This is a genomic window from Amycolatopsis sp. NPDC059021 (assembly GCF_042739895.1).
Classification (GTDB): domain Bacteria; phylum Actinomycetota; class Actinomycetes; order Mycobacteriales; family Pseudonocardiaceae; genus Amycolatopsis.
In genome coordinates this window covers 1-57,671 of the sequence record NZ_JBHYIQ010000035.1, presented here as the reverse complement: position 1 = coordinate 57,671, position 57,671 = coordinate 1, and the positions used below count along the sequence as shown (strand labels likewise).

Genomic DNA, 57,671 nt, shown 5'->3' with positions numbered 1-57,671 from the left:
TCACCGGATCGCCGTGGAACTGCCAGCACACCATCTGCGGGTTCAACAGATCGGTGTCGGGCAGCAGCACCGCACGAAACGCCGAGGCCGCGGTGGCATCCCGGACGATGACGACGTCGGCGAAGGAGTCCCAGCACCACGACGCGGCCAGCCCGCGCGGCTGCGAGTCCGCGACGCCGAAGAAGTACAACGTCCACCGGCGTGCGCGAAGCCGCTCGAAGTGCCTGCCCAACGCGTCCACGACTATCCCACCACCAGACACGCACGAACCGGGAACACTGAGCGGACACGGTTCGCCCGTCGGACACAGTTGAGCCGGAACGCCGACCGCAGCGGGCGCTGGTCGTGGGCGGACCGGGATGAGCCGGAGACGGCACCACTGCGGATGGATGCCGCGCTCGAACTTGAGCTGGTCGAACGAGGAGCCTGATGAGTGCAGGTCCGGGCACAAATCGTCCTCGCCGCAACGAGGAAAGTGACAATCTCGGTTGCTGCCTCGTATCCGGGATCGAGCGCAAGAGTTGCGACCGGGAAGCTGTGCTCTGACAGCTTCTCGTGCAAGTCGCCGAGCAGCGCCGCAACTCGGCCATGGTCGATAACCCCGGGAGCGATGATCGCGACAGGTCCAACAAAATTGATCCAGGTGCGCAGACCATCCAGCGCCGCGGGGGCGTAGACGTCCGCGTCCCGTGACGCGACCCAGTTGTCGTCGACGAGATCGCAATGACCTCGCGCTGCGAAGACAGAATCGGGCTCGACGTAGACGACCGCTTGGAGATCAACTTCGAGGGCGTTGTTCCTGCCGTGGAGAATGTTCCGCATCCTGACCCAGACGGGTCGATCCAGGGAGTCGTAGGGGCTCATGTCCAGTCCTCGGGGATCTTCTCGGTCAGCACGGCCCGCGCGTGCGATATCAGTTCGGCCATCGACTGACGGCGGAGCACGACCGGGTCGGCGTCGTGGCCGATGACCAGGGCGCGTTTTGGGCCTTTGTCAGTGTCGAGCACGCCGATGATGACGCGGCTCGTTGCGCCATCGAGGCTCTTCGCAGGGACGACCAGACGTGTGATCCAGTTGAGTCCCGGCTGATCCCGCTGATCCGGCACGATCGCTCCCCGTTACGCTCTTTGTGCTCGTCGCCACACGATGACAGGCGATGACTGGTGTTGCGCATCAGTGTCATCGCGCAGATGTGGCTGGCGCAATGACCTGATCGGGTGACATGTGTCCGTCGGCGTCCCAGCAGCTAATGCGCTTGGGGGCTGCCGTAGCATGTGATGCATGGCTGACATCACCCCGAAGCGACCGGCGCCACCGGTCGGCGAAGCGCTCCGCCGCGCGCGGGAGAGTCGTGGCATTTCGCAGCGGAAGCTTGGCGTGCTCGTCGGCCATACCAGCCCCGGGCTTGTTTCACGCTGGGAAAGCGGGGATCGGGACCTGTCGCCCGAAGATGCCCAGGGCGTGATCGACGCTCTGGGGCTCAACGAAGAAGAGGCTGAGGAACTGCTGGCGCTCGCCAGAGGCGCCGGCCAGACACGACGGTTTGCAGTCACGCTGCCGGAACGGCGCGCGGAGCTGGCCGAACTGCTCGCCGCCGAGCGCACCGCGACCAACGTTATTCAGGTTGCACCGTTGCAGATCCCGGGAATTCTGCAGACTGCGGATGTCATCCGTAGTCAGATGCGCGCCGCGGCGGTTCCGGAACAGGAGATTGACGAACGCACGTTCACGCGCATCGGTCGTCGAGATCTGATCACGCGTCGGAAACCGGCGCACCTCGAAGTGCTTCTCGGCGAAGCGGCTCTCCTGCATCGCATTGCGGACAAGGACACTTGGGCCGATCAACTGCGCTACCTCAACGATATGGGCGAGCTGCCGAATGTCGATATCCGGATCGTCGGATTCGACTCGGGCTGGTCACCGCTGCTCGTCGGTGCATACATGCTCATCGAATCCGACCAGGCAGCGCCGATCGTGAGTTTGGACCTGCACGGATCCGGTCTGACGCTCCGATCTGCCGGAGACATCGCCCGCCACCGGCAGGACGCCGACGCGGTGCGAGAGAAGGCGATGAGCCCCGCTGCCACCGCGGAGCTCATCGCGAAGGTTCTGCATGAACTGGAGCAAGGATGATACAGCGAGGCACGTGGTTCAAGTCGAGCTACAGCCCGGACAAGGCGGACTGCGTCGAAGTCCGGCTCAGTGAAAAGGTCGGCATCCGAGACAGCAAGGCGCCGGAGGCCGGTCAATTGGCCGTCCCCGGGGAGACATGGAAGGCGCTTCTCCGGGTTGTCGCCGAGCGCTAACGGCAACCGCGGAACGCTCCGTGCGCCTTCGGGTGGGCGGGGCGTTCCGCTGTCCCCGGCGCCGGGCCGGTTGGCGTGAAGTCTTGCCAGAAACGGCGTGCCATGAGGTGCGCTGAGGTGACATCGGTACCAGAAGGCGCGGTCGCGCCGCTGCTTATTCCGGGCATCTTGCAGACCACGGATGTCATCCGGGCGATCATGGTTGCCGCTGAGGTGCCCGCGAGTGAGATCGGTGAGCGCGTGACCGTGCGCGTCGGCCGCCGGAACATGATCACTCGCAAGGATCCGGCGCATCTCGAAGTCCTGCTCGGCGAGGTCGCACTACGCAAAAACACTGGTGGACGGCAGGTCTGGGCCGACCAGCTGCGCTATCTGTTGGAGCTCAGCGAACTTCCCAACATCGACATCCGCGTGATTCCGACCGAGTCGGGATGGACACCCGCCGATACCGGCGCCTTCATCGTCCTCGATTCGGGCGGTGTCGAACCAACGATCGTGAACGTCGAGCTGCAGGGTGCTGGACTCATCCTGCACGACGAAGCTGATGTCGAGACGCATCGCAAGGCTGCGGCGTCGGTACGCAAGAGGGCGATGAGCGCGGCCGATACGCAGAAACGCATCACCGAGGTGCTCAAGGAATGGGAGTCGTACGATGACGTTACCGCCTAAGACTGACCGATGGATCAAGTCCAGTTGGAGCGCCGACAATGCTGACTGCGTCGAGGTCGCGCTGAAGGCGACGCATGATGTCGGCGTCCGCGACTCAAAGGATCCGCGCGGCGGGCAGCTGACGGTGCCAGGCGAGGCGTGGAATGCCTTCCTCGGCGGAATCCGCAGCTGATGCGGTGCGATGGCTGGTTCAAGTCGAGTCGGAGCAAGGCGACTGCCGACTGCGTTGAAGTGAAGCACGGCTCAGCGGTCGGTGTTCGCGACTCGAAAGATCCGCGCGGCGGGCAGCTCGCTGTGAAGAGCAAGGCGTGGCGCGCGTTCCTTGGCAGAATTCGGGACTGACGTCTACAGACCATGCCGCGCGCGGATCCGGCGGGCCGGACCAACCCCGCTCGCGCGGGGACGACGGGAAGGTCATGTACTGGGACTACCAGGGCAGGGGACCAACCCCGCTCGCGCGGGGACGACGCGCGCGGCGGCTCGTCGTTCCAGCGCTCGTTGGGACCAACCCCGCTCGCGCGGGGACGACGTCGTCATCAGCGACCTGACGAACACCGACATGGGACCAACCCCGCTCGCGCGGGGACGACACTTGTTGACCTGGAGGTTTAGAAGCCGTAACGGCGTTTTTCATTCACTTTCATCGGTCCTGCTGGCGGTGGGTGTTGATCTATCCGCGGTGCTGTGGACTGCACTTGTACCCGCTGGGAGGCCAGGCACGCCACCGGCCGGGTGTTGTCGCTGCGCATGTTCGCAGTCTCGAACTCGCCTTGACGGCTGTCAGTGGGCGAGTCGGGGCGTCAGGCTGTGGTGGGGGCTGGGTCGTATCCGTGTTGCAGGTCGGGTGTTCGGCCGGTTTGTAGTGCGGGGAGGCAGGCGTCGACGCGGCGGGCCATGTGCGGTTCGAGGTGGGCGTGGTAGGTGTCGCGGTCGCAGAATTCGAAGTAGGCGATTTCGGTGGGGTCGCACCGGAGGGCGGCGATGTCGGTGTCGGTGAGGATGCCGCCGTCGTAGAGGTGGTTGGCCAGGTGGGTCGGCGCGGCGCCGGGAATCGGTGGGGTGTAGGGAACCCAGTCGATGGCGAGGAGGCGGCCGAGTGCGCGGGTGATGCCGAGTTCCTCCTGCACTTCGCGTTGCGCGGTGGTGCGGGGGAATTCGCCGTGCTCGAGCCCGCCGCCGGGGATTTCCCATTTCTGTGCGCCGTAGGTGGTTTTGACGAGCAGGACGTGGCCTGCGTGGTTGCGGTAGATCACGCCGGCGCCCGCGGTCTGTTTCGGGCGCGACCGGTAGTACTCCTCGGGCGTGAGCTCCTGAACCTGGGTCATGCCGCGCGAGGCTACCCACAGTCCGATCAGCGGCCGTCACCGGAGGTGACTTAGACAGCGGGAGCCTGTTCGCGCAGTCGGTCGGTGGCCAGCTCGAACGTGCGCCGACAGCGCGGGCAGGCAAGCTGGCTGGTGAGGCGGTGTCCGCAATGGCAGACCCAGCCGCATTGGCGTGCCGGGTTGCCGAGGACGAGGGCGTGCGCGGGGACGTCGCGCAGCACGACGGCTCCGATCCCGACCAGCGCGTGGGGGCCGATATCGACGCCAGGGGCGACGCGGGCGCCGGCGCTGAGAGTGGCGCCACGGCGAACGGTCACGGGCCGCGCGGTCCAGTCGCCGGGGCGTTGAGGCTGACCGTCGGGTCGGGTGGCTCGAGGCTTGGGGTCTTCGGTGAGCACGACGTGCGGGCTGAGCATTGCTTCGGATTCGATGATCGCGCCGAAGACATCGCAGTGATTGCCGATTTTCACCCGGTCGCCGATGCGGCTGCGGGCGCCGATGTAGCAGCCGGTGCCGAGGATGCAGTCGTCGCCGATCGTGGCCTTGTCGGCGACTTGGACGTGGTGCCATATCCGGGTGCGCGAGCCGATGCGGGCGGTCGCGGCGACGATGGCGGTCGGCTGCACGATGGGGCCGTCGGTGGTGATCACGGTGTCGCCTTCTGGTTGGTCAGGGCGGTGATGAGGTCGCCGACGGTGGTGGCGCTAGCGAGCGCGAGGTCGGGGAGCGTCATGCCGGTGTCCTGTTCGATGGCGGTGGCGAGAGTGACGCGGTCGAGCGAGTCGTAGCCGAGAGCGTCGAGCCGATCGTCGAGTCGGATGGTGCCGCTGGTGCGGTGCCGGATGGTGGTCGCGGCGTGCAGGACCGTGGCCGCGGGATCGAGGGCGGGTTCCGATGTCGGCATGGGGACTCCAGACGTTCGACGAGGGGCAGTAGCGCGGGTACGGCTTCGAGGACCGGGGCCTGGGCGAACAGCCGGGCCAGCGTCTCGCCCACGGGGTCGCCGACGCGGGTGACGAGCGCGGGGAGGGCGTGGGCGAGCAAGGCGGTCAGCTGCCGGTGTGCTGCGGCATCGACCGGGATCGTGGGCCCTAGCAGGTGCTGGGCGAGCCCGCGAGCTGCCTCGGTGTCGACCAGTTCTGCTAAGGGCGGGACGGTGATGGGGCGGGTGGTCCGGTAGGGATGCAGGTCGAGTGCGGCGGGATCGTCGATGGCGTCGGCGATCAGGTCCGCCAGCAGCGGGGCGAGCAGGACGCCGCAGCGGTAGGTCGCGGTGGCCACGAGAAGGTTCGAGTCCCGTGCCGGGCCGACCAAAGGAAGGTGGTCGAGGGTGTAGGGCCGGTGGCCGACTTGGACGCGGTGCAGAGGCGCGGCACGCAGCCGTTGCTCCAGCCGACGTGTCCCGTCATCGATGAGCACGGCGATCTCGTCCAAGGTGGCCGCCGGGTTGTCGGCGGGGGCGATCGTGAGCCGGTTTGTCGCGCCGAGATACAGGTCCCCGTCGTGGCGGGGAACGAGGTGGGTGCCGCACGCGAAGGCGAGGTTGGGGGTGCGGACGGCGTGCGGCACCGCGACCGGGGCGCGCAGCAGCAGGCTCACTCCGCGCCCGGCCAGCACGGGCGGCACTCCGAGTTCGGCCGCGCGCGCACCGAGCAGGCTCGGGATGCCGGTGCCTGCGGCGAGCACCGTTCGGGCGCATTCCACGGTGCTTCCGTCGGTACAGCGAATCCGTGTCGGCGTCGTGCCGGTGGTGACCTCGACGGCGTCAACGGCGTGCCAGCGGACGCGGCGGTGACGGGCGACCGCGGTGCTCAGCGTGGTGATCAGGCGGGTGATATCCAGGCTGGGTTCGCCGGGAAGCCACAGCCCGATCGCCGGTGGGACCTCGGGGCGCAGACCGTCGATGTCGGTTCCTGCGGTGATTTCGGCGGTGTGGCCGGCATCGTGGGCGGCGCGGGTGATCGCCGCGACGCTGTCCCGTTCGGCCTCGGTGGCCACCACCCAGGTTCCCGCGGTCAGCGGCACGGGGATCCCAGTAGCGGTAGCGAGTTCCTCCAACCACGCCGGATATCGAGCGAGGGCGCGCAGCCGTTGCTCGACGTCCATCGCGACACGCGATTCGGGCTGAGCCGCGTCGACTTCCGAGAAAGGCGAGAGCATCGCCCCGGCGGCCGCGCTGGCCTGCCCGCGCGCACCCGCCCCGGGCCGCGGCCCGATGATCGTGACGGCATGACCACGGCGCAGGAGCTGGTGCGCCACGGCCAGCCCGACCACGCCAGTCCCCACGACCGCGACGTCGGCGGCCGGGTGCGCGTTCACGCCGCGCTCCCGCAGTGCGGCTGCATGCTCCGCCGCACCGGTGCGGCCGACTCGGCGCGCACCTTGGCCTGGCACAGCAAACGCCGTTGCTCCGGCGCGACGGTGCCCTGCGGGCCGAGCGCGTCCCGGCCGTGGGCGACGCGGCGCTGATCGACAATCAGCACCTCGCCATGGCGTAACCGCACTCGGGTCACGGTTTTCTCGAGTGCGGTAGCGAATCGTTGCAGGACAGGCAGATGCGGCCGGTTGCGTGGGTCGGTCAGCATCTTACCCGCCCGGCGGATCCACCCGGTTCCGCTGTCGTTGTCCAGAACGGGAAAGGGCAGCAGCGGCTCGCCCACGCCGCACAGCCCGTCGGCCCGTCCTTCGAAGAATTCCTTACGTCGCAACACTTCTCGCTCGGCGGCATCGGGCGTCGCCACCGCGTCGCGCAGGTTCCCGAGCACGGACGTGCCGCCACCGGCCGGGTCCGGGCGCAGCATGAGCAGGCTGGTGTAGTCCGGTGGCGCGGTCACGTTCGGCGCGTCGATGTGCAGGGACTGCGCGCCGAAGCCACCAAAACTCGCCGGATCCCGTTGCGGCTCCGACAATCCGTCCAACCACAGGCCTTGCCCACCGTCGATGGAGAAGAACGGGATCCCGAACCCGGCCAGCACACCGGCTGCCGCGCGCCGCAGCAGCGCGGCGGGAAAAGCCGATGGCAGCGCGGCGATGGCCCACCCACGTCGATTCATCAGCCGGGCCAGTGTCGCCACGACGGCGTCGCCGCCGATGCGCAGCGCCACGCGGGATGTTTCGATACGGTGGCGTGCCCAGGCACAGCCGTCCACGTCCAGGTCGGTCTCGGCCAGCGCGCTGGCAAGGCTCGCGGGAACGCGGGTGCGGTTGGCGGTCACGGCGATCTCCTTCGCGGCTAGGGACGATGCGGTCGCTCTAGCTTCACGCGCCGCGCGGTACGTTCACCAGCTCATCGGCTGTTCACCGCTGTGCACCGGCTGCGAATCCGTTGTGCACGCCGTCCGCCGAAATCGCAGGCAGCACGGCATCAGGCGGAGCACAGGACTCACCGGATTCGCATTCGGGTGACTACACTGTGGTGTCCGAGCAGGTGCCGATTCCGCGTGACCGCCACGGCGAGGGGGACACGGATGGCTGGACGGAAGCAGCGCCACCCGCACTTGACCACGAGCGCGATCTCGCCGCTACGGCAGGCGCGGCAAGCCATCCCCGCCACCCTGGAACAGGTCTGCCACGCCCTCGAGCGGCGCGGACATCCCGGTGTCAGCGCGGGCATGCTCTCGGCGTGGGAGACCGGCCGCCACGTCACCAGCCTCCGCTACCGCAAGGTGCTCTGCGAGTTCTACGGCCGCCCACCGACGCAGCTTTTCGCCCACCAGGACCGCAAGCTGACCGGGACGGCGGAGACGCCGCGGCTTCTGGTGGGGCACCACGATCTCAGCGACGCGATGATCGACGTGGTCCAGCGGGCGCAGAACTACTTGGTCGTGCTCGGCTCTCGTTCGCGTGACGAGGTCTACCTGCGCGCCATCGAGACTGTGCTCGCCGCCCGGGCCGAGCTGGTCCACTATCGGGTGTTGTTCGGGCCGCCCCGGCATCAGGTTCTCAAAGATCACCTGCTGCGGCTGCTGGAGCTGCGGGATCCGCACGACCGCAGCCGCGGTCTCAAGACGCTGCACATCGGGATGATCGATGACGACCCGGGCACACCGGAGAGGTTCCTCTGCGCCTCGGAATCGTGCGCTGTCGTGCCGGTCCCGTCGGTGACCTCCGCCGAGGCGTTCGACTCCGGCGTGCTGTTCGCGGCCGGCGTCGCCGAGCGCTACGTCGACCACGCCCGTCAGTGCTACGCCGCCGCCCGCAAGATCGAGACGGCCCACGCCGTGCGGGCGCTGCCCGCCGTGCGAAGCTGGACCGAGACCACCGCACCGATCCCGGCGGACAGGAGGTGACGTGCTTGAGCGCCCTCGACCGACCGCACCACCTGCCGGAAGTCCTGGCCGCGGCGAAACAGGACCAGGATTCGGTCCTGGCGTTGACCCGTGAGCTGGTCGCGATCCCCAGCCGGGGCGGCATCGACCCGTATGACGGGGTCCTGGACACGGTGCGGGCCTGGTTGTCCGATCATGGCCTCGACACCAAGACACTCACCGACGCGACCGGAGCGCCGGTGGGGCTCACCTGCGAGATCCGCGGCGCCCATCCCGGCCCCCGCTGGGTTCTGGACGCCTGCCTGGACACCGCGCCCTTCGGCGACGCGGACGCCTGGACCTATCCACCTACCTCGGCCACCGTGGCCGACGGGTGGCTGCACGGACGCGGCGCCGCCGATTCCAAGGTCGGCGCCGCCATCTTCTGCCATATCGCCGCCCGGCTCGCGCCCGTGGCGGCGCACCTGCACGGCACGCTGGTGCTGCTGTTCGACGTCGACGAGCACACCGGCGGGTTCGGCGGCGCGAAAGCCTACTTCGACGGGCCGCACGCGCCGGACGACGTCGCCGGAGTCATGATCGGCTACCCCGGGATGGCCAAGGTGGTCGTCGGCGGCCGCGGCGTCTACCGGACACGTCTGCACGTCCATGGCGTCTCCTCGCACTCCGGTGGCTCCAAGACAAGCCCGAGCGCGATCGAGAAGGCCGCCCACCTGGTCCGCACCTTGTCCACGGCCGACCTGCCGGACGGGGCCGGCCCGGCTTTTCCCTTGCCCGGCAAGCTCACCGTCACCGCCATGCGCGGTGGCGAAGGATTCTCCGTCACCCCGGACCTGTGCGTGCTCAACGTGGACATCCGCACCACACCCATCTTCGACGCCGCCGCGGCCGAGACGCTGCTGCGCGAGCGTGTCAGCCACGTCGACCATGACTGGCCGGACACCCCGCCGACCGACATCCGGCTCGACACCTGCTGGCCCGCCTACGCCCTCGACGACCAGTCCCCGCTACGCACCGCACTCCTGAGTGCCGCCCGCGCCGCCGGGGTCGAACCCACCGCGAAAATCGCCGGGCCCTCCAACATCGGCAATTACCTCGCCGGCCTCGGAATCCCCGCGACCGCGGGATTCGGCGTCACCTATACCGGGCTCCACGCCACCGACGAACGCCTCCAGATCGACACCATCCCCACCGTCCAAGCTGCCTACCACGCGGCGGTGTACGCACTGCTCACCACTGCCGCCGCCGACGGCCGACCGCCACGATGACCTACCGCGGACTCGGGTCCGTGTTTCGCGGGCGGGTTTCTCAAGCGTCGGACCGGTCCGGCCAGACTTGGAGCAGCCAGTCCTCACCGCGCAGCTCGTCGCCGTCCTCGGTGATGTCGCGGGTTCGCGTTCGCCGGGCACGGAGCACGTAGTGACCCGGGCCCAGGAGTTCGGCGTTCCTGTCGGACGCGGACGCGATGACCGCGCAGATCGTCACCGTCCCCGACGGGCTGAAAAACCGCTGATCGGGTGCTTGAGCTTCCGCTTCGGTCGGCATGTCGGCCGGCGGTTCGGAACGCCATAGCTCCAACGTCACGGATGCTTCCAGCGCCTTGTCCCAGGCGTGGAAGACAGCGCCACCGTAGCCCGCCGCGACGAGCCATTCGCTCTGTGCGGGACGGAGGTCGGTGAGAACGGCGTCACCGAGGTAGTCGAAGACGGCAAACTGGGAATGGTCGACGGGCACGGTCGCCTGGTAGGTGGCCGCAAGACCTTCGTCAGGCACGTGACCTCCGGGCGTGGGCGGCAGTTGTGTCGGTGACACTACGCGACGGGAAGGGCGCCGTAGGTCAGCTCGCCGTGCACTGCGCGGGACCCTCCGCCTGCGCGGGACGACTTCGGCCGGCTCGCGCGCAGCGCCACAACTACGGACCAACTCCGCCTGCGCGGGGGACGACGAGCTGTTGCTGCTGGAGGTCTCGCTGTCGTCGGGACCAATCCCGCTCGCGCGGGGACGACGCTCGAAACGCGACCCGGAGGACCCGCACCAGCGGACCAACCCCGCTCGCGCGGGGACGACGAGGCGATGTGGCCCGGGAACCGGCCGCAGACGGGACCAACCCCCGCTCGCGCGGGGACGACTCCCTCGTGGACCTCACCGGCGCCGTGAAGTACGGACCAACCCCGCTCGCGCGGGGACGACCGCGGCCATCGACCCTTGCAGGTAGTGCAGCCGGGACCAACCCCGCTCGCGCGGGGACGACGAACTCCAACAGCGAGTTCAGATGCTCGCGCTGGGACCAACCCCGCTCGCGCGGGGACGACCCTCCCGCCGACGATCTGGCGTGGCTGCTCCAAGGACCAACCCCGCTCGCGCGGGGACGACGGGTTGTGGATCAAGGTGGAGGGCGGCTACCAGGGACCAACCCCGCTCGCGCGGGGACGACATGCGGCGTCAGTGCGCACAGCCGGGCGAGTTCGGACCAACCCCGCTCGCGCGGGGACGACTGATGACGCGTGCCGCCGGGGCGACCGCCGCGGGGACCAACCCCGCTCGCGCGGGGACGACACCCTCGTGCCGCTCACGGCGCACGACTGCGTGGGACCAACCCCGCTCGCGCGGGGACGACACTTGTTGACCTGGAGGTTTAGGAGCCGTAACGGTGTTTTCCATTCACTTTTCATCGGTCCTGCTGGCGGTGGGTGTTGATCTATCCGCGGTGCTGTGGGCTGCAGATATCTGGATGAGGGTGTGCTGGCCTGGGAATCTACCTGGCAGCACTGCCGTACGGAGTCAGCGCGGAGTTGCGGATGCTCGAAGCAGGTGCGGTTCAGTTGCTGCCCGAGGTGGCTGCGTATGGATCTTCGTCGGGGGTGAGTCGCCCGTCGGCTCGCCATTTGCGGAGGACGCGGCGGCCGTAGTTGTGCGTTCCGGCGACGCGGTCGAGTTCGGCGCCGGTGGGTGTCCGGCCGTGGAGACGTTGGGCCTTGTAATGGGTCCACATGCGTTCTTCAGCGGTCAGCCCGGCAGCAGCTTCAGTTGTCTTGGCCGGGATGACGGTGAGACGGACGCCGTTGGGTGTTTCGAGTCCGGTCTCGTGGCAAAGGAGGACGGCATTGGGTGGCTTCGCGGTTCGGTGGCGTTTGAGGGCTCGGTTGAGGAGCTCGACCGCGAGGAGCAGGGCAAGGGGCGGGCAGGCGGCGACCGCGATAGAGAGCACGTTCAGGTTCGGTGCGGCGCCGATGTTGGCGCAGAGGGACAGGGAGATGCCGAAGAGGAAGGCGAGCCAGGCGGCCCATCGGCTGCCTCCGCCGTGGTGGGGCTTCCACAGTTCGACGGTGGCGGTGGTGAGCAGGCCGTAAACGATGAGGGGCTAGATCGCTGCGGTGTCTTTGTCGGCGCCGAAGTGGAGGGCGAATTCGCGGCCGTGGCGGTAGGAGGCGTAGGCGGCGCCGAGGGCGACGAGTGCGGTGCAAGCGCATTGCACCCAGAGGGCACGGTCGCGCCGGAATCGGCCGGTCGACGTACCGCTGTCCTGGTCGGGTGACTCCGGCGAAGTTGGGCTGGGTAGGTGAGCGACCGGTGTGTTCGAGAGTGGACTGCGGTGATCTGCCCCAGCGTTCGGGAACGGGTGTTCGTTGTGCTGGCTGCGGGCGGAGGTGGCGGTCGACTGCGCGTGGTTCATCGGGCTGCACCGCCTCGGCGGCGACGTCGGGCGACCTCCAACGTCGCGGAGATCCGCAGCTCACGGCGGGTTCGACTACGCGTAGATGCTGCGCGAATCCCATCGGGGGTACGAACCCACGCTGTTAGCCAAAAGGTGGCTGGCAGCTGTGAAGTTTGGCGATCGCATTTTTTGGAGCAGCGGGATGCCGTTGGCGACGATCGGCTTTGCGTCGCCGAGGTTCGGTGCCAAGCGGACGCAGGAGACCCGTCGGCGAGACTTGCTCCGAGACAGGGCGGGGCAAGTCTCGGAGTTCTCGATGGTGGTCTCGCTCTATGAGCAAGAATTTTCACCTCCCGAGGTGAATCAAACGAGGCAAGTGGTGTGCATGTCTTCGGGGTAGACCGTCGGGACGACCGAAATGCTGGCTGTGGCCTGGTCGATTGTCCACAAGCACAGATATCCGGGCGCACCAATAGTCCTGCGACCATCCACATCGGACACCGCCGACGTCGAGGCGGCTCGCGGGCTCGGGTGCGTGCAGGTTCTCGCCACCCATGTCGGCGGTGTTGTTGCACAGGAACATCCGTGTGTTCTTCGCGGGGCCGCCGGGGCGTCAGAACGCGCCGCGGACGGTGCCGCCGTCGACGCGGATCGTCGCGCCGCTGATGTACTCGGCGTGCGGGCCGCACAGGTAGGCGACCGCCCCGGCGATCTCCTCGGGCCTGCCGTAGCGGCTCCTGTCGTTGGGCACGATCTCGCGGACGGAGTTGTACTCGATCTCTTCCCAGGTCTGCCCCCAGCCGCGCTCCGGTGACAGCGCGGTCAGGAAGTCCTGGACCGCGGGAACGAGGATCGCGCCGGGCGCGACGATGTTGGAGGTCACGTGCGTACCGGCCAGGTCGCGGGCCAGGGATACCGCCAGATTGTGCCGGGCGGCCAGTGACGCGTTGTAGTGCGGATGGCTGTCGAACGGCTGCGTTCCCAGCCCACCTCCGATGGTGACGATCCGTCCGTAGTCGCGTTGGCGCATGGCGGGGACGAGCCGCTGGATCATCCGTACGCCGGAGACGACGTTGACGTTGTAGGTGTGCAGCCAAATATCAGAGGTGGTCTCGCCCCAGTTCAGGTGTTCGTAGGCGCCGGCGTTGTTGACCAGGATGTCGACGACGCCGCCGGCAAGCGCCTGCTCGGCGGTCCGGTCCGCCCCGGTGTCGGTGCCGAGATCGCCCACCGCGACGGCCGCCTTGCCGCCGTTTTCGATGATCGAGCCGGCGACCGCCTGCGCGCGTTGGGCGCTACGGCCGTGGATCACGACTTCGGCACCCTCGGCGGCGAGCAGCCGAGCGGTGGCTTCACCGAGCCCGGCCGTCGAACCGGTGATCAGGGCGCGACGACCCGTGAGTTGTAAGTCCATGGGAAACTCTCCGATCTGGGCGATGTCTACACTTGTATACTACTCACAGTTAAGTCGCCGCTTGTATACTTTTCGGTATGAGCCGCCCCACACCCCGCCCCCGCAACGCCGCCGCGACGCGACAGGCCATCCTCGACTCGGCCGTCACGGCGTTCACCCGCCACGGATACGACGGTGTCGGTCTCCGCGAGATCGCGGCCGCGGCCGGCGTGACGGCGATCCTGGTCAACCGTTACTTCGGCTCCAAAGAAGCCTTGTTCACCGAGGTCGTCGCAGTCTCCTTCGCCCAACCCACGATGATCCCGGGGGAACCGGGAGACACGACCGACCTGGCCGTCCAGATCGCCCGCGCTCTCGTCGCCCGCACCGCCGCGGACGCCGACCATCTGGGCCCGTTCGAGCTGATGCTCAAGTCGGCGGCCAACCCGAAAGCCGCGGAGATCATGCGCGCCGGCATCCGCGAAAACGTCGGCGCGCGGTTCACCGGCGCTCTGCACGGCGCTCATGCCGGGCAACGTGCCGAGCTGGGGCTGGCCTTGCTGGCGGGTACCTGGCTGATGCGCCGGATCATCGGCACCCCCGCACTGCGTGAAGCCGATCCCGAACAGCTGACGAATCAGATCGTCCGCGTCCTCGCCACGATCGTCGAGCCACACACCGACCCGGGAGCCGTGCCCGGCTGACCCAGCGTCGGCGCCACTGGTACCGCGCAAGCAGAGAGCAGCAGGTCGTCGCGCCGACGACGTCGATCGCGTGTATGCACCGTGGCGGCACGCTGGATTCATGTCCGACACCACTTCCGGGGAATCCCGGGCACTTGCCCTGCCGAACCTGCTGCGGAGCGCGATCGAGGCCGCGCGGGACGAAGCCGACAAGCTCGGCCGCCTGCCGGGTCACCTGGTCGCCGAACTGCGCGATGCGGGTGCCTTCAGCCTGTTCACCCCTGCCGAGTACGGCGGGCTGGAGGTTTCGCTCACCACCGCGCTGACCGTCTACGAGCGGTTCGGCCGGATCGACACCTCGGCCGCCTGGGTGGTGTGGAACGCCAACTTCGGCTTCACCGCGGCGATGCTCGGCGAGGCGGGCGCGGCGAAGGTCTGGGCCGGCAGCCCGGAGCCGGTGCTGGCGAACGCGGGCCAGCCGGGCGCCGCCGTTGCGGTGGACGGCGGGTACCGGCTCTCCGGGCATTGGCGCATCGTCAGCGGGATCGAAGCGGCCGAGTGGTTCGTCCCGCTCGGCGTCGTGATGGACGGCGAGCAGCCCGCGACGACCGAGGCGGGCGGACCGGACGTACGGCTGTTCCACGTTCGCCAGGACCAGCTGAAGATCGAGCACACCTGGAACGTCAGCGGCCTGCGCGCGACCGGCAGTCACGGGGTGGTGATCGAGGACGCGTTCGTCCCGGCCGAGCTGACCGCGAGGATCGACACCCCGCTGCGCCTGGACCGGCCCCCATACCGGCTCAACCCCATCCTCCTGGTCTTCGCCGGCTGCACCGCCGTCGCGCTGGGCACGGTCGAGCAGGCCATCGACGAACTGGTCGCGCTCGCGCCCGGCAAGACGACCCCGTTCGGTGGTCTGCTCGCCGAGCAGCCCCACGTCCAGGAATCATTGGCCCGCCAGGAAACCGCGGTACGGGCCGCGCGGCTGTTCCTGTTCGACGTGGCCCGGCGGATCGACGAGACCGCCGAGCGCGCCGAGCCGTCCACCCCCGCCCTCCATGCCGATCTGCACTCGGCCATGGCCCACGCGGCCGTCGTCGGCAGGGAGGCTCTGGTCGCGATGTACCAGCTGGGAAGTTCCACCTCGCTCTACCGGGGCAACGCTCTCGAGCGGCTGTACCGCGACGGGATGGTGGCACTGCAGCACGTCAACCAGGCCCCGGAATTCTTCGGCGGTTCGGGACGGGTGCGGCTCGGCCTGGAACCCGGTTTGCCGTTGTTCTGACGGCACCGCGCCGGGGCGTCCAGGGGGTGGTCGTCAGCGTGCTCGCCCGGGAACGGTGATGGTCTGGTACTCGGTGTAGGTGCCGAGCCCGACCGCGCCGTACTCCCGGCCGAGACCACTGGCCTTGAAACCGCCGAACGGGCCGTCGAACCCGATGGGGGCGCCGTTGATCGTGACGGTGCCTGTGCGTACGCGGCGCGCGATTTCCAGCGCGTGCGCGGGGTCGGCCGACCACACGCCGCCGGACAGGCCGTACTCGGAGTCGTTGGCGATGCGGACCGCGTCGTCTTCGTCGTCGTAGGCGATGACGACCAGGACCGGGCCGAAGATCTCCTCCTTGGCGATCCGCATCGAGTTGTCCACGTCGGCGAACAGCGTCGGCGTGACGTAGAAACCGCTTTCCAGTCCCGCCGGCACTTCCGGACCTCCGGTGACGAGCCGAGCGCCTTCGGAAACGCCGATCCGGATGTAGTCGAGTACGCGCTGCTGCTGATCGCGGCGGACCATCGGGCCGATGAAGGTCGACTCGCCGGCCGGGTCGCCGACGCCCAGGGACTCGACGAGTTCCTTGAGGCCGGCGACGATCTCGTCGTAGCGGCCGCGCGGTGCGAGGATGCGGGTCTGCGCGATGCACGATTCGGCGTTGTTGAGCAGGGAACCGAACTTGACGCCCTGGATCGCGGCGTCGATGTCGGCGTCGGGCAGGATGATCATGGCCGACTTGCCGCCCAGTTCCAGGCTGACCCGCTTGAGCTGCTCCCCGGCCAGCGACGCGATGCGGCGGCCGGCACGGGTCGAACCGGTGAAGGCGATCTTGTCCACGTCCGCGTGCTTGACCAGGTGCTCGCTGGTCTCGCGGTCGGCGGGCAGCACGCTGATCACGCCCTCGGGCAGACCGGCCTCCGCCAGCAGCCGGGCGAGCAGGTTCATGCTGAGCGTGTTCTCGGGCGAGACCTTGAGGACGACCGTGTTGCCGGTCAGCAGCGCGGGCAGGATCTTCGCCATGGCCGACGAGAACGGTGAGTTCCACGGGATGATCGCGGCCACGACGCCGACCGCCGCGCGGCGCACGATCGAGCGGAACGGCGCGCCCGGATCGGACGGCTGAAGAGTCTCCTCCCAGGCGAACTCCTCGGCCGCCTTCAGGTAGGCGTTCGCCTGACGGGTCAGGCCGGGCTGGCCCGCCTTGGTGAACCACAGGGCCGAACCGTTTTCGGCCGAGATGAGGGCCGCGATCTCCTCGGCGTGCTCCTCGCGGAGCTTGACGAGCCTGCGGATGACCGCGATCCGTTCCGCGGGCGAGGTACGAGGCCACGGCCCTTCGTCGAAGGCCTTTCGGGCGGCGGCGACGGCGCGGTCGACGTCGGCGGGCTGCGCCTGCGCGGCGCGGCCCAGCACCGACTGGTCGTGCGGGGACCGGATGTCCATCAGCTCCGCGCTGCTCGGCGTGGCCCACTCGCCGCCGATGAAGAGTTGCTCGTAGGTGATCACTGAGGCCTCCTTCAGGCTGTTCTGTCTCACAAATGTAGCAGTTTTAATGAGGTAGTGACACAGATGTGAGGCAGAAGACGGAGAGTGTGGCCGGACGGTCGTTCACCAGGGCAGGGGGCCCTCGTCGTTGTGGAAGCGGCCCGTCCCGTTGCCTTCGGTTGCCCAGTAGACGGACGCGCGGGCGCCTTCATCGACGGTGCGGACACCGGCGAAACCGTTGAGGTCCGTCGCGGTGTAGCCCGGTGTGACCGAGTTGACCTGAATATGAGCCAGCGCGGGATCGTCGAGGAAGGCGTTGGCGTACTTGACGGTGAGCATGTTCACCGCCGCCTTCGCCGCGGAGTACACAAAGGACTCGTGCGAGCGGGCGAACATCGAGCCGGGCTCCGTGGTTTTGCTGAACATCGCCGAATCGCTGGCGACGTTGACGACCCGGGCCGCGGGGGACTTCCGCAGCAGCGGGAGCATCGCGTGGGTCACGCGGATGAGGCCGAACACGTTGGTCTCGAACTCGGGGCGCGCGTCCTCGCCGGTGACGTCGGTGGCGGGCTTGCGGATCAGCATGCCGGCGTTGTTGACCAGGACGTCCAGGCGGCCGTACTCGCGGTCGATGTGCGCCGCCGCGGCCTGGACGGAGCTGTCATCGGTGACGTCCAGGCGTACCGGGTGGACGATGATCCCGGACCCGGCCAGTTTTCCGGCCGCCTGGGCGCCCTTTTCCGGGTCACGGCTGCCGAGGAGCACGGTGTGGCCCAGTTCCGCCAGCCGGCGTGCGGTGGCCAGTCCGAGGCCCTTGTTGGCGCCGGTGACCAGGGTGATCTTGGTGGGGGACATGTGCCTGCCTCGCAAAAGAAGAAGTGAAAGTACCCCTACACTTTAAGCGTAGGTAGACTACGGTTGTCAACCCGAGGAGGTGTCATGGAGGTTTCCCTGCCCACGCGCCGTCCGAAGCGGACGGACGCGCGACGCAACTTCGACGCGCTGGTGGCGGCGGCCCGGGAAGCGTTCGCGGACAACGGATCGCAGGTGTCCCTGGAGGACATCGCGCGGCGGTCCGGCGTGAGTATCGCCACGCTGTACCGCAATTTCCCGACGCGGGAGGACCTCGTCGAGGAGGTTCACCGGGAGGAGGTCGAAAAGCTCTGCCGGGCGGCGTCCGGGCTCGACGACCTCGACCCGTGGGACGCGTTGGTGACTTGGCTGCACCACTTCACCGACTACATCGGCACGAAGCTCGTCTTCGCCGACGCGCTCAACCGCACCACGGGCGGCTTCCAGGCCTGCCGCAAGGCGATGCGGGACGCGGGTCGCCCGCTGGTGGAACGAGCCCAGCGGGCGGGTGCCGCGAATCCGGACATGACGATCGACGATGTGCTGCGGCTGGTCGCGGGCATCAGCACCATCGAGTACGTCGACGATGTCCAGCGCGGGCGCGTCTTCGCCCTGGTGCTCGCGGGTATGCGCGCCCCGGGGCGCTAGCCCCGCCGAGCGCGCGGCGGGTCACCGCGGTGTCCACTGTGGATGGACGGTCGACGAGTGCCCCGGGGCGGGCGACGCCGCCGCGCGGATCAGACCAGGGAAGCGCGGGCCGCGCTGATCCGCGCGTGCATGCGCCGCAGGCCGGGGCCGGGCTCCAGCCCCAGGTCGTCGTCGAGCAACCGGGCGATCCGCCGATAGGCCGACAACGCGTCGTCTTGGCGGCCTTCACTGTCCAGTGCCCAGATCAGCAGCTCCCACAACCGCTCGCGGTAGGGCTCGCGTGCCGTGGCCAAGGTCAGTTCGGCGATCGTGTCCGCGCAGTGGCCCTGGCCGATGTCCAGTGCCCAGAGTTCCTCCATCGCCGACGCCCGCAGCTGCTCCAGCCAGGTGCGGCGGCCCTCGAAGAACGGGCCGCCCAGACCGCCGAGCGCGGGCCCTCGCCAGAGCGCGAGCGCCCCGCGCAGCAGCCGCGAGGCCTCGGTGTCCTGGCCGCGGGCGCGGGCCTCGCGCGCCTCGGCCGTGGCCTGGCGGAACATCGTCACGTCGACCGCGGCGGGATCGACGAGCAGCTGGTAGCCGCGGCCGGCGGACCGGATCTCCGCCTCCGTGCCCCGCCCGGCTGCGCCTGCTTCGGCCAGTAGCCGGCGCAGCCGCGAAATGTACGTGCGCGTGGTGACGATCGCGCTGCGCGGCGCCTCGGCGCCCCACAACCCGCCCACGATCTCGTCGAGCGTGAGCTGCCGCCCCTCGCTGAGCAGCAGGAGAGCGAGCACCCCGCGCTGCTGCGGGGATCCTGCGTCCAGCTCCTGACCGTCGTGCCAGATCCTGATGGGGCCCAGCACCCCGAAACTCACCCCGGCCATGATGGTTTCCCCGCCCTTTCGCGATGCGCGAGATTGTGAAGTCGAGCCGCGGCGACGCCGACCGGCCCTGTCACCACTGTGACAGAAGCACCGGGACGGCTTCGCGGGAACCCGCCGCATCGCGTTTCGTGGACAGGACGTCTACAGGTTGTCTACACCACTGCCCTAGGAATGGTGCGCTGACGGGAAAGTGTGACGGACGAGAGGTACGCGGTGGGCAAGGACGTCGTCACCGCAAGGGGTTGCGGGACACCGTCGGCCGTCCTGACGATGGGGCGACGTACAGGCACAGCGTCAGGTGACGCTCGCGAGGGCCGTTCCGGCAGGCCTACTTTCCGGGTATGCGGAGCCAGGCAGTCGTGATTGGACGGCAACACGCGGATTCGGCTCAGTGCCGGTTCACCATTCTCGGACCGCCCGGGCTCAGCCGCGGTGACGCGGAGCTGGATCTGGGCGCGCCGCAACAGCAGGCGGTGCTGATGCTGCTTCTCGTGCGCAGCGGGACTTTCGTCCGGATCGGCGAGCTCATCGACGGCCTGTGGGGCGATCGGGCCCCGGCGACCGGTGAGGCCGTCATCCGGACCTACATCTCGCGGATCCGCCGGGTGTTCTCCGAGCACGGCCTGGGTTCGGCGATCCGCTCGCAGTCCGGTGGCTACATGCTCGACCCGTCGTTGTTCGTGCTGGACGCGGCCGAGTTCACGCGGCTGGTCGAGACGGCGCGGCAGGAACGCGTGGGCGGTGCCGTGCCGGATGCGGCCGCGCACCTGCGCGAGGCGCTCGGCCTGTGGACGGGCACCGCGCTGGCCGGAGTGCCGGGCGAGGCGGCCGAGCGGGAACGCTCCCGCCTGGAGCGGCTGAAGCTGACCGCCGTGCAGGAACTGCTGCAGTTGCGTCTGGAGATGGGCGAGCACGCCGAGGTGGTGGCCGAGGTGCCGCTGCTCATCCAGCTGAACCGGCTGGAGGAGCCGCTGTACGAGATCTACCTGCTGGCGCTCTACCGCAGCGGCCGTCGCGCCGAGGCGCTGGAGGTCTACCGGATGGTCTACGACCTGTTCGGCAAGGAGCTGGGCGTCAGCCCTGGCCCGCAGCTGCGGGCCATTCACGAGAAGATTCTGCGGGCCGACACCGACGCCGAGGACGAGTTCGTGCCCGCCCCGCGCCCCCGGGTGACCACGCCGCCTGCCGGGGAGCCACCGGGCGAGCCGGCCGGCGCGGCACTGGACCGCAACGTCGGTTCCCGGTTCGTCGGGCGGGACGCCGAGCGCGCGGCGTTCGCCGCCATGCTCGAACGCGGTCGCGGCGAAGGCCTCGAGGTGTTCTTCGTGTGCGGTCACGCGGGCATCGGCAAGTCGACCCTGCTGCGCCGGTACAGCGACGACGCCGTGGCCGCGGGCCGAACGGTGTGGCATCTGCATGACCTCACGACCGCGGAGCTGCGGGAACGTCTCGAACAACTCGCCAAAGGACTCGCGGGGACCTCCGCCGGCCCGGTCGTCCTCGTCGACTCCTTCGAGCGGCACGTCGAACTCGAGCCGTGGTTGCGCGACACCTACCTCCGCACGCTTCCCGCCGATTCGATCGTCGTCGTGGCGGGCCGGGCCGGGCCCAGCGTCGCGTGGATCACCGACCCGGCGTGGTCCGGCGCGATCGTGGCGCGGCAGCTGGAAGCCCTCAGCGCGGCGGAGTCGGCGGCGCTGGTCGAGGCGCGTGGTGCCGACGCCGGGTTCGCTCCGTCCATTGTGGATTTCGCGGCGGGTAACCCGCTCGTGCTGTCGCTGGCCGCCGAGGTCGGCCGGAGCATGTCGCACACCGGGCAGCCGTCACGGCGCGAGGCCGTGCGGTTCGTGGTCGACGCCGTGCTGGACACTCTGCTCGACGACGTTCCGTCGCCGCGGCATCGGTGGGCACTGCACGTGTGCGCGCACGCCCGCTACACCACCGAAGACCTCCTGCGGGTGGCGGTGCCGGAGGGCGACGCCGCGGAATTGTTCGACTGGCTGCGGGTGCAGCCCTACGTCGAGACGCCGGGGCACGGACTGGACATCAACGGGGTGCTGCGGGAAGCGCTGGAGGCCCACCTGCGGTGGCGGGACCCGGTCGGCTACGAGCGGATGCACCGGCGGATCCGGCACTACGTGATGAACACGCTGCTGCGCGACGCGACCGAGCCGAGGGCCGGCGCGGCGGTCATGCGGACCATCAGCCATCTGCGGCGCCGGGGCGGGGTGACCGGCCGCTACGTGTCGGCCACCGGTGACCCGGACGTGCGGGCCGCCCGCGTCACCCCGGCGGACCACGACGAGCTCGTCGCACTGGCGCGCGAGACCTACGGCGAGTTCACCGCGTCGTCGGTCCGGTTCTGGCTGCACCGGCAGCCCGCCGCGTTCTACGTCCTGCGCTGCGCCGACAGCAACCGGTTGCGCGCCTTCATGAGCTGGCTGACCGTGCGCGAGCCCGCGCGGGAGGAGCTGGACGCCGATCCCGTCATCGCCGATATCTGGCACGACGTCGGACAGCGGGAACTGCCGCCCGGCACGCATTTCGCCGTCGCGCGGCACCTGATCTGCCCCGCCTTCGAGACCAAGCCGAACCCGATCACCGACGTCTTCCTGGCCCGGATGGTGCGAGGCTGGGTCCACGAGCCGGGCCTGGCGGCCTCCTACCTGGTGCTCGCGAACCGGCAGTTGTGGGCGCCGCTGATGGACTACCTGGATCACTACGAGCTGAGCTGCTCCGGGTCGACCTACCCGTACGCCATCTTCGGACACGACTGGATCTCCGAGCCGCCGTCGCGGTGGCAGGACCAGCACCTGGAGAACGAGTTGTGGGCGCCGCGGCGGCCGGACCTGTTCCTCCGCGAGGGCCGCTGAATCCGTTCGGGCAAGGAGGACGAACCAGGTGTCCTCAATGGACAGTTTACCTGTGTGTGGAAGGAAAAGAGGTGACCGATGCGATTCGGTGAACTGGAGGGGGACGTCGCGGGCGCCGGCGACGACTGTCCGCCCGTGGTCCTGCTGCACGGACTGACGTTCGACCGCGGCATGTGGGCACCGCTGCGGCGCGCGCTGCCCGGCCGCCGGGTGCTGACGCTCGACCTGCCCGGCCACGGCGCGTCGCCCCGGCGCGGTTCCTACGACATGTCCGAGGTGGCCGAAGCGGTGCACGGTGCGATCACCGCAGCCGGGGTGCGCGAGCCGGTGCTGGTGGGGCACTCGATCGGGGCCGTGGTGGCCACGGTGTACGCGGCGAACCACCCGGTGCGCGCGGTGCTGGACATCGACCAGCCACTGCTCGCGGGTCCCTTCGGCGAGTTGCTCCGCTCGGTCGAAACCGTGCTGCGAGGGCCGGATCACCCCAGCGTGTGGAACAAGCTCCTGGCCGGAATGGGCGTCGAAGAGCTCGCCCCGGAAGCGCGTGCGCTGCTGCGGTCGTCACCGCGTCAGGATCTTCTTCTCGGCTACTGGCGGGAAATCCTCGAAGTCCCCGCGGCGGAGCTGCGCGAAGCCCGGACCCGTCAGCTGGCCGCGCTGCATCGGGCCGGAAGCGCTTTCCATCACCTGAGCAGGATGCCGGTGAATCCCGCCTATGCCGGCTGGCTCACGTCGGTCCTGCCGGACGCCGGGTTCACGGTTCTGCCGGGCAGCGGGCATTTCCCGCACATCGGGCAGCCGGACGCGGTGGCGGGAATCGTGGTTGCACTGTCCGAAAAGGACGATGAGATTGTCTGAAAAGGACCTTTTTCGCCGGATGTCGACAACGTGCATACGTGGCCGCGTCCGGCCCGCGCGGACGGCGATGCTTCGTCTAGGTCCTGTCTGCGCCTGCTCTGGAAGAGTGAACTCGAACCAGAAGTCGCCCGCAGTACTTCGGAAGCGGCACGTCCCGGGAACTGGACCATGTTGACGCAGCACACCGGCGTTTCGCCGGAAACCAGCTCGAACCACGAGGTGCGGTCCGTCCCGATCGCGCCCGTCGACGAATGGGGACTCTTCGACCCCGGCATCGCCGAGGACGGCGGGGACCAACCACGACCAGAGGAGGTAGACGATGGCAGACGTTGATGCCGGGCAGATCCAGGCTTTCTGCGGCAGGGACATCGGCGCGGCCGAGAACACGATCAAGGCCGAGCTGACGCGGATCGAAGGCGCGCTGAACGACCTGGCGGCGAAGTGGGGCGGCGAGGCCGCGCACGCGTTCCGCGCCGCGATGGACGGTTTCTTCCAGGACACCAGGACGATCACCAACGCGCTCACCGAGCTGCAGGGCAAGCTCAGGGCCAGCGCGGCGAACTACACCAAATCCGAAAACGCGGCCCGCGAGGCCGCGGTGGCGCTGCCGGGCGGCGGCGGCCTGTCGGGTATCTGAGGAGAGTGAGGGAAGAACCATGCAGTACTCCTACGACCCGTCCGTCATGGCCGAGGTGACCAGCGCCTTCCAGACCGCGGCGAACAACATCAACTCCGGCCTGGAGACGCTGCGGGGTGCCGGCGACCGGCTGCTCAACGACTGGACCGAGAGCGCCGCCGACGCCTGGCACACCGCCCAGGCCAAATGGGGGCAGAGCGCCCAGGACATGCCCAAGCAGGCGAGTCACGCCGGCGTCACGCTCGAACACATCCGCGAAACCTACGTCCACGCGAACAACTACGCCCAGGGACAGTTCTGAGGCGGAGCGCTTCCGCGGGGCCGGGCGCCGTGTATCGCGCCGGCCGGCCCCGCGTCCCATCGAGTCCAGAAAGGACGGTGCGTCATGTCCTGGGGTCACGCTGACGGCGGGGACACCACCGGCGGGGACAAGTCCGCCACCGGCAAGCCGCCGGAGCGGCAGACCGAAAGCGACGTCAACAAGGAGTACCAGGACTGGGCGTCGCACAACACGACCATCCCGGACAAGAACTCCTTCGGCACGTTCACCCCCGGGCTGAACCCGGGTGATTCGGTCAAGGCGCCTCCGGTGCCGGGTGGCGGCGAAACCCCCGGCAAGGGGGTGACGACGGTGAACACCAAGGCGATGAAGAATCTGGCGCAGCATCTGGACGAACTGCTGCCGCCGTTGAAGTCCACTCAGGAGCGGATCGCGGGGGTCAAGCTGCGCCCCGGCGGGTTCCAGACCGCGGTGAACCTGTCCAAGAGCGTGGACAACATCAAGGACGCCACCGGCGCGACCCTGCGCAGTGTGGTGGAGGTCGTCGCGGAGACCTCCGACGCGCTCAAGCGGATCGCGCTCAAGTACGAATCCGCCGAAGAGGCCAACAAGATGACCGGCGACGACTTCGGCAAGTACTTCTCGCAGACGAGCGGCTGGGTCAACGCCATGGGCGGCGGCTCCGGGGCGAAGAGCTGACTTTTCACAGGTAACGGGGGAATGACGAGGCGATGGCCGACGATCCGGAGAACAGCAACGGGTTCACCAAGGACGGCACGGGTGTCTACGCGAAGCCGGACGCCCTGCCGTCCTCGGGCACGGATTTCCAGGGGTGGACCTGGAAACAGATCGAGGCGGCGATAGTCGGCGGCGCGGCGATCGCGCCCGGGTCCGACGGGATGAACCGGGCGAAGGAGATTTCCGACCCGCAGTCGCTGTACGACGCGTCCGTCGCGTTCTACGCCGCCCAGAAGAACCTGACGCAGATGGCGGACATCATCGACAAGCAGGCGGCGGCGCTGACCGGCGAGCACGGGTCGTGGAAGGGCCCGGCGGCCGAGCAGTTCGGCGTGATGATGAAGAAGTTCTCGGCGTTCATCTCCTCGCGTGCGAACCAGCTGTCCGGTGGCAAGGCCGGAACCGGCGTGGCACAGCAGCTCTACCAGAACAGCCTGTACCTGGAGTGGGCGCAGAACACGATCCGGCAGATCGACTCGTACTACGCGACGATGGTGCACACCCGCGACGGTGCCACCGGGCAGGCGCACATCGCGAACTACCCCGACCTGGTCACCAAGATGACCGAGGACATGGCGAAGGTCGGCAAGCAGCTCGCCGATGACTACCGCCTCACCGTCGACCAGGCAATCACGCCGGACACGTCGTCCTTCGACAAAAGCACCAAGGACGACTTCGACAAGTCCAAGATCCCCCCGCCGGACACCGGTGGTCTCGACAACCCGCCGGACCTGTCCGGTGGTGGCCCGGACATGAAGGACTTCTCGGCCACTCCGCCGCCGGGCGGCGGGGACGTGCCGTCCTTCGGCGGCACGAACGCTCCCGGTGACCTGGGTGGGGATGTGCCGTCGTTCGGGGGCACGAACGCGCCGGGCGGTCTCGGCGGGGACGTGCCCTCCTTCGGGGGGACCAACGCGCCGGGCGGCCTGGGCGGGGATGTGCCGTCCTTCGGGGGGACCAACGCGCCGGGCGGTCTCGGCGGGGATGTGCCGTCGTTCGGGGGCGCGAACGCGCCCGGCGGCCTGGGTGGGGATGTGCCGTCGTTCGGCAACACGGCCGCGAACATTCCGCCGATCTCGCCGTTCCCCGGCAGCCTCACCGGTCCCGGCTCGGGCAGCGGCTCGCGCCGGTCCGCGGGCGGCCCCGGCGGCTTCGGTGTCGGCGACGGGCCCGAGGTGGGTGCCGCCAACGGTCTCGGCGATCCCACCAAGGCCTCGTTCCCGGGTGACCTGTCGGCCCCGGCGCCCGGTACGAACTTCGCGGCCGGGAAGCCGGAGAAGCTCGGTGGTCTCAACGGCCTCCCGCTCGGCGGGGGTACCGGAGCCGGTGGCGCGCCCCAGCCGGGTTCGCCGTTCGGCCGTTCGGACGCCGCGGGCCTGATCGAGGACGAGTCCGAGCCCTGGACAGGTGTCGGCGCGCCGGAGGGTCTCGGCGAGCCGACGGTGGGCGACACGCCCGCCACCGCTCCGGCCGAGTGGTCGTCGGCGGGAGGAACGCCGGGGTTCCCCGGGAGTGGGATGCCGATGGGCGGTGGTGGCGCGGGCACTCCGCCGGGCGAGCGTCCTGGCCGTTCGGACGCGGCGGGCCTGATCGAGGACGAGTCCGAGCCCTGGGCGGGTGTCGACGTGCCGGCGGATCTGGGTGAACCCGTCGCCGGTGAGACTCCCGCGACGACTCCGGCCGAGTGGTCTTCGGCCGGGGGAGTGCCGGCGTTCCCCGGTGGAATGCCGGTGGGTGGCGCGGCCGCTTCGCCGGATGAGCGTCCTGGCCGTTCGGACGCGGCGGGCCTGATCGAGGACGAGTCCGAGCCTTGGACGGGTGCCGCCCTGCCGGCGGACGGCGGTACGCCGACGGTGCTGTCCGAGACGGCGCCGGTCGAGCCCGCCTCGTGGGCCGAGGTCCCCGGCGGTGTACCGCCGGGCGGCGTGACTCCGCCCGGCGAGCGCGCCACGGCTCGCTCCGGTGCGGCCGGTCCCGTCGACGGCGAGTTCTGGACGGATACCGGGGCCGCGCACGACGGCCCGGCCGAGCCTGGCACCCCGTCGGTGGCGCCCCGGCACTGGGCGCCGGAGGATTTCCCCGCGGTTTCGGCGGTTTCGGCCATGACGCCCTTCGGCCGGATGATCGACGGGACGGATCCGCCGGGATCCTTCGCCGCGGCCACGGAACAGCCGGACCTCACCGGTGCCACGGCCGCCGGCTTCGCTGTCGCGGCGGCCGGGTTCGCCGCGAACGTGCCCCGGGATCCGGGCCGCCCCGGACCGTCCGTCCCCGCCGCACCGGAAGCACGCCGCGACGGCGACCGGGTTCCCGTGGTCGATCCGCCGTCGGACACGGAGGACAGCTCGTCCTGGGACATCGGCGTCGCGGCGCTGCTCCCGCTCGCCGGAGGCACCGGCCGTTCCGCGAAGCGCGAGGCGTCCGGGGAAGAACCGGCGCCGGTGGCCTATCAGCGCCGCACCGACCTGCCACCGGTCGGGGACGACCGCTTCGGCCCGATGTGTTCGGGTGCCGACCCGGATCCGGTTCCGGAGGAGGACGACGCCGACGACGAGGACCAGGAGGAGCGGTCCATGGCCGACCTGCTCAGCCAGGACGACAGCGCGTGGGGCCGCGGCGGCCCCCGGTCGTCCGGGGTCCTGGAGTAACGAGGAGCGCAGTGAGCACCTACATCGTCAAACGCGGCCCCCGCGCGCAGGGCCCGGAGATGCCCGAAGGCGAGGTGGAACTGCAGGAACCGCCCGTGCTGGAGGAACAGGCACCGGGGGACCTGCACTCCATGCTCACCGTGCTGCCGATGGGACTCGGCGCGATGGTCATGATCCTGACCTTCGCCGGTGTCGGCGGCGGTTCGCCGGTGATCTACCTCCTCGGCGGCGGCATGGGCATCTCGATGCTCCTGATGAGCCTGGGCCAGGTCGGCAGGCAGGCGAGCGAGCGCAGGCGCAAGATGCGCGCCGAACGCCGCGACTACCTGCGCTACATCGCCCAGCTGCGCCGTCGCGCACGGTCCACAGCGGACGATCAGCGTCGCGCGGTGCTGTGGAACAACCCGGCGCCGGGCTCGCTGTGGTCGCTCGTGCTCGGCCCGCGTGTGTGGGAGCGCCGCGCCGGGCACGACGACTTCGCGCGCGTCCGTATCGGGCTGGGCAGCCAGCCGGCGGCACTGGAACTGGTGCCGCCGTCGACCAAACCGGTCGAGGACCTGGAGCCGCTGTCGGCGATTTCGTTGCGCCGCTTCGGCAACGCCTACCAGTCGGTGTCCGGTATCCCGACCGCGGTGGGGCTGCGCAGCTTCACCAGCGTCGAGTTCGCCGGGGCGGCCGAGCCCGCGGTGGGCCTGGTCCGGGCGATGCTCGCGCAGCTGGTCGCGTTCCACTCGCCGGACGAGCTGCGCGTCGCGGTGCTCACCACCGAGGAGTATGTGTCCACATGGGACTGGGTGAAGTGGTTGCCGCACAACCAGCACCCGACCGCACGGGGCGGCGCCGGGCCGACCCCGATGCTGGCGTGCGACCACGGTGAGCTGTTCGACCTGCTCGGCCCGGACGTCGACGACCGCCCCGACCACGACAAGTCGGCGGCGCCGAGCGCGAGCGAACCGTTCCTGGTGATCGTGGCGCACCTCGCCCCGATCCCGGAGTCCTCGCGGCTGCTGGGGGCCGGCCTGCGCAACGTCGTGCTGCTCGACGTCACCGGCCTGCTCCCCGGCGGGCCGAAGGTCCTGCGGCTCACCTGCGCCGAGGACCGGGTGGAGTTCCCGTCGGGTGAGGGCACCGGTTCCGCGCTGCGTGACGACCTGGGGATCGCCGAAAGCGAAGCACTGGCCCGGCGGCTGGCGCCGCAACGCACCAGCGGCACCGTGGAGATCTCCGACCGCCCACTCGAGAGCGACTTCGGCCTCACCGCGTTGCTGGGCATCCGCGACGCGCACACCTTCGACGTCGACGGCCAGTGGCGGCCCCGCTCCGCACAGCGCGCCCGGCTGTCCGTGCCCATCGGGGTCACCGAGGACGGCGAGGTCGTCGAGCTCGACCTCAAGGAGTCGGCACAGGGCGGCATGGGCCCGCACGGCCTGCTCATCGGCGCCACCGGTTCCGGCAAGAGCGAGCTGCTGCGCACCCTCGTGCTCGGCCTGGCCGCGACCCACTCCTCGGAGATCCTGAACCTCGTCCTCGTCGACTTCAAGGGCGGCGCCACGTTCCTCGGCATGGACCGGCTGCCGCACACCTCCGCGGTGATCACCAACCTTGCCGACGAACTGCCGCTGGTCGACCGGATGCAGGACTCGCTCACCGGCGAGATGACCCGGCGGCAGGAACTGCTGCGCGAAAGCGGCCATCCGTCGCTGTTCGAGTACGAGAAGGCCCGCCTGGCGGGTGAGCAGCTGGCGCCGCTGCCGTCGCTGCTGCTCGTGGTCGACGAGTTCAGCGAACTGCTCGCGAGCAAGCCCGAGTTCATGGACCTGTTCGTCTCCGTCGGGCGCCTTGGCCGCAGTCTCGGCGTGCACCTGCTGCTCGCGTCGCAGCGTCTGGACGAGGGCCGCATCCACCGCGTGGAAGGCCACCTGTCCTACCGGATCGCGTTGCGCACGTTTTCCTCCATGGAGTCCCGCAGTGTCATCGGCGTCGGCAGCGCTTACGAACTGCCGTCCGAACCCGGCAACGGGTTCCTCAAGATCGACACCACGAACCTGGTGCGGTTCAAGGCCGCCTACGTCTCCGGCGCGGTGCCTGCCCCGGCGCAGGAACCGGGCAGCGTGGCCGAGCGGGTCCGCGTCAGCCGTGAGGTCGTGCCGTTCTACACCCAGCCGCACCCGCGCGCCGAGTACCTGCTCGACCGTCCCGAGGCGGTGCCGGCGGAGCCTGCCGAACCGGAGCCCGCGCAGCAGAACGGCCCGAGCCTGGCGGACGTGTTCGTCGAGCGCCTCGCCGGCGCCGGCCCGGCGGCCCGGCAGGTGTGGCTCCCGCCGCTGGCCGAGCCGCCCAGCCTGGATTCGCTGCTGCCCAGTGTGCTGCCCGATCCGGCGCGCGGCATGAGCGTGCAGGACCCGGCCGCGCGGAGCCGTCTGCGGGTGCCGCTGGGCTTCGTCGACCGGCCGGTCGAGCAGGCCCGCGAACTGCTCGTCGCCGACCTCTCCGGCGCGGACGGGCACGTCGCGGTGGTCGGCGGGCCACAGACCGGCAAGTCGACCATGCTGCGCACCCTCGTCCTCGCGCTCGCGCTCACGCACACCCCGGACGAGGTCCAGTTCTACGGTCTCGACTTCGGCGGCGGCGGGATCATGGCGATCGCGGGCCTGCCGCACGTCGGCTCGGTCGCCACCCGCCTCGACCACGACCGCGTGGTGCGCACGGTCGCCGAACTGCTGCAGATCATGGAACACCGGGAGACCGTGTTCGCCGAGCGGGGCGTCGAGTCGATCGCCGCCTACCGCGCGCTGCGTCGCGCCGGGCAGGTGACGGATCCGCACGGCGACGTCTTCCTGGTGATCGACGGGTGGTTCAGCCTCAAGAACGACTACGGCGACCTGGAGGACAAGATCCTCGAACTGGCCTCGCGCGGGCTCACGTTCGGGGTGCACGTCGTGGTCGCCTCGACGCGCTGGTCGGAGATCCGGCCCCGGCTGCGCGATCTGCTGGGCACCCGCTTCGAACTGCACCTCGGCGACGCGATGGAGTCCGAGATCGGCTCCCGCAAGGCCGCGAAGGTGCCGAACATCCCCGGTCGCGGCCTCACCCCGGAGGGCCTGCACTTCCAGACCGGGCTGCCGCGCATGGACGGCAGTTCGGCCACCGGCGACCTCGCCGACGCGACGCGCGCGGTCGCGGAGGAGGCCCGCACGTTCTGGCGGGGCAAGCCCGCCCCGCCGGTCCGGCTGCTGCCCGCCCACCTGCCCTCGACCGCGCTGCCGCCGCCCGACGGCGACGTGCGCGTCCCGCTGGGCCTGGACGAACAGCGGCTCATGCCGGTGTGGCACGACTTCGGCGTCACCCCGCACCTGCTGGTGTTCGGGGACAACGAGACCGGCAAGACGAACCTGCTGCGGCTGGCCGTCCGGTCGGTGCTGGGCCACTACGGGCCGGACGGCGCCAAATTCGTCATCGGCGACCCCACGCGTGGCCTCGACGAGGTGGTGCCGGAGGCCTGCCGGGTCGGCTACGCGATCACCACGGAATCGCTGCAGGAGCTGGCCGAGCAGACCGCGATCTCGATGGGACGGCGGGTGCCGGACCAGAGCATCACCGCCGACCGGCTCCCGAAGCGGGACTGGTGGCAGGGCCCGCAGCTGTTCTTCGTCGTCGACGACGCCCAGCTGCTGACCGGCGGTTACGGCGGCTCGCCGCTGGATCCGGTGCTGCCGTTCGTCGCCCAGGGTGTCCACATCGGATTCCACCTGATCATCGCGCGCAGCACCTCCGGGGCGATGCGGGCGATGTCGGACTCGGTGATCCGGCGGGTGTGGGAGATGGGCAACCCGGGCGTGGTGTTCTCCTACCCCAAGGACGAGGGCAAGTTCCTCGGCGAGGCGGTGCCGCGCAAGCTGCCCACCGGCCGCGCCCAGCTCGTCACCCGCCGCGGTGTGCGGCTGATCCAGACCGCCGCCGTCGACAGCGCACTGGTCGGCGGACGGCGATGACCCCGCGATTCCGGAAAGGACAGTCATGAGCAGCGTGCGGGAGGCCGAGCTCTGCCGCGTCAGCGTGTTCGGCCCCAAGGGGCGGGCGGATCTCGCCGTACCGCTCGGGACGACGGTGGCCAGCCTGCTGCCGGTGTTGCTGGCGCGTGCCGGGGATGCCGCGTCCGGCGAAGCGGCCCGCTGGGTGCTGCAGCGGCTCGGCGAAGCACCGATGGATCCCGCCGGGACCCCGGAGTCGCTCGAGTGGCGCGACGGGGACGAGCTGCACCTGCGGCTTGCCGAGGACGCGTTGCCGGAACTGGATTTCGACGACGTGGCCGACGGTCTGGCCACCACCGTCGCGCGGCATCCCGGCCGGTGGCGCCCGGAGTTCGACCGCTGGTTGTTCCTCGGGTTCTCGATCGCCGCGCTCGTCGTGCCGGCGGTGGTCCTGCTCCTGCCGGGCGCGCCGGTGCTCGCGATCGCCGGCGCCGGGGGTGCCGCGGTGCTGCTGCTGGTGGCGGCGGTGCTCGCGGGCGGCCGCACCGAGGACGGCGCGCTCACCGCGTTGTGCGCACTGGGCGGGTGCGGGTTCGCCGCGCTCGCCGGGGCGCTGGCACCGGCCGGGGTGACCGCGGCGCTGGACCTGCGGGCGCTGCCGATCCTGATCGGGTCGCTCACCCTGGCGGGCGCGGGCGCCGTCCTGCTCGTCGCCAGGGCGGTCTGGGCGACGGGGATCCCGTTCGTGGCGTCCGGGACGGTCGTCGCGACCGGCCTGGCGGGCGCGCTCGCGCAAGGGCTGCATCTGGGGCTCGGCTGGGCGCCCGCGCGTACGGCCGGGCTGCTGGCGACGGTCCTGCTCGCGGTGCTGATCTTCGCGCCGCGCATCGCGGTCCGCTTCGCCCGCATCCGCGGGCCGCAGCTCCCGCGCACCGCCGACGAATTGCAGCACGACATCGACCCGGTGCCCGCGGCGGAGATGGCGGAGAAGGCCCGCTACGCCGACGGGTACCTGACGATCGCGACGCTCGCCTCGTCGATGTTCTTCGGCTGCTCGTTCCCGTTCCTGGTCATCGACGGGGTGTTCGGCGCGGTCACCGCCACGGTGCTCGCGATCGCCGTCGTGCTGCGGTCGAAGGCGTTTCTCGGCTCGTGGCAGCGCGTGCCGCTCGCCGTGTCGGGTGCGGCCGGGCTGGCGATCGTCGTCGTGGCGGTGGCGGCGGGCTGGACCGGTACCACACGGCTGATCGCGGTGCTGGTGCTCGCGGTGGTGTTCGCGGTGCTCGTCGCCGCGATGACGCGCCTGCCGCCACGCCGGCCGCTGCCGATCTGGGGGCACCTGGCGAACTGGCTGGAGACGCTGAGCGCGGTCGCGATGATCCCGTTGGTGCTGCAGCTGTTCGGGGTCTACGCCTGGGCGCTGGGACTGGCGAGGTAGCGGTGCAGACACAAAAGGACCACGTCGACGCGTACGCGTTCTTGATCGCGCGGATGAGCGCGGCTCTGGTGACCGCGGACGACGCGTTCCGCGAGGAGCCCGCGCGCCGCGCGTGGAAGGGCCTGCTGATCGGTGCCGCGCTCGCGGTGCTCGGCGGGCTCGGGTTCTTCGTGTTCGGGCTGTTCGTCAAGTGAACGGGGAGGGAGGACGAGATGGCCGGTCCGACTCGGCGGCGCGGTGAGGGCGAGCTGGAGCTGACGCGCCGGACGCTCGGTAACGCGATGGTGGTGCACCGGCCGGGTGTCCTGTCCGGGCACGCGCAGAACCTCGCGCTGGCGGTGGCCGAGGACCCCGAGCACGACCTGGTGCTCGTGGACCTCCCGCCCGGGATGCCGGTCACCGTCTGGGATTCGGTCGCCGGGGTGCTGCCCCGCGGCCGCCGGGGCGTGCGGCTGGTCATCAGCGGCCGCACCAGGGAAGCCGCCGCACTGGCCGGGCAGTTGCTGTCGGAGCGCCTCGGCCGCCCGGTGATCGCGCCCGACGGCGCGGTGATCCCTGGCGACGGCGGATCGTTGTTCGTCGACGCGGGCCGGGGCACCAGCTGGGTCCGCTTCGAGCGTGGCCGCTCGCCCCGCAGTGCCGGTAAACGCTTTCCCGTGCCGCAGTGGGAATCCGTGGCCACCTCGGAACTGGTCCCGACCAGTTCCCGTGGCGTTGCCGAACCCGTGCCCGGCGGGATGTGGGTCCGTGTCACCGGGTCCGAACGGCAGCAGCAGGCGCACCGGACCCGGCTCGTCGCGACCGTGCCGGTGCGGCCGGACGCGCTCACGATCGTCCTCGGCTCGCCCGGCGACCCGCCGGTGTCGCTCGACGACGTCGCCCGGCTGTGGGTGCGGCTGCCCGACACGGTTCAGGCCCGGACCCGCTTCGTGCGGTTCGGCCCGGTGTCCGTCCCGGCGGGCAAGGACGTCGGGCAGGCGCTGGCCGAGTTGCTCGGCCAGGAGATCACCTTCTACACCGGAATGCCGGTCGGTACCGGTGCGGCCGCCTACACCGTCACCGTGCTGCCCGACGGCGCGCCGGGCTGGCTGCCCTTCGTGTACGAGGAGCGCTACAGCCCGTCCGGGGGCATACCGGGGGCCGTCACCTACCGGGCGCCGGTGGCGGGACTGCCCGAGGTGGCCCCGGCGACCTACTGGTACGCCCCCGACGCCGTGGTGGAGGTCGTGCGGTCCGGCTTGGTCGTGAGACCCCCGGGCGAGACGGCGGACACCGCCGCCGCACGCGCCGCCGCCTTCGACCCGGCCGTGCTCGCGGTGACCTTCGAGGGCGCCGGGGCGGTCGGGGAGCGGATGCGCGGGCTGGCGCGGGATCTCGTCGACCGGCTCGACCCTGCCTCCCGCCGGACCGCGCGGCTGTCGCCGTCGTCGGTGCTGAACGGGGAGCGCGTGCACGCCCCGGCGGCGGGGGCGGCGCTCGCGCAGCTCAGCGATGCCGACGCGGATGCCGTGGCTGAGACCACCGCGGGGAAGCCCGCCGTCCCTGTCCTGGCCGTCGAACCGGCCACGGTGCGGGCGCCCTTCCCGGTCGTGACGGAGAGCCGGGTGACCGAGTCCGCGGTGCCGGGCCCGGCCTCGATCACCGAAACCCTGGAACCGCACGCGGTGACGCCCGTGGTCGCGGAACCGTCCGTCCCGCCCGCGACGCCCGCCGCCCCGGAACCGGTCTCGCCGCCCGCCCCGAAGCCTTCGCAGTCACCGCTTCAGGTCACGCTTCAGCAGACGCCGCGGGCGGAGGCGTCGGCGTTGCTGCCCTCGCGCGGGGTGGAGGAGGAACGCGAGTGGCTGCGTAAATCGCTCGGCGCGGAGTACGGCGTGCTGTCCAACTCGGTGGCCCGCGTCCTCACCCAGCACCCGGGGTTCCAAGGTGAGATGTCCCGGTCTTCGGCGGACGTGCTGACCGACGCCGTCGCGGTCCGGATCTACCTGTCCGAGCGCGGCGCCGCCATCGACGAGGGGTTGCGCGGCGGCGGCGTCGGCGCGCACGTGCCGGTGGCGCGGTGCGTGGTCGCCGGGCTGAGCCGCCTGCCCTCGCACCGGGGACCGGCGACGTTCGCGGTTTCGCCGTCGCCCGCGCACTGGGCCCTCTACCGGTCGCGCCGGGTCGTCACCGAATGGGGTTTCCTGGGCGCGCTGACCGGTCCGGCGGCCGACCTGCCGGGGCAGACCGACGTGTGGGTCTGGTCGATGACCGCGCGCCGGACCCGCCTGCTGGAGACCGGCGAGATCACCGATCGGGTGTTGTTCGTGCCGGGCACCAGTTTCAAGGTGCTGGAACTGTCCGAACCGGACGGGACGGCGCGTGGCCGGATCATGTTGCGCGAGGTGACCGCGAGCGAGGTCGGCGAGTCCGGCCGGCTCGTCGAGGGAGCGGAGGAGCTCGACGAGCTCGCCCTGTCGTCGTTGCGCCGCGAGGTCGGCAAGTGGGCGGAGAAGGCCGCCCCGCGCCGCGTCGGCGGCGAGGACGCCGCTCGCTTCGGCACGTTGCCAGGACTGGCCGTGGAGAAGGGGGAGCGATGAACCGGCAGCTGCTGATCGTGTCCGGCGACCAGCCGGGGGCCTATCCGACGATCGGCGCCGCGCTCGCCGCCGCGGGCGACGGCGCCACCATCACCGTCCACCCGGGACGGTACGAGGAGAACCTGGTCGTCTCCCGTCTGGTCACCCTGGTCGCCCAGGACGGTGACGGGTCGGTCGAGGTGCACGCGCGGACCGGGACCGTCCTCACCGTGGACGCGGAATCCTTGCAGGTCAACGGGTTCGCGCTGAGTGCGGACGACACGCAGGTCGCCGCCGTGGACGTGGTCCGTGGCGAGGCCGCCTTCGACGGCTGCGCGGTGCACGGTGCTTCGTGGACCGCGCTGATCGCCCGCGCGTCCGGATCGCTGGCCATGCGCGGGTGCCGCGTCACCAACCCCGGCGGCGCCGGCATCGTGATCGCCTCCCCGGCACAGAGCACGATCGAGGACACCGAGATCACCGATACGGCGTCCTCCGGCGTCGTCATCGCCGAGCAGGGCGCGGCCCGGATCCGCCGCTGCTCCGCGGACGGCGTGCGGGGCAACGGGATCTGCGTCAACGGGCAGGGCACGGTCGTCGTCGAGGACTGCGACATCCGGGGCGCGGCCAAGCCGGCCATGGTGGTCGAGCACCAGGGGCGGGCCACCGTCACCCGGCTCCGGGTGCGGGACAGCGAGAACGTCGACCTCTACCTGAACAGCCAGGGCGAGGTCACGATCGCGGACTCCGAGTTCACCGGCGCGCCGGCCCAGTCCGCGCACATCGCCGCGGGAAGCCCGGTGCTGCGCCGGTGTGTGTTCAGTGGTGCGGAGCGCAACGCCGTGCAGATCACCTCGGGCGCGCGGCCGGTGCTCGCCGAATGCACCGTGCTCGGCGCGCAGGTGGGCGTCCTCGTCGACGGTGGTGCCACGCCGGAACTGCGGAAGCTGACCCTCAACGAGACCAGCCGGATCGCGCTGGAGGTCACCGCGAACGCGCGGGTCCAGGTCGCCGGCCTGCGGCTCACTCCCGCCGGCGGCCAGGCCGTGGTCGTGTCCGGGCACAGCAAACTCGCGGTGACCGACGCCGGTGTGCACTCGGGTGCCGCGGCCGCCGTCACCGCGACGCAGGCATCGAGCGTGACGATCACCGACGTCGAGTTCACCACGACCGCCGAGGCGGCGGTCGACCTGCGGGACGCACCGGCGTCCACGGTGGCCTCCGCGGTCCTGCGCGGCGGGGGAATCCGGGCCAGCGGCGGCGAAATCGACATCCGCGACACCGATTTCACCGACACCTCGGGCGACGCGATCGTGCTCACCGCGGACGCGTTCGGCGGAATCACGCGCTGCCGCGTGCAGGGTGCCGGCGGACACGGGGTCGTGGTCGAGGGCGGGGCGCGCGCGAGGGTACGTCAGTTCGAGACGCGGGATCTGGGCGGCGAGCCGGTGCGCGAGTCGGGTGGCGCGGCGACGGTCGAAGACCTGGTGCACGCCGAAGCGCCGGCCGCGGCACCGGAACCCGCGCCCCGCGCCGAACCCGAGCCGCAGGGCGGTGCCGACGCGCTGACCGGGCCGCTGGCCGAACTGCACTCGCTGGTCGGCCTCTCGGACGTCAAGAAAGAGGTCACCGCCCTGATCAACCTGATCAAGATGGGCGAGGCGCGCAGGAAGATGGGCCTGCCGATGCCGCCGATGAGCAGGCACCTGGTGTTCGCGGGCCCGCCGGGTACCGGCAAGACGACGGTCGCGCGGCTCTACGGCACCGTGCTGGCCGAGCTGGGCATCCTGGAGAAGGGCCATATGGTCGAGGTCGCGCGCCAGGACCTCGTCGGCCAGTACATCGGGTCCACGGCCATCAAGACGACCGAGGTGGTCACCAAGGCGCTCGGCGGCGTCCTGTTCATCGACGAGGCCTACACCCTGTCGGCGGGATCCGGCGGGTCCGGGCCGGACTTCGGCCAGGAGGCCATCGACGCGCTGATGAAGATCATGGAGGACCGCCGCGACGAGTTCGTGGTGATCGTGGCGGGCTACTCCGAGCAGATGGAACGGTTCCTGGAATCCAACCCCGGCCTGGCGTCGCGGTTCACGCGGACCGTCGAGTTCCCCAACTACAGCGTCGGCGAACTGGTCACGATCACCACCGGCCTGTGCGCCAAGCACTACTACGAGCTCACCGACGACGGCCTCGCGGCGGTGCGCGACTACTACGAGCGGGTGCCGAAGAACGACACGTTCGGCAACGGCCGCGTGGCGCGCAAGCTGTTCGAGGCGATGGTGAACAACCAGGCCTCCCGGCTCGCGGTGGCGCCGCCCGCCAAGGAGACCGAGATGAACCGGCTGACGGCGCAGGACCTGCGGCCCGAGCTGGAGAAGCTGGGCACGGTGGCGCCGGTCGCCGCGGTGGGCGACGACCCGGCGGGCGCGGTGCGGGCGAGCGCGGGCTGGCGCAGGCTGGACGGCCTGTCCGGGCAGCGCGAGGTGCGTGGCGCGATCGGCAGGGCCCTGGTGCACCTGGGCGAGCTGAAGCGGTCGCGGCAACCGTGGGGACAGCAGGCGGGCGTCGCGATCACCGGCGCGCACGGCAGTGGCCGCAGCGAGTTCGCGCGGCTCTACGCGCGGGCGCTCGCGGAACTGGATCTGGTGCGGACCGGGCAGGTGGTGCGGGTGTCGCTGGCACCGGACCTGCTGCCACGGTGGCCGGGGCAGGCCGAAAGCCTCGCGGCCACGGCGTTCGCGGACGCCGCGGACGGGGTGCTGGTGGTCGGCCTGGACGGTGACTGGCGTGCCGAACCGCACGGCCCGGTGGCGGAGGCGCTGGACGCGCTGGCCGCCGAGGCCCGGCGGTCTTCCGGTGATCCCGTGCTGGTGTTGCTGGGGGAGCCGCGGCGGGTGCGGGAGGCGCTCGACCACACGCCGGGATTGCGTGGCGAGGTCACGCAGAACTGGGCGCTGACCGGATACAGCGCCGACGAACTGGCGGAGGTCGCCGTGCGGTTCCTCGTGCGGGCCGGGCACGAGGTGCCGCCCGAGGTGCGGGACGCGCTCGCCGGGCAGCTGGCGTCGGTGCCGGATCGGACGATCCGCGCCGCCCACGAGGTGGCGCGGCGGCTGTCGTCGTCGGCGGCGTCGCGCACGCTCGCGGCGGCGGATCTGGCCGGGCGGTCGGCGGTCGGGCCGGGCCTGGCGTCGGTCGGGTGAAAGGAGCGGAGATGACGGACGATCTGCGGAAGATGGCCGAAGAGGCGCTGGCCCACTACCACCGGTCCCTCGACGAGGCCGCGAAGCGCGCGGAGGAGCGGCGGGCCGTGACGGCGACCGCGACCGCGCCGCGGCGGGTGGTGACGGTGACCGTGGGGGCGGGCGGCCGGGTGGCCGACCTCAAGTTCCCGACGAACCAGTACAAGAGCCTTCCCCCGGCGGAGCTGGCTTCGGTGATCCTCAAGACGGTCGAGGAGGCAGCGGCGAAGCTGCCCGCCGATTCACCGGGGTTTTCGATGCGGGAACTGGCCGCCGGCTCGGTGGACGTGCGGTCGTTGTCCGGCGGGTCCTCTTTGGACGATCTGCTCGGCGGGAAGTGAGGCGCGATGGCGGAGAACTGGGTCGACCCGGAGCGGATGGCCAAGAGCGCGGACGGGTTCGACACGCAGGCCGACGACATCTGGAAGCTCGCCCAGCGGGCGCGTGAGCTGGGCGACCCGGAGCGCGTCCGTGCGGCGGCGGGTGACGACCCGGACGGGCACAAGTTCGGGAAGACGCACCTCGAGCTGGCCGGCCAGGTGTTCGACGGCATCGACCTGTGGGGCAAGTCGGTCAAGGCGACCGGAGACGGCATCCGGGCGGCCGCGCACACCTACACGAAAGCCGAGGACAACGCGACCGAAGCGGCCGCGAGACTGCGCCGCGCGGGTTCCGGCGACGGTGCTGCCGCCGGTGGCGGTGCCGCAGGCTCGGTGCCGGCGACGGCCCGTATCAAGGCGCACTCCGGCCCGAAAACGCTGGCGGCTTCCGGCGGTACGGCCGAGGCGAGCCTGCGTGTGGCCCCGAACGGTCCGGATCGTCCACTGTGGACGAAAGAAGGCAAGGGCGAGGCGCCGCCGGTGCTGCTCTCCGGATCGGGCAAGGACGAGGGCGTCCCCGCGTCGGCCAGGGTGGCCGCGCGCGGGGGTCCGCATGGTGCGGTCCTGCCGGGGGAGCCGCTGAAGCCGGTGGACGGTCCGCCGGTGCTGATGGGCAAGCCGGGACCCGCTGAGGCGAGTTTGCCGATGGGTGGTCTGGCTGGTCCGGTGCCCCCGGGTGCGCCGTTGGTGCCGGTGGATGGCGGTGGCGCGGCCGAGCCGAGTCGGCCGTTTGTGTCCGGGCACGATGGCCCGCATGGTCCATTGTGGAAGCACGATGGTGCGGGCGATGGCCCGCCGGTGTTGCTGGGCGGGGCGGTGCCGCCGGGAGCGCCCTTGACACCGGTCGAGGACGGCGGCGGTACGGCCGAGGCGAGTCTGCCACTGGGCGGGCCGGCTGGTCCGGTGCCACCGGGAGCACCGTTGGTGCCGGTGGAGAATCCTGGTGGCCCGACCGGGCCGCACGCGCACGACGACCTGATCGCCCCCTCCGCGTCCACGGGCACGCATACCTTCGCCGAACGAGAAGACTGACCGTCCGATCCTCGTCGCCGGGGGAGACGAAAGAAAACGGCGCGCGGCTCACGGAGGTGAGCCGCGCGCCGTCGTCGATACCGGAAGTCCTTACCCCGCCGAAAGAACGGGCATCTCACCAGGACAGGGCCGTCCGCGCCAGCCGCATCGAGTGGCGCGCGCCCGGATTGACCAGGACGTCCACGCCGAGTTCCGCGAGCAGCGCGACCAGCTCGTCCGCACCGAGCACCCGCCATCGCCCGGTGTGCACCCGCGCGCGGTGTTCGGCGGCGGTGGTCACCAGCAGCGAGGGGACCCCGTCCGGCGCGGGTGCCACGACCGGACGGCCGTCCCCGTCCAGCGCCACCCCGTAGGTTCCGGCGCGGATCACCGCGAGTAGCGCCGCGGCGTCGAGCTCGCCCGTGATCCGCAGCGCCGCGTCCACCGGATCGGTGGGGGACGCCGCGCTCGCGGGGTCGTAGTCCGGGTTGGGCAGGAATTCGCCGCGGTACCCGTCCGCGCCGGTCAGCCACGCGCCCACCACCGCGTGGGGCGGCACGCTTCCCGCCGCAGGCCGGCCGGGATCGACGAGGAACACCCATTGGTCCCGGATCTCGTTCATCGCCCACTCCTCGGAATCCGTTGCGGCGGCAGCCATATCTCCACGAGCACACCGGACGCCGTGGTCTTCAGGCGGTCGGCGCCGCCTCGCACGGTGTCCAGCAGACCCGCCGCGTCGATCGCCGTGCCGGGTGCCAATGTGGACAGCCGGGCGCGGATCAGCCGGAGCAGCTCCTCGTGCACCACGTGGGCCCGGCCGAGCGCGATCCGGTTGCCGGACAACATGCTGTGGCTGACACCGTGGATACGCGCGACCGGCAGGGGCAGCCCGTCGGCCCGGCGTTCCAGAGCCGCCTCCGCGACCCAGTGCGCGACGCGGCCCAGCGCCCCCGGATCGGCCACCTCCGCCCGCCCGCGCACGAAGGGGATCGTCGCCTGGTGGGCGACCGTGTCGCCGACCTGCCACGGGCTCCGGTGCGGGAAGAGGTAGCCGGGAACCAGTTCCGCAGGACGGGTCACCGTGCTCTCGTGCCACTGTCCCTTGCCGGTGACGACGTAGCGGTCCCTGGCGAACTCCGGCATCGCGACGACGGCCCACTCACCCCGGGCGGTACGGCGCAGGTCGGTGACGGAGCGGAACGTCTGCGCGTGGACGTCCGCCAGCCGGGACATCGCGGCGTCGATCGTGGTCGAAGCCCAGGGCGACCGGCCGGCGGAGGCGACGACCCCACCCACATCGAGCGCGTTGCCCGCCGAGTGTGCCACGGCCTCGGAGACGGCTCGGTGCGCGATGACCAGCGACCGGAACGCCGGTTCGTCCTGCCCCTGCACGATGCGGTTGCGTGCCTCGTCCACCGTTTCGGGCCGGCCGAGGAGACCGATGAGCCGGCGGCGTCTCATCACCTCACTGTCCACTGTGGCCCATCGGCCGCCCGACCAGATGGCCAGGTAACCGGTCAGCCCGCCGCGTTCGTCCGCGTCGCTTGCCACGTCGATGTTCTGCGAGGCGGCGTGGACCGGGAGGTCGAATCCGTTTTCCGCCATGTCCTCGTAGAACTGGAAGGCCAGCATGTCGCTGTTCATCCCGGGCAGTGCCTGGCAGCCCACGAGAGTGAAGGACGTGGGGCGCTCGCCCCGCCCGCCGAACGCCCTGCGGAACGCGTCCGACCGCCGCACCAGCTTCGCGAAGTCCACGCCGTCGAGGGTCAGCTCCTCGCCCGAGGACGTGTAGACGGCGGCATGGCGGGCGAGCGAATGGAGCACCAGGTAGAAGGTCCGTCCACCGGCACGGAGGTGCGGCGCGTCGACCATGGCGTAGGCGTTCTCGAACAGCTCCCGGGAGGTCATCCGCGCGCCGGTGCGGCTGTCGATGTCGAGCAGGAGCGTGCGGTCGCGGCCGGCGGCGGCGAACCACCGCGCGTCCTGCGCCAGCCCGGCGGCGTCCTTGGGGTACAGGAGCCCTTCCACCACGCCGCCGCGTTCCAGGGTGTGGCTCAGGTGGTTCGGTCCGCCCGGCCCTTCGAGACCGGGCATGGTGAAGCCGGGACTGCTGCGCTCGACCCAGGCGCCCGGCTCGGGGCGGCCGCCGGTGTCCCGGTCGAAGTCGCCGTCGTGTTCGGTACGCGCGTGGCCGGTCACGGTCACCCACGTGCCGGAGCCGCCGGTGTCCACGATCGCGCGGCCTTCGACGAGCCCGAACCGCACCGGCCCCCGTGGTGCGGTCAGCGCGAACCGGGGGAACCGGGTGCGCACCTCCCCGGCGACGGCATCGGCGACGGAGAAACCGGTGTCGCACGCGAACAGTGTCGCGTGGGAGTCGTCCACCAGGTCCAGGTCGAGCAGGATGCGCCCGAAGGTTTCCGGGTGCACGGCCAGCACCTGGCCGTCGACCGACACATCGAGGGCGTCGGCACGGCCGTGGACGTCGAGCACCCGCCCGCCGCGGTCGCCCGCCGCGGCGAGGAACGGTTCCAGCACGCGCGAGTGGTCGGCGACGAACGTGGCGCCGAGGACTTCGCCGCCGGGGGAGCGGACCTCCCGCGTCCAGACCCGGTTCGAGGTGAACCACCGCGTGTGGCCGTCCTGGGCCGTGCCCGGGTGCCGCGGCGCACCGGCCGGTTCGGGGCCGGTCCCGGTGCGGCCGAGCTGGAAGCCGTGCAGCGTCGCGCCAGGGAAGTGGCCGGCGAGCTGGTCTCGCACCGCGGCGGGGACGTCCACGCCGTGCCCGGCGATGTCCGACACCCCGGCCGGGTCGCCGAGCGTGTCGGCGAACTCGTCGATCACCACCTGCCAGGCGGCGTCGCGCCCGCGCCGCGGCAGGGCGGCCAGACCCTGTGCGACGGCGGGCAGGTACAGCACGCCCGATCGGGCTCGCAGTTCCCGGTGCAGGGCGGTGACGGTGGCCAGCACCGCGGCGGGCGTGTCGCGCGCCGGACGCACGCTCGTGCCGATGGTCTCCGCCAAGCCCAGCTCCTGCGCACGCCGGGCGACGCCGGTGCCGGCGCGGGGCCGCGCGTACTGGTCGCCGAGGGTCGTGAGCAGTGCGGTGATCTCGCGGGAGCCGGCCGGTGCGGCGAGCACACCGCCGTCCCCGGCCCGTGCCGTCTCGTCCTCGCCGTCCGCCGCGAGCCGCGCGATCTCCGCGGGGTCGCCGGTGAACGCGTCGCCGAAGTGGATCCCGCCGAACCGGGCGACGATCTCGGCACCGGCCAGTTGCGGCGCCGCCGCCGACCGCCGGGCGCGCTCGATCCGGAACGCCGCGTCGTTGGTCATCGGCGCCCCGGCGTGGAAGATCTCGTCGAGGGACACCACCCTGACCCCGCTGTCCCTGGCCCACGAGGCCAGCCCGGCCGGTACGCGGCCGCGCGCGTGGCCGGTCCAGAGCACGACCTCGAAGCCGGTCCCGGCGAGTCGGCGCAGGGTGTCCAGGTGGCCTGGCTCGGGGTCCCCGGTCGAGGTCGTGTGCAGCAGGCGCGGGAACTCGCCGCCGACCTCACCCGGCGTCAGCCGGGCGAGGTCGAGGTCCCGTGCCGTCGGGGTGTCCGGCCGCGTCAGGTCGAGGGCGCGGAAGAACGCCGCGCGGCGGTCGGCGGGCAGCCTCGCGTAGTCGTAGCCGCTGAGGAACTCCGGAGCGGGGCGCGGCCGCCGCAGGCCGTAGGGGTCCGGGCCGCCGAGTTCGTCGGCCACGGGGTCCGGCACGCGGCGGTCGCGCACCCTCAGGAGCAGGTGGTCCGGGTCGCCGTCGTCGAGGAAGCCCGGCCGGGCGGCGCCATAGCGCTCGTCCGTGGCGCGCGGGTGGCGGCCGGTCAGTTCCATCACCACCTGGCGTCCCTCGTCACGGGAGAAGCCGCTGCCACGGGCGGAGCGGCTTTCCACGGTCAGCGGGACCAGCCGCTCCGCCAGCGCGGGGTCGCCACCGAGGCCGTCGAGGTTCCGGCGGACGGCACTCACCAGGTGGGCACGAACGGCCAGCGCGCGCACCACGCCGGTCGTTTCGCCCCGCCCCCGGCCGAAGCGGCTGCCGTTGCCGTGGCCGACGAGGCGGATCCGCGGTTCCGCGCCCGGATCGTCCACATAGGACTCGGCGAGGTGCCGGGCCAGCAGCTCCATCTCCAGCGTCGGTACGACGTCGCCTTCCCCGGACTTTCCCTCGCCGAAGGTGTAGGACGTGGTGGTCAGCCGGTGCGGCGGGAACGCGGTCCCCGCACCCTGGTGGACCGTGATCGGCGTGTGCGCGACCTCCCCGTCCACCACCGGGGTTCCGGTGGCCGCGTACAACTCCCGCACCTGCCGCGGCACGTGCACCGTTCGCCACGGGCCTCCCGGCCCCAGCCGGTACATGTCCCGCACGTGGCGCACGCCGGGGAAGGCGGGGTCTCCGGACAGCGCCTGGAAGGCCGCGCGCCACACGATGTCGGGCCGCTCGTGCCAGCGGGTCAGCCGTTCCGCCGCCGTCAGGTCCAGGACGTTCCCCCGCACCAGGCCGTCCCGGACCGACCGGACCAGTTCCAGCGTGTGGTAGCGGTCGTTCACCGGCACCAGACCGTCACCGCGCTGCTCGTCCTGGTAGTGCCAGTCCAGTTGCGCAGCCCGTGCCAGCTCCTCGACGACGGCCTGGTCCTGTTCGGCGTTCGGGCTGCCCAGGATCGTCCAATGGCCACCGGCTTCGACTTCGACCTTCGGCGTGCCGCTCGTCTCGGACCCCAGGACGGTCACGGTGTTCTCGGTCGAACCGTAGACGTTGACCGGGAAACCGAGCGTCGTCATCTCCTGGTGGAAGTCGTACGCCGCGCCGCCACGGCGGCCGATGTTGCAGGAGATGAGGCTGACCGACCGGACACCCCGCTCGTAGGCGGCGCGGAAATCGCGGTTGGCGGTGACCATGGCGGCCAGCACGCGGCCGCTGAGCGAAACGAAGTCGCCGCCCTCCCGCCTGCGCACGATGAAGCCGGTGCCCCGCGCGTACCTGCCGTCGGCGTCCATCACGACGGAGCCGTGGATCTGCAGGAAGAACGTCCCGGCGGGGTCGTCGGACCACGGTGCCCGCGCGTACAGCGCGCGGCCGTCCTCCGGCGCGTCGGCGGATTCCCGGAGGCCACTGACGTCCCCGATGTCCCCGCGGGAGAACCCGAGATACCAGGACAGGTACGCGGCGCCGTCGTCGTCGGTGTCGTACTGGACGCCGGAGTACCTTCCGTGGCGGGGCCACCGCCGCTGCGGCAGGTCGCGCAGCCGGACGAGGATGGGCTCCCATTCGTTGCTGCGCAGATACCGGCTGACGTTCAGGACGGCGAGTTCCCGGTCGTCGTGCAGCGGCTCGTCGCCGGCCTGGCGCCGCAGCCGCCGCCCGGTGCTCCGCTCGGCTCCGTAGACACCGCTGTCCGGGCTGCCCGGCCGGGTTTCGGCGTCCCCGCCGCCGGTGAGCAGGAACCGGTATCCGGCCGTCTCGGGCAGGGACGCGAGCCGTCCCTGCTGCGCGTCCAGGAAGACGATCGAGCCGTCGGGGCGGTGGATAGCGTTGAACACATGCCCGGAGCCCTCCTCCGGCCCGGCGGCGCGGAACACGATGCCGTGCGCGCCGGGGCCGGCGGCGACGAGCCGTTCGACGATTTCCCCGGGATGCCGGACCGGTACCGCAGGGGCGCCGAAGTGGTCCTCCAACAGGCTCCGGGGGCGCGGCCCGGGTGCGGGAGCGGGCTCGAAGCGGCGGCCGGCCAGCATCTCCACGACACCGACGCTGACGTTGACGCAGTTCTCCAGGTAGCCCGGCTCGCCGTCGCCGAACCGCCGCGCGTTGAGCGCGAGGAAGTCCCCGTAGTGCTGGTGCACGAAGGCGCGCGCGGCCAGCGAATCCGCCGGGTACCTCTCCTGCCAGTACACGCGCCGGTCCGCGGGAAAGGCCCAGTCCGGGGCCGCGGTCTCCGTGCCGTCTTCTTCCGCCAGGTCGAGGATCTCCCGCTGGACCGAGTCGTCCGTCACGACGGGGCGCGCGCTCTGGTCCGGCACATGTCCGAAGCGGGTCAGGCTGGTCTCGGGTGTCCGTACGCCGGTGGGCCGCGGGCCGCCGGGATCCGCGGTGACCACGACGATCCCGGCCTGCCGCCGCTGCTCGCTGGTCAGACCGGCGACCCTGCCGCGGGAGACGGCGTTGATCTCGATGCCGGGTCCGGGCAGTGCCATCCCGTGCAGGCGTTCCTCGACGAGGTCCCACAACAGGCTTTCGAGCCGTGACGCGCGCTGCTGCCCGGTGGTCGCGGCGCTCGTGGCGCGATCGCCCGTCCGGGATCCGTTGCCGTAGCCGGTGATCTCGACGGTGACCGATCGCCCGGCGAGGGCCGCGCCGACCACCCGATCGGCGACGCGTCCCAGGTCCGGCAGCCGATCGGCGTCCGGTTCGGTGCTGCCCCTGCCGAAGGTGACGGTTTCTTCCAGCGTCGTGCGGATCGACGGGCCGGGGGCCTGCTCGGTCCACAGCAGGACACCCCGCCGTGCCTCGGGGGCGGCGGAGGCGCGCGGTCCGTCCGGGTGCGCGGACGTCCCGTCGCCGCGTGAGGACACGCGCAGTTCGACGCGGTCCCGAGGAATGCCTTGGGCTGTCAGGACTTCTTCGAGTTCCGGCGTGAGCAGGTCGCGGACCGCCCCGGCGCGCCGCAGGCCCACCCGCTGCGCGCCCTCGCTCCGGAAGCCGCCGTTGCCGCCGCCCTCCAGGTGGACCACCATCCTGGAGCCGGTGTCCCGGAGCCGCGCGGCCATCGCGGTGGCGAACCGGTTCAGCCGCTGTGCGTGCTCCGGCGCGACGTCACGGCTGCCTTCGCCGAAGGAGATGCGGACCGGCGCGACGGGACCCGAGGTCGCCTCACCGCGGAACACCCGCCAGTCGCCGTTCCACACCACCACGCCGTCGCCACCGATGCTCACCACGTCCGTGGCCGCGATCACCGGCGCGGGATGGCCGTGCTCGGCGAGGGTGCGCTGGAAGTCGTACGCCGTGCCGCCTGGTCCGGTGAGGCGGGCGGTGCTGCAGGCCAGGAGCACGTAGGCGCTGGGGCCGCTCCCGTCACGATGTGCCTGGGCGAACTCGGGGGTGCCCATGAAGGCCAGTGCCAGCGCGGTGCCGTTGACTCGCGTGATGCCGCTGTGCGTCGCGATGGCGGAGTTGTGCCCGACGACTAGGAACGGCGACGGCCCGGCGATTTCGGGCCGCCACGGGACGGGGACCGGGGTGTCGGTGTAGCCATCCGGCGGCGCCGGGTCACCCCAGGAGGCCTCCCTGCGGTACACGCGCTGGATGCCACCGTTGTTCAGGAGCCGCTTCGCCTTCCGGATGTCGGTGTCCTCGATACCCAGCGCCACCCCGGCCGGCATGCCGTCGCGGCCGGACAGCGCCTGGCTCGCGGTCGAGGCGACATCGATCAGCCGGGTGGGGTTGGCGGGATCGGTCCGGACCCGGCCGCCTTCGTCGATCGTCGCGCCGAGATGGCCGACGACCCGGACCGCCGCCGGGACACCGGCCCGGCTCGCCGTGCCGTCGTGGTACTCCAGCCAGTGCCCGCCGGACCTGGTGAAGGCGACCGGTACCCGGTTCGCGCGGTCGAACGTGATCAGGGTCGAAACGCGACCGGCGTAGGCGTGGACGGCTCCTACCCGGCGTGACTGGGAGCCGATCGTCGCGGCGAACGTCGCGATCGGGCCGCCGTCGCCCTCCTCGGCGACCGAGGTGGTGAGCAGCACGACCGGGCGGGTACCGGACCCGAAGCCGTTTCGGAAAGCGGGCGAGCGCAGCACGACGCGCGCGAGTGTCCGCGCGTCGAGGCGCAGTTCGCGGCCCTGCTCGTCGACCACGGGGAACAGTCCGTCCCGCAGGTCGTCGGCGGTGCGGTCCGGGAGCACCACGAAGAACGGGGTCACCGGGGCCCACGGGGGTGTCCGGCCGGAGAAGGCGTGGCCGGTCATCGCGGCCACGGGGTCGGTCTGCCCGGGATCGAGGACGTACAGTTCGGTGCCCGCCCAGCCGTCGCCGGTCAGGCCGGCCGCGTCCCGGAACAACTCGTCCGGGAACCGGTGCGCGCCGGGATCGGCGAAGTCGACCCCGGCCTGCGTCCCGTCGAATCCCTGCACCGTGGTGGACCGCACCCGGTCCGGCGCGAACTCGCGCGCGGTGCCGGTGCTGTCCAAGCCGGTCGCCGGAGCGCGGCGGAGCCGGCTGAGGGTCCCGTCACCACCGTAGAGATCGGCACCGGCGGCAGGGAATTCACGCAGTCGCGCCGGAGAGGACTCGGCCGGTGCCGGGACCTCGGCCGCGGAGTCGCGCATCTGCCGGAAGAGCGCCTCCAGCGCCCGGGGGCGCGACGACGCCTCGTCGACCAGCGCCTGGGCCGCGCGGCTGTCGCGGACGGTGTCCCGGAGGTACCGCAGCCGCCCGGCGAGCCAGCGTTCGGCGATGTCCGGGACGATCGCGCGCAGGCTGCGGCCGGCCTGGTGGCGCGACACACGCTCGAGGTGCGCGAGGAACCGCGGGTCGAAGTCGATCTCCGGATGGGCTTCCACCAGGCTCATCAGGCGCGCGCCGGTCCGCCTGACCGACACGTCGGGGTAGTTCTCGCCGTGCTCGTCCCACCAGTCGCCGGGTTCGATGGCGAGCAGGCCGTCGAGGGAGTCGTGGTGGATCGCGTCGACCAGGGGCGCCAGCAGCGCGTCCCGCGCCGCGGGCTCGTCACCGGAGTCCGTGTCGTCCGCGTGGACGGCTTCCGGCGCGTGTTCGGCCGGGATCGCCGGCGTCGCCTCGATTTCGAGCAGGACGTGCGGGTCGCCGTCGGCGGGCCGGCGCACCGTCCCCACCGGGAGCCGGGTGCGGTCGGCGAGGTCGCCGCTACCGGGGATCGCGAGGTCCAGCCGTCGCTGGATCTCCACGCGCACGTCGTTCTCCAACCGCTCGATCGCGCCGCGGGACACGCCGCCCACGACGGTGATCCGGACAGCCGGTGGCGCGAGGCCCACTCTGGCGCGGTCGAGCAGCCGCGACGCGTACCGGGACGCGAACGAGCTCGCCGCGAGCGGATCGCGCGGCGCGCCGCGGTCGAAGGTGACCACGGCGGGCCGGTCCGGTCCGGCCGTGAAATCGGCGGGGAAGACGGACCGTGGCGCCGGATGGTCTCCCACCGCGCGGGCGATCACGCCGCCCAGGCCGGTGAACGGTCCCGGATCGCCGAGCACCGCGTCGTGCAGACCACGCGCAAACGTGACGCAGTTCTGGTTCCGCCAGAAGTACGGCCGGTTCTGCACCGTCCTGATGAAGGCGAGACCGCGCTCGAGGTCCCGGACCGTGACCGAGGCGGGTACCGCCGTCGTGGCGACCTCGCTGCGGTCCGGGCTGCGGATCACCCCGTCCTGTTCGCTTCGCGCACGACTGCTGTCCGACGGCCAGAATCCGACGGAAAAGCGCCGCCCGAACCGCGGGCCGTCCGGGTTCGGCCCGCCGATCGGCAGCCGGACCTCGACCCACGCGTGGCCGAACCGCGTCGAAACGCCCTCCATCCGGGTGGGTTTGACCAGCACCCGGAATTCGACGTCGCCTCCCGTGTGGGAGCGTGCCCCGGCCAGCGCCCGTTCGAGCTGGTCCAGGTCGTAGCTCAGAGCCGGGTGCGTCGCGGCCGTCCGGCGGCCGGTGAGACCGGCCGCGGGTTCCGCGCCCACCGCGCGCAGCGCCTGGCCGAGATGCGGGCCGAGGTCGGCGAAGAGATCCGCCCCCGGGTACATCGCGCGGTAGACCTCGGCCAGCCGCACCAGGGACAGCGTGTCGTGCTCGATCCCGGTGACGGCCGACCACGCCGCCCGCGATCCGTCCCGTCCGGCGATCCGGTGCACCGCGGCCGCGATCTCCCGCACGTCCGGGAAGTCGACGCCGAGGTACCCGGCCAGCCCGGTCCGCCTGCCGTCCTGATGACCGACGATGGCCGCGAGAGCGGCCGGGCGGTCGCGGATCTGGTTCAGCGTCCGCACCGCCTCGTACCGGGTGTCCGCGGACCAGGCGAGGTGCAGCACCCGGCGGCTGAGCCACCACCCGGCGACGTCCGGGGCCACCTCGTCGAGCCGGGATCCCGTCCGCCGGGCGAGTTCGGCCAGCAGCGCGGGGTCGTACCCCGCCTCGGCGAAGTTCTCCAGTTCCGCGTACAGCTCGTCCCGGGTCGGCGGCAGGGAGCGGAACAGCCGGTCCACCGTGTCGCGGTGTTCGTCGGTCACCGGCGTCGCGGCCAGCGCGCCGAGCGATCCGTGGTCGATGGCGTCCGCCAGCGCCGCGATGGCCGCGCGGTGCGGTTCGGTGGTCAGGACGGCGGTTTCCCGGTGCTCGGTGTCCGCCGGGGCGGCCCAGACGGCCACCCGGCGGCGCCGTTCGCGCTGGGTGCCGGGCGCGGGGGCGAACGGGCCGGCGGAGGCGGTGTCCCCGCGACTGCTGACCTGGATGTCCACTGTGGACGATGGAAGCCCGCGCCGCGCCAGTTCCTCGTCGAGCATCGGCCGCAGGACGTCGCGAACGGCCTCGGCCCGCATCCGCCCGGTCCGCTCCGCGCCGCGGCTGATGCTGCCGCCGTTGCCGCCGCCTTCGACGTGCACCACCAGCGGATCGCGGACGGCTTCGGCCAGCTCCGCCGCGAACGCGCGCAGGCCGGGGTGCTGATCGCGCCGCACGGCCGTCCCGCGCTCGGCGAAGGCGACCTCCACCGCTTCGGGCAGCTCGACGGCGTCGACAGGACTGTTTTCCGGCGAGGGCGTGCCGGGGGCGGCCGGTTCCTCTTCGGTCTCCTCCGGGATGGTGTCGAGGTGCTGCTCCGGGGCGGCGGGCGGGACCGGGTCGGCCGCGCGGCCCTTTCCCTTGCCGTCGCCCGCTTCGGCCTCGGTGCGGAGGGCGAGTGCGTCGGCGAACCGCTCCCGGGCCTGCTCTTCCAGCAGATCGTAGGTCTGTTCGAGGTCGTCGGCCGTGGCGCGCCGGGGGCCGAGGTGACGCAGTTCGATCGGGAGCAACGGCATCGGCAGGCGCGGGGCGCCGTGCTCGTCCGGGTTGGTGTCGAGGGCGGGGAACGAGGAGCGGATGCCGAGCGCTTCCCGCTGCGTGACCCGGCGGGCCGGGTCGTCCCGGAACGCGGTGGCCAGATAATCGCCGAAGGTGGCGTCCGTGCGTTCGGGGTCGTGGGGCCAGCGCATCGGCAGCCGCTGGTCCAGGCCCGGCTTGGCGACGGTCTTCGTGTAGTGGTCCTCGCTCACCCGCTGGAGAAACCGCTCGGCGAGGGGGCCGGACTGCTCGTCGAGCACCTGCCGCACCCGGGTGCTCAGACCGGCGCGGATCCCGTCGAGGTGGACGCGGAGGGAGACCGCGGCGAAGTTCTTGGCCAGGCTGTCCGGCGCCATCGTGCGCTGGGCCAGCGCGGCGAACTGGCTGTAGACCGCGGCGAGGTAACCCGCGAGCGTGACCCGGTCCTGCGGAGAGGCGCCGGGGAGCAGCTGTCCGGCCAGCTCGTCGCCGAGTTCGAGGCCGTCTTCCAGGTGATTGCGTGCCGCGATCACCACGGGGCTGTCGTCCCGCATGGTGACGGCGGTGAACCCGAGGAACTCCCGCAGCCCCGCCAGCGGGACGCCGACCGTGAAGTGCAGGTACAGCTCGTCCGTCGCGCGCCGGCCGCCCTTGCGCAGCCGCACGTCGTCGGCCAGCGGGTCCAGCTGGAAGGGCGGGCCGTCGAACAGCAGGCTCAGCGGCGTGTTGTCGCGCGCCTGCGCCAGCCGCCGCAGGGCGTCGGTGATCGCCGCCATCGTCTCCGACCTCGTCCGGCGGCCGTCGTCGCCCGGCACCGCGGCGATCGGCTTGGTCACCAGCTCGATCACCGGCTCGCCCACGGCGTCGAGCACGAGCTGGTAGTCCGGCGCGTCCACCAGGAAATCGACGTCGTCGGGCTCGACGTCGCGCGGCAGGCGGACCGGATAGCCGTGCAGCTCCGCCTCGAACCCGATCGCGCCCGCCAGCATCCGCAACCGCTCGCCGGTGAGCAACCGCGGCGCGAGATCCTGTGCCAGCGCGACGATTCCCACCTCCGGATCCGCGGTGGCCGCCAGCCGCGCGGCCTCCTCGACCGTCACCTCGTAGGCCGCCGGGTCGCCGACGCGCACCAGATCGCGGATGCGGGTGTTGAGCTCGGCGGCCAGATGCGTGGCGTCGACCGGCGCCCGGCGCTGGGCGATGACCACGGCGCCCCCCTCGCGCAGGCGATAGGGATCGTCCCCGGCCGGCCTGCCGTCCAGGACGACCGACCAGAGATCGCCGTGCCTGCGGAGTGCCCAGGTGTAGCCCACGAACCCGGTGGCGTGGGTCGTCCAGCTCAGCGAGGTGCCGAGGTCGTGCTGGTCGTCGCGCTGGTCGAGGACGCGGATCTTGCCGTCGGAGCCCACCGTGCCCCGCCGCAGCACGTCGAACTGACCGCCGAGGCCGGTGACCACCCTCATCGGCCGGTGGCCGGAACGCATCGCCGGTATCCGGTGGACGCCCGGTTCCAGATGCTCCACGGTCACCGCGAGATCGCGGTAGTCGGCGTAGGTGAAGAACCGGACGCCGTCGATTTCGACGATTCCCCGCGCGTCGGCCACGACCCCGGCCTGGGGCTGCCTCGCCACGTCGTCCGCCCGGGGACGCTGCTCGACGACGAGGACGCCTCGGTCCCGCAGGCCATAGGCGTCGTGCTGGAGCTCGGCGGGCGGGCCGGTCACGACGAGGGTCCACAGGTCACCGTGCTCACGGACTTCCCAGGAGTAACCCACCAGACCGGTCGGCAGGACGGCGGTCCAGTTGATCGGGTCCTCGCTGCCGTCCGGCCGGGACCGGCCCTGGTGGAAGATGTCGGCGCGCCCCTTCCCGGTGACGGTCCCGCTGCGCCGCACCCGGTGGTTCCCGCCGAGATCAAGGGAAATCACCTTGTTGCCGCTGCGGCCGGCGTTCGGGAACTCGAAGGTGTTCGCGCCCTGCCGCACGACCTTGACCGAGCGGTTCGCGTAGTTCTTGACCAGCACCCGCGTCCCGTTGACGGTGACGGTGCCCAGGTTGTCGCCGGGAAAGACCCGGGTCCGCTGGGCGCCGAACGCGGACGGGTCCGGCACGGCGGCCGGAGCGGGGGCGGCGTCCCGGGCCGGGGCGGTGGCGAGGTAGCGGGCGGGACGGCCCGGCTGGTCGATCTGCACGACGTGCACCCGCTGCCGCGGATAGCCGGGTGTGGTCTCCGTCGTGCCGCGCACCTGGACGACGGTGGTCCGGCTGGTGCGGTGGATGTCGAGGTCGAGGTGATAGAGGTTGGCCATCACCTGGGCCAGCAGACCGCCGGCTTCCCCGAAACCGGATCCGGGCTGCCGGAGCTCGGCGATGATCCGCTGGACGCGTTCCGGGGTGTGGCGGGCTTCGCGGAAGTAGCGCGGGGCCGGCCGCGCGGCGTCGTCGGCGAGCGCCTCGGCCAGCTGGAGGCGCATCTGGTGCGGGTGCAGCGGACCGTCGCCCGCGGGGGCGCCCAGCCGCGCGCTGAGGGCGACGGCACGCAGGAAGCTGTCGCCGTCGTCGTCGACGTGGACCCACCCCAGGCCGTGCACTCCCAGGGTGTCCTCGATCACCCGGGGAACCGTGTAGGTGTTCTGCATCGTGTCGGCGAGTGTCACGAAGACCTGTGAGCCGGTCTCGGTCACTGACGGCTCCGGCACGATCTCGCGCCGCACGAGGTCGAGCAACGCCGCCCTGCCGATGGTGACCTCGTCGAACACGCCCGCGCGCCTGCTGAGCGCGTCCGCGACCATGCCCAGGAGCTGCTCGTGCACGAACGCCGATTCGTGCAGGCCACCGGTGATGACGGCCTGTCGTGCCACGGACAGGTCGCCGTCGGCGACGGTGGTCCCGGCGGCGATGTCGAGGGCCAGCGTGCGCAGGTTGAACGCGTCGTACCCCGGCATCTCGTAGGCGCCGGTGAACGGGTCTTCGGTGACCTCGAACCGCTGGCCGCGCTCGGGTTGCCGCGGTGGTGCGCCGGCGGGCACTCGCGGTCGTAGCTCGCGGCCTCCGGTGCGGACGGCGTGGGCGATGTTGCCGGCGAGTTCGTCGAGGGTGGCCGGCTGGTAGGACCCGCCGGTGTCCTGGAGGTGCAGGTGGTGATCCAGTTCGGCGCGGTCGAGATGCTCGTCCGCGGGAAGCCGCTGGTTCACCGACAGCAGGAGGTGGTCCAGGAACTGCTGGTCGCGGTGCTCCGGCCCGGTGCCACTGACCGGTGCGGGCACGATGGTCACGCGGACCCGGTGGCTCGGCTCGTGGGCCCTGATCCCGGTGTCTTCGACGGCGACGACGTTGATCCTCGGCTCGTCCGCGAACCGCCTGGCCAGCGAAAGAACCTCGTCGCGCAGGGCCTGGTCGATGCTGCGCCCGGCGACCTCGACGCGGACCCTGCCGTTCCGTCCGGCGGTGCCCAGCGCGGAGGTCACCGCGGCGACGGTCGACTGCACGACGTCGCGGGACAGGAAGTTCTGCATCGAGAAGCGGCGCCGGAAAACCTCGGACGGCGCTGGGGAACCAGTGTCCACATGGGACGGTCCGGCGGTGCCGAGGCGGTGCAGTACCCAGTCCGCGACCGCGTCCGGCGGACCGGGTGCCGGATCCGGCCGCCCGGCGAGAAGACCTCGCAGTTCCGGGAGCGTCAGCCGGTCCCGGCGCCGCTCGCCGAGGATCGTGTTGACCCGGCTCAGCACCGAGTTCTCGAACGCCGCGGTGCCGTGGAGCGCGCTGAGCGTGGGCATCGCTTCCTGGGGAACACGCACGCGCGCACGGGTGGGGGCGCTGGTGGTCCGGGCCCGGGGCGCCGGCGCCGAGTCGCGGACATCGGTGGTGGACGCCGAAGTCAGCCGTCGCGGGGCCTGCTCGGCGACCCACAGCATGACCCGGCGCCGCTGGTCCCGGCTCCCGTTGCCGGGGGGCGCGTGGGGGCTGGCGGAGGGGCCGTCGCCGCGGGACCGGTGGTCGACACGCACGAAGTCGCGGGCGATCCCCCGTTGGTCCAGCTGGGGCCCCAGCAACGACTCCAGCGCCTCGGACACGCTGCGCGCCCGGTCGGTTCCGACCGTCTGCGCGCCCCGGCTGCTGCGGCCCCCGTTCCCGCCGCCTTCGGCGACGACCACGAGACCCGGCGATCCGGTCAACGCTGCCCGGCCGGCCTGTTGCCCGACGTAGGCGGCGAAATCGGCCAGTGCGTCGCCGGCCCGCGGCTGGTAGGTGTGCACTCCCGAGGCGAAATCCACTTCCGCGGCCGGTCCGGCGGTGGGGGCAGGGGTGAGCCGGTACGCCTTCTCGGCCGCCTCGTTCGCTTCCTCGGTATGGACGTCGACGGTGTCGTAGTGGTCCCGGACGAAGTTCCGTGCCGAGGCCGGGGGAAAGGCGCGGATCTCGACCGGGATCAGCGGGCGCGGGAGCCGGCCGTCGTTGGTGTCCGGGGTGGGGAACGTCGTGCCGACGTGGAGTGCTTCGGCCTGGCCGATCGCCCGGGGCGGGGCGGCGAGGAGCCCGCTGTCGAGGTAGTCGCCGACGGTGAAGGGACCGCGCTCGCCCCAGGAGAGGACGTCCGGTCCGTGTCCCCGCGGGTTGGGCGCGGCCAGGAAGGGCTGCCGGCGCAGGTGGCGGACGATCTGTTCCCGGATCCACGGGGCTTCGGCGTCGAGGAATTCCTGGACGGCCGCCGGGAGCGCGTTCCGGTAGCCGGGCATGTCCACCCGGGACAGGACGACGGCGAGGAGCTTGGGGTAGTAGTCGCGCCTCCTGTCCGGTGGGTAGTGCCCGATGGCTTCGGCCAGTGCCGACACCTGGACGTGAAGCAGCGTGAGGTAGCCGGCGAGGGCCTGCACTTCGGCGTCCGTGGCGAGCGCGTCCACCGCGCTGCGATGTCCCGAGCCGGGGCGCACCCCGGCGAAGCGGTCGGCCACGGCCGCGCCGACCTGGAGACCGAGTTCGAGCGTCCGCACCGATTCGGAGTCTTCGTGCATGAGGCCGGTGTGGATCGCCCGGAGGAAGCCGAACATCCCGGCAGGCGGGATCCCCGTGGTCAGCTGCAGGGCCAGCCCGCCCCTGCCCAGGACTGGGCCCAGGGTGGCGTGGGTGAACGGCTCGTTGACGTGGTAGCCCTCGTGTGCCGGGAACAGGTCCGACAGGAGGGTCCCCTCGGGGCTGTGCTCCAGCTTCCGGATCGCGGTTTCGACCCTGCTCAGGGTTTGCGCCGGGTCGAGGCGGCCGGTGTCGCCGGGCAGTGTCGCGATGGGTTTGGTGACGATCTCGAAGATCGGCTCGTTGCCCACCTTGTCGATCACGATGTCGAAGTAGTCGGAGGTCACCATGGTGCCGACGTACTCGATGCCCTCCACCCGGCGCCGGTTCTCCAGCTCGATGCCGATGGCGCCGCCGCGCATGCGGGGCCGCAGCTCACGCCCCTGGGTGCGGACGGCGTGGGCGATGTTGCCGGCGAGTTCTTCGACGTTCCTGGGGACGACGGTCTGGCCGGTGTCCTGCCGCGCGAGCTCGGTGTCCAATGTGGACGGATCGAGGTGGTCGCCGGCGGTGAGCCGGGAGTTGACCGCGGCGAGCAGGTCGTTGCGGAAACGGTCGTCGCGGTACCGCGGGTCGGTGGCCGTGACCGGTTTCGCTTCGGAGGCGGGCTCGTGGGGCGCCGGTTCGGCGGGGACGGCCGGTGGCGCCGCTGTGTCGGTGGACAGCTCGGCCGGTCGCCGCGGGGCGGTCTCGGAACGCGCGGGGGTGGCGGGGTCGGGCGGTGTGGTGGGTGTGGCGGCCGGTGCGGTGCGGGAGGTGGTGATGGAGGCGGGGCGCGCGGAGTTCGGCGCGGGGCGGAGGGCGTTTTCGGTGCGGGACGGCGCGGCCGCGGTGGTGTTCGTGGCGGCGCCCGGTCGTTCGGTGGCCGCGCGGGTGCCAGGGGAGTGCGGTGTCTCGCCGGTGGGGTGTGGCGATGTGGTGGTGCTCTGGGCCGGTGTGGTCGTGGCGCCGACTGGCCCGGGGCGGGCGGTGGCGGTCTCGGCCGGGGGAGTGGTGGCCGGGTTGGTGGTTGCGGGTGCGGGGTTCGGGGTCACGGCCGGGGATGCCGTGGCTGTCGTGATCGTGGGGGTGGGGGACGGTGTGGGGGTGGAATTCGTGGCCGGGGCTGCGGGATGGGCGGTCGGCGTCGTCGACGGCGCGGCAGCGGGACTCGCGGCCGGGACCGGGGACGGCGCGACGGCAGGGGGTCTCGCCGCGGTGGGGCTCGGGGCCGCGGTGGAAGTGGGGGCAGGTGGTGCGACGGGAGTCGCGGCCGCGGCGGGGGTCGAGGTGCCCGGTGCCGGGGTGGCGGGACTCGTGGTGGCCGGAGTCGCCGTGCCGGGAGTGGAAGTTCCCGGGCGGGGAGCAGCTGTGGCCGGACCGGGTGCGGCGGTGGGCGCGGGGCCGGAGGTCGCCGGGGTTACCGGGCCGGGTGCGGGCGCGGCCTGCGGGGGCCCCCCGGGCACCCGGGGGGGGTAGGAG

Annotated in this window: 39 protein-coding genes, 2 pseudogenes and 1 CRISPR repeat array (1 of these 42 running past the window's edge); of the genes and pseudogenes, 25 read left to right on the top strand and 16 right to left on the bottom strand. The window is 71.5% G+C overall.

Annotated elements, in window-relative coordinates; translation table 11 throughout:
- The 3 genes in view from ACFWX1_RS21605 to ACFWX1_RS21595 are tightly spaced (at most 2 nt apart) and all read right to left on the bottom strand, a layout consistent with a single transcriptional unit that may run on beyond the window.
- Nucleotides 1-241 carry the 5' portion of a hypothetical protein gene (locus ACFWX1_RS21605; RefSeq protein ID WP_378389905.1) on the bottom strand. It extends 155 nt beyond the left edge of the window, so only the first 241 of its 396 coding nucleotides appear in the window; it begins with the start codon at nucleotides 239-241; its stop codon lies off the left edge, out of view.
- A 2-nt stretch (nucleotides 242-243) separates the two neighbouring features.
- Nucleotides 244-864, bottom strand: a complete 621-nt coding sequence (locus ACFWX1_RS21600; protein WP_378389904.1) for a hypothetical protein — start codon at nucleotides 862-864, stop codon at nucleotides 244-246.
- Nucleotides 861-1,106 (bottom strand): hypothetical protein, encoded by a 246-nt coding sequence (locus ACFWX1_RS21595; protein WP_378389902.1) that lies wholly within the window; start codon nucleotides 1,104-1,106, stop codon nucleotides 861-863. Before ACFWX1_RS21595 ends, ACFWX1_RS21600 begins: the two co-directional genes overlap by 4 nt.
- A gap of 175 nt (nucleotides 1,107-1,281) precedes the next feature.
- Between ACFWX1_RS21595 and ACFWX1_RS21590 the strand changes: the two genes are divergently transcribed.
- The 5 genes from ACFWX1_RS21590 to ACFWX1_RS21570 all read left to right on the top strand — a co-directional run bounded on the left by ACFWX1_RS21590 (nucleotide 1,282) and on the right by ACFWX1_RS21570 (nucleotide 3,317).
- Nucleotides 1,282-2,133: a helix-turn-helix domain-containing protein gene (locus tag ACFWX1_RS21590; RefSeq protein ID WP_378389900.1), complete on the top strand. Its 852-nt coding sequence runs from the start codon at nucleotides 1,282-1,284 to the stop codon at nucleotides 2,131-2,133.
- Entirely contained in the window at nucleotides 2,130-2,306 is a 177-nt protein-coding gene (locus tag ACFWX1_RS21585; protein ID WP_378389899.1) for a DUF397 domain-containing protein, read from the top strand. The genes ACFWX1_RS21590 and ACFWX1_RS21585 overlap by 4 nt, the downstream gene beginning before the upstream one ends.
- 117 nt (nucleotides 2,307-2,423) lie before the next feature.
- Nucleotides 2,424-2,975: a DUF5753 domain-containing protein gene (locus ACFWX1_RS21580; RefSeq protein WP_378389897.1), complete on the top strand. Its 552-nt coding sequence runs from the start codon at nucleotides 2,424-2,426 to the stop codon at nucleotides 2,973-2,975.
- The gene (locus ACFWX1_RS21575) at nucleotides 2,959-3,147 is read left to right on the top strand and encodes a DUF397 domain-containing protein (RefSeq protein ID WP_378389895.1); all 189 of its coding nucleotides are present in this window, start codon (nucleotides 2,959-2,961) and stop codon (nucleotides 3,145-3,147) included. Before ACFWX1_RS21580 ends, ACFWX1_RS21575 begins: the two co-directional genes overlap by 17 nt.
- Nucleotides 3,147-3,317, top strand: a complete 171-nt coding sequence (locus ACFWX1_RS21570) for a DUF397 domain-containing protein (RefSeq protein ID WP_378389893.1) — start codon at nucleotides 3,147-3,149, stop codon at nucleotides 3,315-3,317. The genes ACFWX1_RS21575 and ACFWX1_RS21570 overlap by 1 nt, the downstream gene beginning before the upstream one ends.
- Before the next feature lie 36 nt (nucleotides 3,318-3,353).
- A CRISPR array of direct repeats spans nucleotides 3,354-3,566; the repeat unit is 30 nt; unit sequence GGGACCAACCCCGCTCGCGCGGGGACGACG.
- Nucleotides 3,567-3,775: 209 nt separating this feature from the next.
- Here ACFWX1_RS21570 and ACFWX1_RS21565 read toward each other — a convergent pair.
- The 5 genes and pseudogenes from ACFWX1_RS21565 to ACFWX1_RS21545 all read right to left on the bottom strand — a co-directional run bounded on the left by ACFWX1_RS21565 (nucleotide 3,776) and on the right by ACFWX1_RS21545 (nucleotide 7,515).
- Nucleotides 3,776-4,300: an NUDIX domain-containing protein gene (locus ACFWX1_RS21565; RefSeq protein WP_378389891.1), complete on the bottom strand. Its 525-nt coding sequence runs from the start codon at nucleotides 4,298-4,300 to the stop codon at nucleotides 3,776-3,778.
- Nucleotides 4,301-4,350: 50 nt separating this feature from the next.
- A complete protein-coding gene (locus ACFWX1_RS21560; protein ID WP_378389890.1) occupies nucleotides 4,351-4,950 on the bottom strand; it encodes an N-acetyltransferase in 600 nt (199 codons plus the stop codon).
- Nucleotides 4,947-5,063, bottom strand: a pseudogene (locus ACFWX1_RS21555) (hypothetical protein); the annotation flags it as partial. The pseudogene ACFWX1_RS21555 and the gene ACFWX1_RS21560, both read right to left, overlap by 4 nt.
- Nucleotides 5,030-6,619: an FAD-dependent oxidoreductase gene (locus ACFWX1_RS21550; protein WP_378389888.1), complete on the bottom strand. Its 1,590-nt coding sequence runs from the start codon at nucleotides 6,617-6,619 to the stop codon at nucleotides 5,030-5,032. The pseudogene ACFWX1_RS21555 and the gene ACFWX1_RS21550, both read right to left, overlap by 34 nt.
- Nucleotides 6,616-7,515, bottom strand: coding sequence for a hypothetical protein (locus ACFWX1_RS21545; protein ID WP_378389886.1), 900 nt, complete (start codon nucleotides 7,513-7,515; stop codon nucleotides 6,616-6,618). Before ACFWX1_RS21545 ends, ACFWX1_RS21550 begins: the two co-directional genes overlap by 4 nt.
- A 252-nt stretch (nucleotides 7,516-7,767) precedes the next feature.
- Between ACFWX1_RS21545 and ACFWX1_RS21540 the strand changes: the two genes are divergently transcribed.
- Nucleotides 7,768-8,589, top strand: coding sequence for a helix-turn-helix domain-containing protein (locus tag ACFWX1_RS21540; RefSeq protein WP_378389884.1), 822 nt, complete (start codon nucleotides 7,768-7,770; stop codon nucleotides 8,587-8,589).
- Between the two features lie 5 nt (nucleotides 8,590-8,594).
- Complete coding sequence (locus tag ACFWX1_RS21535) at nucleotides 8,595-9,836, top strand: M20 family metallopeptidase (protein ID WP_378389882.1); 1,242 nt, start codon at nucleotides 8,595-8,597, stop codon at nucleotides 9,834-9,836.
- 40 nt (nucleotides 9,837-9,876) lie between these two features.
- Here ACFWX1_RS21535 and ACFWX1_RS21530 read toward each other — a convergent pair whose 3' ends face one another.
- The 3 genes and pseudogenes from ACFWX1_RS21530 to ACFWX1_RS21520 all read right to left on the bottom strand — a co-directional run bounded on the left by ACFWX1_RS21530 (nucleotide 9,877) and on the right by ACFWX1_RS21520 (nucleotide 13,637).
- Nucleotides 9,877-10,341 (bottom strand): hypothetical protein, encoded by a 465-nt coding sequence (locus tag ACFWX1_RS21530; RefSeq protein ID WP_378389880.1) that lies wholly within the window; start codon nucleotides 10,339-10,341, stop codon nucleotides 9,877-9,879.
- A 1,045-nt stretch (nucleotides 10,342-11,386) separates the two neighbouring features.
- Nucleotides 11,387-12,043, bottom strand: a pseudogene (locus ACFWX1_RS21525) (DUF2637 domain-containing protein).
- 793 nt (nucleotides 12,044-12,836) lie between these two features.
- On the bottom strand, nucleotides 12,837-13,637 hold the full coding sequence (locus tag ACFWX1_RS21520) for an SDR family NAD(P)-dependent oxidoreductase (RefSeq protein ID WP_378389878.1): 801 nt from the start codon (nucleotides 13,635-13,637) through the stop codon (nucleotides 12,837-12,839).
- A 77-nt stretch (nucleotides 13,638-13,714) separates the two neighbouring features.
- Between ACFWX1_RS21520 and ACFWX1_RS21515 the strand changes: the two genes are divergently transcribed.
- Together ACFWX1_RS21515 and ACFWX1_RS21510 are read left to right on the top strand one after the other, a co-directional pair.
- On the top strand, nucleotides 13,715-14,320 hold the full coding sequence (locus tag ACFWX1_RS21515; RefSeq protein WP_378389876.1) for a TetR/AcrR family transcriptional regulator: 606 nt from the start codon (nucleotides 13,715-13,717) through the stop codon (nucleotides 14,318-14,320).
- A 100-nt stretch (nucleotides 14,321-14,420) separates the two neighbouring features.
- Nucleotides 14,421-15,584: an acyl-CoA dehydrogenase family protein gene (locus ACFWX1_RS21510; RefSeq protein ID WP_378389874.1), complete on the top strand. Its 1,164-nt coding sequence runs from the start codon at nucleotides 14,421-14,423 to the stop codon at nucleotides 15,582-15,584.
- A gap of 33 nt (nucleotides 15,585-15,617) precedes the next feature.
- Here ACFWX1_RS21510 and ACFWX1_RS21505 read toward each other — a convergent pair whose 3' ends face one another.
- Nucleotides 15,618-17,075: an aldehyde dehydrogenase gene (locus ACFWX1_RS21505; protein WP_378389872.1), complete on the bottom strand. Its 1,458-nt coding sequence runs from the start codon at nucleotides 17,073-17,075 to the stop codon at nucleotides 15,618-15,620.
- 102 nt (nucleotides 17,076-17,177) lie between these two features.
- Nucleotides 17,178-17,909 (bottom strand): SDR family oxidoreductase, encoded by a 732-nt coding sequence (locus tag ACFWX1_RS21500; RefSeq protein WP_378389870.1) that lies wholly within the window; start codon nucleotides 17,907-17,909, stop codon nucleotides 17,178-17,180.
- Nucleotides 17,910-17,993: 84 nt separating this feature from the next.
- Between ACFWX1_RS21500 and ACFWX1_RS21495 the strand changes: the two genes are divergently transcribed.
- Entirely contained in the window at nucleotides 17,994-18,554 is a 561-nt protein-coding gene (locus ACFWX1_RS21495) for a TetR/AcrR family transcriptional regulator (protein WP_378389868.1), read from the top strand.
- An 89-nt stretch (nucleotides 18,555-18,643) separates the two neighbouring features.
- On the opposite strand, the gene ACFWX1_RS21490 is transcribed toward ACFWX1_RS21495, so the two are convergent.
- Nucleotides 18,644-19,417 carry a BTAD domain-containing putative transcriptional regulator gene (locus ACFWX1_RS21490; RefSeq protein ID WP_378389866.1) on the bottom strand — a complete coding sequence of 258 codons (774 nt, stop codon included), beginning with the start codon at nucleotides 19,415-19,417 and terminating at the stop codon, nucleotides 18,644-18,646.
- Nucleotides 19,418-19,758: 341 nt separating this feature from the next.
- Here ACFWX1_RS21490 and ACFWX1_RS21485 point away from each other — a divergent pair, with 341 nt between their 5' ends.
- From ACFWX1_RS21485 to ACFWX1_RS21420, 14 genes are all read left to right on the top strand, one after another.
- Nucleotides 19,759-22,290: a BTAD domain-containing putative transcriptional regulator gene (locus ACFWX1_RS21485; protein ID WP_378389864.1), complete on the top strand. Its 2,532-nt coding sequence runs from the start codon at nucleotides 19,759-19,761 to the stop codon at nucleotides 22,288-22,290.
- A 78-nt stretch (nucleotides 22,291-22,368) separates the two neighbouring features.
- Complete coding sequence (locus ACFWX1_RS21480) at nucleotides 22,369-23,148, top strand: alpha/beta fold hydrolase (RefSeq protein WP_378389862.1); 780 nt, start codon at nucleotides 22,369-22,371, stop codon at nucleotides 23,146-23,148.
- A gap of 168 nt (nucleotides 23,149-23,316) precedes the next feature.
- Complete coding sequence (locus ACFWX1_RS21475) at nucleotides 23,317-23,481, top strand: hypothetical protein (RefSeq protein WP_378325245.1); 165 nt, start codon at nucleotides 23,317-23,319, stop codon at nucleotides 23,479-23,481.
- A complete protein-coding gene (locus ACFWX1_RS21470) occupies nucleotides 23,468-23,785 on the top strand; it encodes a WXG100 family type VII secretion target (RefSeq protein WP_378389860.1) in 318 nt (105 codons plus the stop codon). The genes ACFWX1_RS21475 and ACFWX1_RS21470 overlap by 14 nt, the downstream gene beginning before the upstream one ends.
- A 19-nt stretch (nucleotides 23,786-23,804) precedes the next feature.
- Nucleotides 23,805-24,086 carry a WXG100 family type VII secretion target gene (locus ACFWX1_RS21465; RefSeq protein WP_378325248.1) on the top strand — a complete coding sequence of 94 codons (282 nt, stop codon included), beginning with the start codon at nucleotides 23,805-23,807 and terminating at the stop codon, nucleotides 24,084-24,086.
- Nucleotides 24,087-24,170: 84 nt separating this feature from the next.
- Nucleotides 24,171-24,764 (top strand): hypothetical protein, encoded by a 594-nt coding sequence (locus ACFWX1_RS21460; RefSeq protein ID WP_378389858.1) that lies wholly within the window; start codon nucleotides 24,171-24,173, stop codon nucleotides 24,762-24,764.
- A 32-nt stretch (nucleotides 24,765-24,796) separates the two neighbouring features.
- Nucleotides 24,797-27,451, top strand: coding sequence for a hypothetical protein (locus ACFWX1_RS21455; RefSeq protein WP_378389856.1), 2,655 nt, complete (start codon nucleotides 24,797-24,799; stop codon nucleotides 27,449-27,451).
- Nucleotides 27,452-27,462: 11 nt separating this feature from the next.
- On the top strand, nucleotides 27,463-31,443 hold the full coding sequence (gene eccCa / locus ACFWX1_RS21450; protein ID WP_378389854.1) for a type VII secretion protein EccCa: 3,981 nt from the start codon (nucleotides 27,463-27,465) through the stop codon (nucleotides 31,441-31,443).
- A 25-nt stretch (nucleotides 31,444-31,468) separates the two neighbouring features.
- A complete protein-coding gene (gene eccD / locus ACFWX1_RS21445; protein ID WP_378389852.1) occupies nucleotides 31,469-32,860 on the top strand; it encodes a type VII secretion integral membrane protein EccD in 1,392 nt (463 codons plus the stop codon).
- 2 nt (nucleotides 32,861-32,862) lie between these two features.
- Nucleotides 32,863-33,054: a type VII secretion protein EccB gene (locus ACFWX1_RS21440; protein WP_378325254.1), complete on the top strand. Its 192-nt coding sequence runs from the start codon at nucleotides 32,863-32,865 to the stop codon at nucleotides 33,052-33,054.
- A gap of 18 nt (nucleotides 33,055-33,072) precedes the next feature.
- Complete coding sequence (locus ACFWX1_RS21435; protein WP_378389850.1) at nucleotides 33,073-35,439, top strand: hypothetical protein; 2,367 nt, start codon at nucleotides 33,073-33,075, stop codon at nucleotides 35,437-35,439.
- A complete protein-coding gene (locus ACFWX1_RS21430) occupies nucleotides 35,436-38,621 on the top strand; it encodes a right-handed parallel beta-helix repeat-containing protein (protein WP_378389848.1) in 3,186 nt (1,061 codons plus the stop codon). The genes ACFWX1_RS21435 and ACFWX1_RS21430 overlap by 4 nt, the downstream gene beginning before the upstream one ends.
- Nucleotides 38,622-38,632: 11 nt before the next feature.
- Nucleotides 38,633-39,001: a YbaB/EbfC family nucleoid-associated protein gene (locus ACFWX1_RS21425; RefSeq protein ID WP_378389846.1), complete on the top strand. Its 369-nt coding sequence runs from the start codon at nucleotides 38,633-38,635 to the stop codon at nucleotides 38,999-39,001.
- Between the two features lie 6 nt (nucleotides 39,002-39,007).
- Nucleotides 39,008-40,072 carry a hypothetical protein gene (locus ACFWX1_RS21420; protein WP_378389844.1) on the top strand — a complete coding sequence of 355 codons (1,065 nt, stop codon included), beginning with the start codon at nucleotides 39,008-39,010 and terminating at the stop codon, nucleotides 40,070-40,072.
- Between the two features lie 115 nt (nucleotides 40,073-40,187).
- On the opposite strand, the gene ACFWX1_RS21415 is transcribed toward ACFWX1_RS21420, so the two are convergent.
- Nucleotides 40,188-40,673 carry a type VII secretion system-associated protein gene (locus ACFWX1_RS21415; protein ID WP_378389842.1) on the bottom strand — a complete coding sequence of 162 codons (486 nt, stop codon included), beginning with the start codon at nucleotides 40,671-40,673 and terminating at the stop codon, nucleotides 40,188-40,190.
- Nucleotides 40,670-57,244: a toxin glutamine deamidase domain-containing protein gene (locus tag ACFWX1_RS21410; RefSeq protein ID WP_378389840.1), complete on the bottom strand. Its 16,575-nt coding sequence runs from the start codon at nucleotides 57,242-57,244 to the stop codon at nucleotides 40,670-40,672. Before ACFWX1_RS21410 ends, ACFWX1_RS21415 begins: the two co-directional genes overlap by 4 nt.
- Before the next feature lie 61 nt (nucleotides 57,245-57,305).
- On the opposite strand from ACFWX1_RS21410, the gene ACFWX1_RS21405 reads away from it, so the two are divergent.
- A complete protein-coding gene (locus ACFWX1_RS21405; protein ID WP_378389838.1) occupies nucleotides 57,306-57,668 on the top strand; it encodes a hypothetical protein in 363 nt (120 codons plus the stop codon).
- The last annotated feature ends 3 nt before the right edge of the window (nucleotides 57,669-57,671 follow it).

Excerpts from the sequence above, each read along its gene's own strand:
- ACFWX1_RS21490 (WP_378389866.1), bottom strand. The coding sequence starts at position 19,417 with ATGGCCGGGGTGAGTTTCGGGGTGCTGGGCCCCATCAGGATCTGGCAC.
- ACFWX1_RS21425 (WP_378389846.1), top strand. The coding sequence starts at position 38,633 with ATGACGGACGATCTGCGGAAGATGGCCGAAGAGGCGCTGGCCCACTAC.
- ACFWX1_RS21415 (WP_378389842.1), bottom strand. The coding sequence starts at position 40,673 with ATGAACGAGATCCGGGACCAATGGGTGTTCCTCGTCGATCCCGGCCGG.
- ACFWX1_RS21475 (WP_378325245.1), top strand. The coding sequence starts at position 23,317 with ATGTTGACGCAGCACACCGGCGTTTCGCCGGAAACCAGCTCGAACCAC.
- ACFWX1_RS21600 (WP_378389904.1), bottom strand. The coding sequence starts at position 864 with ATGAGCCCCTACGACTCCCTGGATCGACCCGTCTGGGTCAGGATGCGG.
- ACFWX1_RS21465 (WP_378325248.1), top strand. The coding sequence starts at position 23,805 with ATGCAGTACTCCTACGACCCGTCCGTCATGGCCGAGGTGACCAGCGCC.
- ACFWX1_RS21480 (WP_378389862.1), top strand. The coding sequence starts at position 22,369 with ATGCGATTCGGTGAACTGGAGGGGGACGTCGCGGGCGCCGGCGACGAC.
- ACFWX1_RS21420 (WP_378389844.1), top strand. The coding sequence starts at position 39,008 with ATGGCGGAGAACTGGGTCGACCCGGAGCGGATGGCCAAGAGCGCGGAC.
- eccD (WP_378389852.1), top strand. The coding sequence starts at position 31,469 with ATGAGCAGCGTGCGGGAGGCCGAGCTCTGCCGCGTCAGCGTGTTCGGC.
- ACFWX1_RS21590 (WP_378389900.1), top strand. The coding sequence starts at position 1,282 with ATGGCTGACATCACCCCGAAGCGACCGGCGCCACCGGTCGGCGAAGCG.
- ACFWX1_RS21470 (WP_378389860.1), top strand. The coding sequence starts at position 23,468 with ATGGCAGACGTTGATGCCGGGCAGATCCAGGCTTTCTGCGGCAGGGAC.
- ACFWX1_RS21515 (WP_378389876.1), top strand. The coding sequence starts at position 13,715 with ATGAGCCGCCCCACACCCCGCCCCCGCAACGCCGCCGCGACGCGACAG.
- ACFWX1_RS21565 (WP_378389891.1), bottom strand. The coding sequence starts at position 4,300 with ATGACCCAGGTTCAGGAGCTCACGCCCGAGGAGTACTACCGGTCGCGC.
- ACFWX1_RS21570 (WP_378389893.1), top strand. The coding sequence starts at position 3,147 with ATGCGGTGCGATGGCTGGTTCAAGTCGAGTCGGAGCAAGGCGACTGCC.
- ACFWX1_RS21435 (WP_378389850.1), top strand. The coding sequence starts at position 33,073 with ATGGCCGGTCCGACTCGGCGGCGCGGTGAGGGCGAGCTGGAGCTGACG.
- ACFWX1_RS21500 (WP_378389870.1), bottom strand. The coding sequence starts at position 17,909 with ATGTCCCCCACCAAGATCACCCTGGTCACCGGCGCCAACAAGGGCCTC.
- ACFWX1_RS21575 (WP_378389895.1), top strand. The coding sequence starts at position 2,959 with ATGACGTTACCGCCTAAGACTGACCGATGGATCAAGTCCAGTTGGAGC.
- ACFWX1_RS21510 (WP_378389874.1), top strand. The coding sequence starts at position 14,421 with ATGTCCGACACCACTTCCGGGGAATCCCGGGCACTTGCCCTGCCGAAC.
- ACFWX1_RS21460 (WP_378389858.1), top strand. The coding sequence starts at position 24,171 with ATGTCCTGGGGTCACGCTGACGGCGGGGACACCACCGGCGGGGACAAG.
- ACFWX1_RS21520 (WP_378389878.1), bottom strand. The coding sequence starts at position 13,637 with ATGGACTTACAACTCACGGGTCGTCGCGCCCTGATCACCGGTTCGACG.
- ACFWX1_RS21495 (WP_378389868.1), top strand. The coding sequence starts at position 17,994 with ATGGAGGTTTCCCTGCCCACGCGCCGTCCGAAGCGGACGGACGCGCGA.
- ACFWX1_RS21485 (WP_378389864.1), top strand. The coding sequence starts at position 19,759 with ATGCGGAGCCAGGCAGTCGTGATTGGACGGCAACACGCGGATTCGGCT.
- ACFWX1_RS21430 (WP_378389848.1), top strand. The coding sequence starts at position 35,436 with ATGAACCGGCAGCTGCTGATCGTGTCCGGCGACCAGCCGGGGGCCTAT.
- ACFWX1_RS21540 (WP_378389884.1), top strand. The coding sequence starts at position 7,768 with ATGGCTGGACGGAAGCAGCGCCACCCGCACTTGACCACGAGCGCGATC.
- ACFWX1_RS21585 (WP_378389899.1), top strand. The coding sequence starts at position 2,130 with ATGATACAGCGAGGCACGTGGTTCAAGTCGAGCTACAGCCCGGACAAG.
- ACFWX1_RS21455 (WP_378389856.1), top strand. The coding sequence starts at position 24,797 with ATGGCCGACGATCCGGAGAACAGCAACGGGTTCACCAAGGACGGCACG.